The organism is Streptomyces sp. NPDC059906 (assembly GCF_042730645.1).
Lineage (GTDB): Bacteria > Actinomycetota > Actinomycetes > Streptomycetales > Streptomycetaceae > Streptomyces > Streptomyces rubrogriseus.
Genome location: NZ_JBHWKU010000050.1, coordinates 1 through 44,887, shown reverse-complemented (window position 1 = coordinate 44,887; position 44,887 = coordinate 1). Strand labels below are relative to the sequence as shown.

At 71.0% G+C, this 44,887-nt stretch carries 33 protein-coding genes and 1 pseudogene; 11 read left to right on the top strand and 23 right to left on the bottom strand.

Annotated features, from left to right (window positions below; translation table 11 throughout):
• Window positions 1–79: 79 nt before the first annotated feature.
• The 9 genes from ACFV9J_RS38710 to ACFV9J_RS38670 all read right to left on the bottom strand — a co-directional run bounded on the left by ACFV9J_RS38710 (window position 80) and on the right by ACFV9J_RS38670 (window position 9,062).
• Window positions 80–1,321, bottom strand: a complete 1,242-nt coding sequence (locus ACFV9J_RS38710; RefSeq protein WP_385362642.1) for a wax ester/triacylglycerol synthase domain-containing protein — start codon at window positions 1,319–1,321, stop codon at window positions 80–82.
• A 94-nt stretch (window positions 1,322–1,415) separates the two neighbouring features.
• Window positions 1,416–2,738 (bottom strand): NAD(P)/FAD-dependent oxidoreductase, encoded by a 1,323-nt coding sequence (locus ACFV9J_RS38705; RefSeq protein WP_385362640.1) that lies wholly within the window; start codon window positions 2,736–2,738, stop codon window positions 1,416–1,418.
• Window positions 2,735–3,334 (bottom strand): flavin reductase family protein, encoded by a 600-nt coding sequence (locus tag ACFV9J_RS38700; protein ID WP_385362638.1) that lies wholly within the window; start codon window positions 3,332–3,334, stop codon window positions 2,735–2,737. The genes ACFV9J_RS38705 and ACFV9J_RS38700 overlap by 4 nt, the downstream gene beginning before the upstream one ends.
• The gene (locus ACFV9J_RS38695) at window positions 3,306–3,773 is read right to left on the bottom strand and encodes an aromatase/cyclase (RefSeq protein WP_385362636.1); all 468 of its coding nucleotides are present in this window, start codon (window positions 3,771–3,773) and stop codon (window positions 3,306–3,308) included. Before ACFV9J_RS38695 ends, ACFV9J_RS38700 begins: the two co-directional genes overlap by 29 nt.
• A gap of 83 nt (window positions 3,774–3,856) precedes the next feature.
• The gene (locus ACFV9J_RS38690; RefSeq protein WP_385362634.1) at window positions 3,857–5,209 is read right to left on the bottom strand and encodes an aspartate aminotransferase family protein; all 1,353 of its coding nucleotides are present in this window, start codon (window positions 5,207–5,209) and stop codon (window positions 3,857–3,859) included.
• Window positions 5,206–6,327 carry an SDR family oxidoreductase gene (locus ACFV9J_RS38685; RefSeq protein ID WP_385362632.1) on the bottom strand — a complete coding sequence of 374 codons (1,122 nt, stop codon included), beginning with the start codon at window positions 6,325–6,327 and terminating at the stop codon, window positions 5,206–5,208. The genes ACFV9J_RS38690 and ACFV9J_RS38685 overlap by 4 nt, the downstream gene beginning before the upstream one ends.
• Before the next feature lie 59 nt (window positions 6,328–6,386).
• A complete protein-coding gene (locus ACFV9J_RS38680; RefSeq protein ID WP_385362630.1) occupies window positions 6,387–7,520 on the bottom strand; it encodes an acyl-CoA dehydrogenase in 1,134 nt (377 codons plus the stop codon).
• Window positions 7,521–7,609: 89 nt separating this feature from the next.
• Window positions 7,610–8,572 carry a bifunctional lysylphosphatidylglycerol flippase/synthetase MprF gene (locus ACFV9J_RS38675; protein WP_385362628.1) on the bottom strand — a complete coding sequence of 321 codons (963 nt, stop codon included), beginning with the start codon at window positions 8,570–8,572 and terminating at the stop codon, window positions 7,610–7,612.
• Complete coding sequence (locus ACFV9J_RS38670; RefSeq protein WP_385362627.1) at window positions 8,556–9,062, bottom strand: hypothetical protein; 507 nt, start codon at window positions 9,060–9,062, stop codon at window positions 8,556–8,558. Before ACFV9J_RS38670 ends, ACFV9J_RS38675 begins: the two co-directional genes overlap by 17 nt.
• 161 nt (window positions 9,063–9,223) lie before the next feature.
• Here ACFV9J_RS38670 and ACFV9J_RS38665 point away from each other — a divergent pair, with 161 nt between their 5' ends.
• The 3 genes from ACFV9J_RS38665 to ACFV9J_RS38655 all read left to right on the top strand — a co-directional run bounded on the left by ACFV9J_RS38665 (window position 9,224) and on the right by ACFV9J_RS38655 (window position 14,180).
• Window positions 9,224–10,732 (top strand): PLP-dependent aminotransferase family protein, encoded by a 1,509-nt coding sequence (locus ACFV9J_RS38665; protein WP_385362625.1) that lies wholly within the window; start codon window positions 9,224–9,226, stop codon window positions 10,730–10,732.
• A 205-nt stretch (window positions 10,733–10,937) separates the two neighbouring features.
• Window positions 10,938–12,524, top strand: coding sequence for an alkaline phosphatase D family protein (locus ACFV9J_RS38660; RefSeq protein ID WP_385362623.1), 1,587 nt, complete (start codon window positions 10,938–10,940; stop codon window positions 12,522–12,524).
• Window positions 12,525–12,848: 324 nt separating this feature from the next.
• Window positions 12,849–14,180 carry a GNAT family N-acetyltransferase gene (locus ACFV9J_RS38655; protein ID WP_385362621.1) on the top strand — a complete coding sequence of 444 codons (1,332 nt, stop codon included), beginning with the start codon at window positions 12,849–12,851 and terminating at the stop codon, window positions 14,178–14,180.
• A gap of 24 nt (window positions 14,181–14,204) precedes the next feature.
• On the opposite strand, the gene ACFV9J_RS38650 is transcribed toward ACFV9J_RS38655, so the two are convergent.
• Window positions 14,205–15,428 (bottom strand): trans-sulfuration enzyme family protein, encoded by a 1,224-nt coding sequence (locus ACFV9J_RS38650; protein ID WP_385362619.1) that lies wholly within the window; start codon window positions 15,426–15,428, stop codon window positions 14,205–14,207.
• A 59-nt stretch (window positions 15,429–15,487) separates the two neighbouring features.
• Between ACFV9J_RS38650 and ACFV9J_RS38645 the strand changes: the two genes are divergently transcribed.
• Both ACFV9J_RS38645 and ACFV9J_RS38640 read left to right on the top strand, forming a co-directional pair.
• Window positions 15,488–16,018: an Lrp/AsnC family transcriptional regulator gene (locus tag ACFV9J_RS38645; RefSeq protein ID WP_385362617.1), complete on the top strand. Its 531-nt coding sequence runs from the start codon at window positions 15,488–15,490 to the stop codon at window positions 16,016–16,018.
• Window positions 16,019–16,096: 78 nt separating this feature from the next.
• Complete coding sequence (locus ACFV9J_RS38640; protein ID WP_385362615.1) at window positions 16,097–17,785, top strand: DUF885 domain-containing protein; 1,689 nt, start codon at window positions 16,097–16,099, stop codon at window positions 17,783–17,785.
• 22 nt (window positions 17,786–17,807) lie between these two features.
• Here ACFV9J_RS38640 and ACFV9J_RS38635 read toward each other — a convergent pair whose 3' ends face one another.
• The 3 genes from ACFV9J_RS38635 to ACFV9J_RS38625 form a co-directional block, all read right to left on the bottom strand.
• Entirely contained in the window at window positions 17,808–18,653 is an 846-nt protein-coding gene (locus ACFV9J_RS38635) for an SDR family oxidoreductase (protein ID WP_385362613.1), read from the bottom strand.
• A 113-nt stretch (window positions 18,654–18,766) separates the two neighbouring features.
• The gene (locus ACFV9J_RS38630; protein ID WP_385362611.1) at window positions 18,767–19,288 is read right to left on the bottom strand and encodes an immunity 21 family protein; all 522 of its coding nucleotides are present in this window, start codon (window positions 19,286–19,288) and stop codon (window positions 18,767–18,769) included.
• A 21-nt stretch (window positions 19,289–19,309) separates the two neighbouring features.
• Window positions 19,310–19,807, bottom strand: a complete 498-nt coding sequence (locus ACFV9J_RS38625) for a rhodanese-like domain-containing protein (RefSeq protein ID WP_385362610.1) — start codon at window positions 19,805–19,807, stop codon at window positions 19,310–19,312.
• Between the two features lie 121 nt (window positions 19,808–19,928).
• Here ACFV9J_RS38625 and ACFV9J_RS38620 point away from each other — a divergent pair, with 121 nt between their 5' ends.
• Window positions 19,929–20,375 carry an Lrp/AsnC family transcriptional regulator gene (locus ACFV9J_RS38620; RefSeq protein ID WP_385362609.1) on the top strand — a complete coding sequence of 149 codons (447 nt, stop codon included), beginning with the start codon at window positions 19,929–19,931 and terminating at the stop codon, window positions 20,373–20,375.
• Between the two features lie 32 nt (window positions 20,376–20,407).
• Here the strand turns inward: ACFV9J_RS38620 and ACFV9J_RS38615 are convergent, their stop codons facing one another.
• The 8 genes from ACFV9J_RS38615 to ACFV9J_RS38580 form a co-directional block, all read right to left on the bottom strand.
• Complete coding sequence (locus tag ACFV9J_RS38615; protein ID WP_385362607.1) at window positions 20,408–23,407, bottom strand: AAA family ATPase; 3,000 nt, start codon at window positions 23,405–23,407, stop codon at window positions 20,408–20,410.
• Window positions 23,404–24,567, bottom strand: a complete 1,164-nt coding sequence (locus ACFV9J_RS38610; protein ID WP_385362605.1) for an exonuclease SbcCD subunit D — start codon at window positions 24,565–24,567, stop codon at window positions 23,404–23,406. Before ACFV9J_RS38610 ends, ACFV9J_RS38615 begins: the two co-directional genes overlap by 4 nt.
• 247 nt (window positions 24,568–24,814) lie before the next feature.
• Window positions 24,815–25,852 (bottom strand): hypothetical protein, encoded by a 1,038-nt coding sequence (locus tag ACFV9J_RS38605; protein ID WP_385362603.1) that lies wholly within the window; start codon window positions 25,850–25,852, stop codon window positions 24,815–24,817.
• Between the two features lie 159 nt (window positions 25,853–26,011).
• Complete coding sequence (locus ACFV9J_RS38600) at window positions 26,012–26,980, bottom strand: hypothetical protein (RefSeq protein WP_385362601.1); 969 nt, start codon at window positions 26,978–26,980, stop codon at window positions 26,012–26,014.
• A 695-nt stretch (window positions 26,981–27,675) separates the two neighbouring features.
• Window positions 27,676–30,762, bottom strand: a complete 3,087-nt coding sequence (locus ACFV9J_RS38595) for a pPIWI_RE module domain-containing protein (protein WP_385362600.1) — start codon at window positions 30,760–30,762, stop codon at window positions 27,676–27,678.
• 30 nt (window positions 30,763–30,792) lie between these two features.
• Entirely contained in the window at window positions 30,793–34,512 is a 3,720-nt protein-coding gene (locus tag ACFV9J_RS38590) for a hypothetical protein (protein WP_385362598.1), read from the bottom strand.
• Window positions 34,505–35,704, bottom strand: a complete 1,200-nt coding sequence (locus ACFV9J_RS38585) for a hypothetical protein (RefSeq protein ID WP_385362596.1) — start codon at window positions 35,702–35,704, stop codon at window positions 34,505–34,507. The genes ACFV9J_RS38590 and ACFV9J_RS38585 overlap by 8 nt, the downstream gene beginning before the upstream one ends.
• 56 nt (window positions 35,705–35,760) lie before the next feature.
• Entirely contained in the window at window positions 35,761–37,443 is a 1,683-nt protein-coding gene (locus tag ACFV9J_RS38580) for a PD-(D/E)XK nuclease family protein (RefSeq protein WP_385362594.1), read from the bottom strand.
• A 206-nt stretch (window positions 37,444–37,649) separates the two neighbouring features.
• On the opposite strand from ACFV9J_RS38580, the gene ACFV9J_RS38575 reads away from it, so the two are divergent.
• A complete protein-coding gene (locus ACFV9J_RS38575; RefSeq protein ID WP_385362592.1) occupies window positions 37,650–39,137 on the top strand; it encodes a serine/threonine-protein kinase in 1,488 nt (495 codons plus the stop codon).
• 28 nt (window positions 39,138–39,165) lie between these two features.
• Here the strand turns inward: ACFV9J_RS38575 and ACFV9J_RS38570 are convergent, their stop codons facing one another.
• Window positions 39,166–41,169 (bottom strand): N-6 DNA methylase, encoded by a 2,004-nt coding sequence (locus ACFV9J_RS38570; protein ID WP_385362590.1) that lies wholly within the window; start codon window positions 41,167–41,169, stop codon window positions 39,166–39,168.
• 479 nt (window positions 41,170–41,648) lie between these two features.
• Between ACFV9J_RS38570 and ACFV9J_RS38565 the strand changes: the two genes are divergently transcribed.
• The 4 genes from ACFV9J_RS38565 (at window position 41,649) to ACFV9J_RS38550 (ending at window position 44,333) form a co-directional block, all read left to right on the top strand.
• Window positions 41,649–42,617, top strand: coding sequence for a DUF6615 family protein (locus ACFV9J_RS38565; RefSeq protein ID WP_385362588.1), 969 nt, complete (start codon window positions 41,649–41,651; stop codon window positions 42,615–42,617).
• A gap of 305 nt (window positions 42,618–42,922) precedes the next feature.
• The gene (locus ACFV9J_RS38560; RefSeq protein WP_385362586.1) at window positions 42,923–43,093 is read left to right on the top strand and encodes a hypothetical protein; all 171 of its coding nucleotides are present in this window, start codon (window positions 42,923–42,925) and stop codon (window positions 43,091–43,093) included.
• A gap of 5 nt (window positions 43,094–43,098) precedes the next feature.
• Window positions 43,099–43,437 carry a hypothetical protein gene (locus tag ACFV9J_RS38555; protein WP_385362585.1) on the top strand — a complete coding sequence of 113 codons (339 nt, stop codon included), beginning with the start codon at window positions 43,099–43,101 and terminating at the stop codon, window positions 43,435–43,437.
• Window positions 43,438–43,568: 131 nt separating this feature from the next.
• Window positions 43,569–44,333, top strand: a complete 765-nt coding sequence (locus ACFV9J_RS38550; protein ID WP_385362583.1) for a restriction endonuclease — start codon at window positions 43,569–43,571, stop codon at window positions 44,331–44,333.
• Between the two features lie 467 nt (window positions 44,334–44,800).
• Here the strand turns inward: ACFV9J_RS38550 and ACFV9J_RS38545 are convergent.
• Window positions 44,801–44,887, bottom strand: a pseudogene (locus ACFV9J_RS38545) (IS5/IS1182 family transposase); the annotation flags it as partial.

Here is a 44,887-nt window from a genome sequence, read left to right as displayed (position 1 = left end):
GCCCCGGCCGTCGCGCGGTACGGGCCGCGCGGCGGCCCGTACTCCCTACAGCGTCCGGGGCCCGCGCGTGGTGCCGTGGCTACGGCCGCTCCAGCTCCAGCAGCGCCGCGAGCCACAGGTCGGGGAGTTCGTCCGCGGTCGCCAGGGCCTCGTCGTGCACGACGGTCAGGCACGCGGTGTCGTGCTGGCTCGTCAGCGTCGTCACACACCGGATGCCTGAGGCGACGCCGGCGAAGACGGCCGCGCGACGGGCCGCGACCCCCTGGTGGACCAGGGCCGTGCCGAAGTTCACGCTGCTCACCGGGCCGGCCACGAACGCCCCGCGGACCAGGCGGGTGCCGACGGTGGCGCCGAGCGGCCGCGGGGCGGCGGACAGCAGCAGGCGCGTCGCGTCGCGCCGCCGGCTCTCCCGCAGTCGGCCCGTGCTCGCGACGACCCGGGCCAGGGCCCGCTGGGGTGACTCCTCGTCGCAGGGCAGCAGGAGCCGGGCGGTGACCATGCGGTTGCCCGGGGCGTACTCCTCTCCCGGGGCCCGGACCGACATCGGGATCGACACGGGCAGCGGCGGATGGGCCGAGCCGGTGTCCTTCAGGTACCAGGTGCGGACGGCGTGGGACAGGGCGGCTAGGTAGACGTCCGTGACAGTGCCGCCGCGGGCGCGGGCGATGGCGCGCAGCCGGGCCAGCGGGGTGTCGGCGTGGCAGACGTCGACGCGGCCCGTGGACTCTCCGTCGAACGCGGGTTTCGGGGTGGGCGCGCGGAAGGCGGACACCGCCTCACGCAGGGCGTCCGCGAGGCCGGGTGCGGTGGGCCGGGCGGGACGCTGCGGGGCCGGTCCGCCCTCGGGGTGGTCTCCGAGGAGAGCGCGGGCGGTGTAGGCGGCGCCCATGCCGTCCTGGAAGGTGTGGTCGGTCCGGTAGACCAGGGTGTGGCGGCCCGCCGGGCCGTGGACCAGCCACACGTCCCAGGGCGGCCGGTCGTCCGTGCTCATCGGCCGGGACAGCATCAGGCGGCTGGTCGCCGACCCGTCGGTGTCCTCGGGCAGCCACGCCTCGTGCACATGCCGGTCCACCGCGATCCGGTCCACTCGCCGGAATTTCCGGCGGTCCCGTGCGATGCGGTAGCGCAACGTCGGGACGTGGTGGACGCGTTCGGCGACCCGCGCGCGTACGGAGTCCAGGGTGGGGGCACGGCCTTCGAACCCGAACGTGAACGCGAGGGGCACCGGGTTGCCGCCCGTCGCCAGGTGGAAGGCGACATCTACGGTTCCCATGGACAGGGCCGACGGCAGGCGGCCGTCCGTACCGAAGTCGGGTCGCATGGTGGAACCTCCTGGTCGGGTTCTGAGGGTGGTCTGTGAGGTTGCGAGGCCGGGGTCTGCGGAGCTGGGGTACGGATGCTGGCCGCGCCCGCCGTCAGCAGGTATGCCGAGCGATGCGCCCCATTGCGTCCACGTACGCCCGCAGCAGGGGCCTTGCGGGTCCGCGTGCGGGCAGGTGCGGGGCCCGGGAACGGTGCCACGGGAGCGGTTCGCCGGGTTCCGGCTCCCCCAGCAGGGCCGCGGCCACGTGCGCGCCGTGCGCCACGGACAGGGCGAGTCCGTGCCCGCAGCAGCCGCCGATGTACCAGACGTCGTCGAAGCCCGGCACCGGCCCCACCACCGGCAGGTCGTCGCCCGTCATGCCGATGCGGCCGGACCAGCGGTGGGTGACCCGCACCCGGGCGAGGTCCGGATGCAGGGACCGCACCCACCTCTCCAGCCAGGCCCAGGCACGCTCCCTGGCGGCCTGGAGCCGGGGAGCGCCCATACCCCCGGGGACCGTGGCGGTACCGCCGCCCGCCACCAGGCCCCGGTCCGGGAGCAGCCGGAAGTACGGCGCCATCGGGACGGCGTCGACGACGGACTGTCCGGCGCGCCCGCCCAGGGCCTCGTAGGCCGGGGCGCTCAGCGGTTCGGTGGCGACGGCGTACACCTCGAGCGGCAGGACGGTGCCGACCGGCAGGTCCAGTGCCTGCGCGGCCGAGTTGACGGCCAGCACCGCCTGACCGGCGTAGAGCCTGCCGTGCGGGAGGACCAGCTCGGGGCCGACCAGGTCGCCGGGGCGCAGGGCCAGCAGCGGGCTGCGGCCGTAGAAGCGCACGCCTTTGTCGGCGCAGGCCCGGGCGAGGGCGCAGGTCAGGGCGGCCGGGTCGAGGGTCGCGGCGGGGCGGTGCAGGAGTGCCGCCCGGTAGGGCACGCCGACCCGGTCGCGGATGCCGGCCGGGGTGAGGACGGGCACGTCCAGACCGAGTTCGCGGCAGGCGCGGGCCTGGCGGGCGAGTGCCACCAGGCCCGCGGACGACCGCGTGGCCACCAACTGCTCGCCGGGCCGCAGCCCGCAGGGCACGTCGAGCCGGGCGCACAGGGCGAGGACGTCCCGCACCGCCCGCTCACTGGCCCGGTGCATCCTGCGCGCCGTCTGCGGGCCGAAGCGGCGCACCGCGCGGTCGACCGCGGGGCCGGCCCGGGGGCCCAGCAGACCGGTGCCCCGGCCGCTGGCACCGGCGGCCGGGTGCTCGGCGTCCACCACCGCGATGTCGAGCCCGGGGGCACGCTCCGCCAGGTGGTAGGCGCAGGACAGCCCGGCCAGCCCGGCCCCGACGACGGCCACGTCCGCGGTGACCACGCCGTGCAACTGGGGCTGCGTCGGCAGTTCCGCCGGGTCCCAGTACGGCGTTCCGGCCGGCGGCCTGGTCATCCGGCGGCGTCCGGCACCGGCTCGGTCAGCACACCGAACCGGCGGTCGTGCCACAGCAGCGGGCGTCCGCCGCCCACGTGCACGGCGGCGACCCGGCCGACGACGAGGTGGTGGTCGCCGTAGCGGCGCACGTCCTCGGTCAGGCACACCGACCAGGCGAGCGCGCCGGCCAGCACGGGGACGCCCAGCACCTGCCGGGTGTCGGTCCCGGCGAACCGCTCCGCCGCGGTCGTGGTGGGGGACGCGAACCGGCCCGCCAGCTCCTGCTGTTCCTCGCGCAGCAGGTGCACGGCGAAGGCCCGGCGGCCGCGGACGGCGGCGAGGGTGCGGGAGCCGTCGCGCAGACAGGCAAGGAGCAGCGGCGGGCGGGCGGAGAGCGAGGTGACGGCGGACACCGTCATACCGAGAGGGCCGTCCGCGCCGCGGGCGGTCACGACGGCCACCCCGGCGGCCAGCTTGGCGTAGAGGCCGAGGCAGCGCGCGGCGCCCGGCCCCGGTTCCTCGTGCAGCGGTTCCTCGTGCGGCGGATCGGCGGCCGGCGGCGGGGCGCCCGCGACGGCCGCCCGGTCAGTCACGATCCGCAGCCGCGCGCTCATCGATCACCTCCGCGCCCGCAAGACCCCGCAGCACGCGGGCGATGTTGGTCCGCAGGGTCGACTCGGCCACCGGGTCGAGGATCTCGGCCATGGACGGGATGCCGAGGTCGAAGGCCGCGGTGTAGACGACGAGCGTGCCGCCGTCCCTCGCTTCGCAGCGCCAGCTCCCCTCGAAGGCCTGGAAGTCGCCGCTGACCTGTTCGAAGGCGACGGAGTACGTCTCGGGCGAGTAGGTGTCGCGTTCCCGCCACCGCATCAGGCCGCCCCGGAACTCGACGGTCCACTCCGAGACCGTGGAGCCGTCGGGCAGCGGCGGCTCGACGTGCACCTCGCGGAAGGTGTCGCTGTGCTCGGGATAGCGGCGGAAGTCGCTGATGCGGGCGAAGACGTCGGCGGGTGCCAGTCCGTCGGCGAGGGCGTGCAGGACCACGTGGCGCATGGTTCGTTCGGTTCCTTCCCGGAGGGTTTCGGACGCTGGTGTCCGGAGCTGGTGGCCGGCGCGGCCTGCGCCAGGCGCCGGTGTCAGCCGGTCATACGGTCGGCCGTGCCGCGCAGGGCCGCGCCGAGGGTGGTGAGGAACAGGTCGAGCGCACAGTCCTCGACCACCGCCGGCGGGGTCAGCCGCAGCACCCTGGTGGAGTTGAGGGAGTTGTTGACGAGCACACCGCGGGAGATCAGTTCCAGCAGGAGTTCGCCGACCGCCTGTTCTTCGGCGAACTCGATACCGATCAGCAGACCCCGGCCGCGCACTTCACGGACCAGTCCGCCCTGGTACGGCGCGCACACGTCCCGTACGGCGGTGAGGATGCGCGGGCCGAGCGCGGCGGCCCGGGCCACGGTGTCCTCCTCCTCCATGGCCCGTACGGTGGCGAGGGCGGCGGCGCAGGCGAGCGGCGAGGCGCCGAAGGTGGAGGTGTGCAGGTAGGGGTCGCGACTGAAGGGGGCGTAGGCCTCCGCGGTGGCGACCATCGCGGCGACCGGTACGACACCGCCGCTGAGTCCCTTGCCGACGAGCAGCACGTCCGGACGCACGTCCTCGGCGTCGACGCCCCACCAGGTGCCGAGGCGTCCCATGCCGGTCTGGATCTCGTCGACGACCAACATGGCGCCGTACGCCTGGCACAGCGCCCGCACCTGGCTCAGGTAGCCGGGGCGGGGGATGCGTACGCCGCCCTCGCCCTGGACGGGTTCGACGATGACGCAGGCCCGGTCGCGGCGGGCGGCCAGCGCCTGTTCGAGGTCGGCCGGGTCGTCGTAGGCGACCTGGGTGACATCGGGGAGCAGTGGCTGGAAGGGCGTCTGGTAGGTGGCGTTGGCGGTGACGCTCAGCGCGCCGAGGGTCTTGCCGTGGAAGCCGCTGCGGGTGGTGATCACCGAGGTGAGTCCGTGGGCGCGGGCCAGTTTCAGGGCCGCCTCGGTGGCCTCGGCGCCGGAGTTGACGAAGTGGACGTAGTCGAGGCCGGGCGGGGTGTGGGCGGCCAGGGCCTCGGCGGCCCGGGCGGCGACGGGTTCCAGGAGGACGCGGCTGGCCAGCGGGTGGGTGTCGATCTGCCGGTGCACCGCTTCGACGACGGCCGGGTGGCGGTGGCCCATGATGAAGACGCCGTAGCCGCCGAAGTCCAGGAAGCGGCGGCCGTCGTCGGTGTGGATCCAGACCCCCTCGGAGCGGACCTCGGCCATGCCGCCCATGACACGGCCCATCACGGCCCGGCCGGAGCCGATGTGCTTGAGGTAGAGGTCCACGATGTCGGGCCGGTCGCCCGGCGCGGCGGTTCCGGCGCGCGGGGTGGAGGGCTCGGGGGACGGGGCGGAGTCCTGGGTGGAGGGCTCGGCGGACGGCCCGGTGGTCTCGGTGGACGGGGGTGACACGGTCATGACGCCACCTCCATGGGGGCGGTCGCGGCGGATCGGTTCCGGCCGAGCAGGCCGGCCCTGTCCCCGGCCCAGCTCTCGGCGTTGCGTGTGAGCGCGGCCCGGATGTCGGTCCGGGTCAGGCGGGTGCCGCAGTCGGGTTCGCCGAGGGAGGTGTCGAACGGCAGCTCCCGCTGGAACACCAGCAGCAGTTCCGCGTAGTACTCCAGCCGCCGCCTCAGGGACGCGGGCAGCGAGGTGCCCTCCAGCATGGGCAGGAGCAGCCGGTGCACGGCATCGACGGGGATGAGCCGGGGCCGCTGGGGCCGGGGCAGGCCGTGGCGTACGGCGACGTCCGCGCAGACGTCGGCGAACTCCCGCAGGTCGATGGCCTCCTTGCCGGCCGTCAGCCAGTACTCTCCGTCGGCCACACCGCCCCGGACCAGGTCGCCGATGGCCCGCGAGACGTAGTCCTGGGGCACCATGTCGATCCGGGTCTCGGGGGCTCCGGGCAGCACCGGGGCCTGCCCCAGGACCATCGAGCCGATCGTCCTGGTCAGCCCCTGCTGACCGGCGATCCGCCCGCTGACGGAGTCACCCATGACGACCGAGGGCCGGACGATGGCGCCGGGCACGCCCGCCTCGCGTGTCAGCTGTTCGGCCCCGGCCTTGGAGTCGAGGTAGGCGGCCGCACCCGGGAAGCGCCGGCGGTCCTCCTCGGTGGGGGTGTGGGCCACGAACGCGGTACTCACCAGGTACAGCGGGGCGTCGGCCCGGGCCGCCAGGTCGAGCATGGTGTCGGCACCGCGCAGATTGGTGCGCGTGATGTCCGGTGGCGGGGTCCGCCAGTTGGTCTCGGCGGCGCAGTGCAGCACCACGTCCACCTCGAGGGCCAGTTCGTGCCAGGCCAGTGGGCTCAGGCCGAGCCGGGGAGCGACCAGGTCGCCCTGGAGTTCGCGCACCCGCGGATCGCGCAACGGTGTGTTGCGGCGCAGGCACAGCAGGTCGAAGTCGGGTGACAGCTCGTCGATCAGGGCACGTCCGAGCACTCCGGAACCGCCGGTGAGCAGCAGGGAGGGGCGGTCGCGCCGTCCCGTACGGCCGACGGGCAGGAGGGCGAGACGCTGGTTGTCTGACGGCATGGGCAGTGTGTGCTCCCAACGGGTCTCGGCCCACCGATGGACGGTGGGGGCGCGCGCGGTCAGGCGATGGCGAGTGGCCGGTCCGCCAGGTACGCGGAGAACTGGCCGGTCATCCGGGAGCGCGACGGCGGGTGCAGGGAGAGTCCGTTGGCGCAGGCGGCCAGGTGGCCCACCTCGTCGGACGTCATGAAGTTGAGGCCGCCGAGGAGTTCGACCGCGCGCGGGACGACTCGGGCGATGGCGTCCTGGACGCCGTAGCGCACGTACAACGCCTGTGCGAGCGCCGACTCGTCGAGGTCACCGGCGTCGATGCGCCGGGCGACGCCCTCGGCGGTGGCCATGGCGGCCTCGGTCTCGACGAAGAGGCGTACGCGCTCGTGCTCGGGGATGCGGTCGTTCAGCAGCACCCGCTCCACCAGCGCGCTCGCGGCGCCGAGATAGCTGCCCGTCATCAGCGTCTGGAACCAGATCAGACCGGCCGTCTGAAGCTCGTCGAGCTGTTGACCGGAGGTCGTCGCGGTGCGCAGCAGGAGTTCCGGCGGTACGAGGACGTCGGTGAGCGTGACCTGTTCGCTCTCGGCCCCGGCGAGGAAGGCGCTGGACCAGAAGCCGCTGACGCTCATCCCCTCGCTCTCCGCGGGCACGAGGGCTACGGCGAGTTCGTCGCCCTGCCCGTCCTCGCGCGGGATCAGCACGCTGGCGGTGAGCACGTCCATGGAGTGGGCCAGGCTGCACGGCCGTTTGACGCCGTTGATCCGGACGCCGTCCGCGGTCACCGTGGCGGTCATCGACGGGTCGAGGATGCCCGCGCCGCTGCGGCCCTCGGCGAAGCCGGAGGCGATCACGCGGTTGGACGAGGCCACGCCCTCGATCAGCATCCACTCCAGGCCGTCGCCGAGGCCGCCGATCCCGACCAGGGTGGCCATGGAGAAGTGGTGCATGGTGGTGGCCACGGCCAGGGACGGCGAGCGGCTGCCGATGGCCCGCTGCACACGCAGGGCGTCGAGCGCGGTGGCTCCCCGGCCCTGGTGGGCCTCGGGGACGAGCAGTCCCGGACCGCCGCTGTCCCGGAAGTGCCGGATGCCCGGGCTGCCCGGCCGCTCCAGTTCCATCAGCGGGGTCTCGCGCAGGGCGGGGTCCAGTTCGGGCAGCAGCTTCGCGAGGGTGGCGCGTTCACGCTCTAGGAATCTCATGGGCGTGCGGTCCTCCAGGGTGGGACGAATACGAATACGAATACAAATACGAATCGGCGCGGCACTCGCGCGGCCGTGGACGAGGTGGCTCAGAGGGCGTTGGTGGCGCGCAGCAACTGCCAGACCGCGCCGGGGCGGGGCCTGCCGCGGAAGGCGATGTACTCCGGCAGGACCACGTGCGGGGCCCACTTCTGCTTGTACTCGAGCTGGGAGGCCGCCGGGTAGATCATGTCGCCGCGCTCGGCCAGAAGACGGGCGAACCGGGTGAACACACGGCTGGCACCGGGTAGTTCGTGCTCCGGGTCGAGCCCGGTGAACGGGGTGAAGCCGAAGTGCAGCCAGCCCGCTCCTTCGGCGGTCAGCCGTTCCATGACGGTGGCGTTGAGCGCCTCCATCACGCCGGGCGGAGCGTCGGGGCGGCGGCGGCTGAGGTCGTGCAGCCAGCCGGAGCGGCTGCCGTAGACCGGCGAGTAGTTGATGTAGCCGGCCGTCTCGCCGTCGATCCGGCCGACGAACAGACGGCGGTGCCGCTGCAGGCTCCCGTCGCGCTGGCCGACGAGGAAGCGCAGCTCCTTGACGTGCCTGCCCTTGTCCCGCAGCCAGCACTGGTCGATCCGGTCCAGTTCGGCGCAGTCGTCGCCGGCCATGACCTCGGCGACCTCCAGGCCCGCCCGCCAGGCGCGCGAGATCTTGTTCCGCAGCCGGACGAACCGTGAGCCGCGCAGGGTGAAACGGCTCAGGTCGACCGCGTACGACGCCCCGAGCTGGTTGACCGTGAAGCCGTGCGCCGCGTACAGCTCGGCGTCCGCCCGCTGCAGTTGCACGGCGACCAGACGGCGGCCGGCGTGGGCGGCGAACGCGGCCAGCAGGCGTGCACGGTGTTCCGGCGCGGTGAACGGGCCGCCGAATTGCAGTACGTAGCGTCCCGAGGTGCGATAGGCGCAGGTGCCGTCGAACCCGCCGTCGTGGAAGTACGCGTTCCCGCTGTTGAGGGCGAGAAAGGAACTGGGGTTGTCGCTGTGCGCGGCGAGTGTGTCAAGCACGGAGGGCATCGGCGTCCTCCACGGAAGTCCGCACGGCGGCGCTTTCACCGGAATCCGCCGCCGAGTGGTACCGCTGCTCGAACCTGCGGAACTCCGGGGTGGTCTCCGGTTCGAAGGCGACACCGAAGGGTTTGAGGGAGTTCCCGAAGAGGGCCCGGTCGCCCATGAGGTGGATCGGGAGGGCCAGCAGTGCCCATTCCGGCCGGACGAACAGCGCCCACGCCCCGGCCAGGACTCCCGCTGTGACCAGGCTGTGCATGGTGTTGTAGGCCACGTAGAAGCCGCGCGGAACGTGTCCGTCCGGGCTGCGCCGGAAGGCGATCGCGCCGGGCAGGTATCCGACGACGTCGATCACCGCGAACAGCAGCACGAAGACGGCCCAGCGGATTTCCGTGAGGTGCTGGAATGCGAGCACGAGCGATACGGTGAGAAAGCCCAGCCATTCGAGTCGGGAGAGAGCGAAGGTGGTCTTCGTCTCGAAACGGTTCTTGGCGTCCACGGGCGCTCCTGGATTGCGCGTACGATTCCGGGGCGCGGTCTCGGCCTGCCCCCTCGCTGTGGTCTTTCACTTCGGTTTACGCACCAGCGGGTCCAACCCCTCGTAAAGTGGAGGCGATTGAGAAGACGTGGTGCAGACGTGATGTTCGGGGGGCTTCTTTCATGACACCGTCGACCGGTCCGGGCCGCCCTCCTGGCCGCCCTCCTGGCGGCCCTCCTGGCGGCCCTCCGGGCTCCGCCGCCGGCAGCGCGGCCTGGGAGTTGCTGCTGCCCGCCGCCTCGGCACCGGCACGCGCGCGTGGCCGGGCGTTGCAGGGGGCGCTGCGGGACGCGGTCCGTTCGGGCCGGCTCGCGGTCGGCACCCGGCTGCCGTCGAGCCGGAACCTCGCGGCCGACCTCGGCGTGTCGCGGGGGCTGGTCACCGAGGCCTACGAGCAGTTGACCGCCGAGGGCTACCTGCGCAGCGGACAGGGGGCGGGCACCTGGGTGGGCGATGCCGTACGGGCCGCCCGGCCACGCGCGCGTGACCTCGCCCCGCGCTCCTCCGGTGACCTGGCGGACTTCGTGCCGGGGACACCCGACCTGTCGCTCTTCCCCCGTTCGGCGTGGGCGGCGGCGCAGCGGAGCGTGCTGGCGGGCCTGCCCCACGAGAGCCTCGGCTATCCCGACCCGCGCGGGCTTCCCGGGCTGCGGACCGCGCTGGCCGAGCTGCTCGCGCGGCGCCGGGGCGTGGTGGCCGACCCGGAACGGATCATGGTGGTCTCCGGCGTGGCACAGGCCACCTCGCTGCTGGCGAGCGTGCTCCACGCGCGCGGGACGCGCACCGCCGGTGTCGAGGACCCCGGCAGCCCTCAGCACCACGCCCTGTACGCCGCGGCGGGCCTCGGCACGGTGCCCCTCCCCCTGGACGACGAGGGTCTCGCCACGGGCCCGCTGTACGGGACGGGCGTCCGGCTCGTGGTGACGACACCGGCCCACCAGTTCCCCACCGGGATCGCCTACTCGGCGCGGCGGCGCGCCGAACTGCTCGACTGGGCACGGTCCGTGGACGGCCTCGTCCTGGAGGACGACTACGACGGCGACTTCCGCTACGACCGTGCCCCCGTGGGCGCGCTCCAGGGGCTCGATCCGGAACGCGTCGCCTATACGGGCTCGGTCAGCAAGTCCCTCGCCCCGGGGCTGCGGCTGGGCTGGCTGCTGGTGCCCGACTGGCTTGCGGACGCCGTCGTCGAGCGCAAGCGCACCACCGACCTGGGCCACCCGACCCTCGACCAGGCACTCTTCGCCCGCTTCGTGGAGCGCGGCGACTACGACCGCCAACTGCGCGTCTGCCAGCGCGCCTACCGTGAGCGGCGCGACGCCCTGGTGGCGTCGCTGGCCGAGCACTTCCCCGGCTCACGGGTCACCGGCATCGCCGCCGGCCTGCACGCCATCGCCACGCTTCCCAAGCGGTACGGGCCCGAGGAGGGGTTCCTCGCACGCGTGACGAAGGCGGGCGTCGCGGTGCGCCCGCTCACGGCATACGCGCACGGCGGTGCCGACGGTGCCGGCGGTGAACCGGTGGGCGACGGTCCGGTGGCGGGGCAGGAGGTGCGGCTGGTGCTGGGCTACGCGCATCTGACACCTGCGCGGATCCGGGCGGGGGTGGCGAGGATGGCACGGGCCGTGTGACGCGGCACGGCCGTGTGGCGCGCCACCCGCCACGGGCGCGCGACGGATTGCCCGGAACCCCTGGGGCGTCCGGGGCGTCCGGGGCGTCCGGGTTGTTCACCCGCAATTTCCGTGGGCGCCGCGCGGTGCCAGTAGGTCTGGCTCTGCACACTGGCTCGAACTCTGGCCCGTACACCGGCCGGATCCCGTCCCTGGAGGCGCATCCATGTCACACCGTCCGTTGCCCGGCCGCCGCAGCGTGCTGCGCGGTTCGCTCGCCGCGTCGGCCGCCCTGACCCTGCCCACCGCCCTCGGGGCGGCGCCGGCGTTCGCCCGATCGGGGCGGCCGGGGGCGGGCTGGGGCGTGCAGACGGGAGACGTGACCTCCCACTCCGGCCTGGTATGGGTGCGGTCCGACCGGCCGGCCCGGATGATCGTCGAGACGTCGGCGACCGAGTCGTTCCGCCACCCGCACCGGTGGCACGGTCCGCTGCTCGGGCGCGACACCGACTTCACCGGCACCACCCGGCTGCGCGGCCTGCCGCCGGGCGAGCAGATCCACTACCGCGTGCTCCTCGCCGACCCGGACGACCCGCGCCGCACGGGCGAGCCGGTCACCGGCACCTTCCGCACCGTGCCGGTCCGCCGCCGCGAGGGCGTGCGTTTCGTGTGGTCCGGCGACCTCGCGGGGCAGGGCTGGGGCATCAACCCGGACCTCGGCGGCTACCGCATCTACGACGCCATGGGTGCCCTGGACCCGGACTTCTTCCTGTGCAGCGGCGACAACATCTACGCCGACGGCCCCATCGCCGGGACGGCCGCCCTGCCGGACGGCGGCACCTGGCGGAACATCACGACCGAGGAGAAGTCCAAGGTCGCCGAGACCCTCGCCGAGTACCGCGGCAACTTCCGCTACAACCTGCTCGACGAGAACCTGCGGCGCTTCAACGCGCGGGTTCCGTCGATCATCCAGTGGGACGACCACGAGGTCCGCAACAACTGGTATCCGGGCCAGGTGGTCGCCGACACGGACGACCGGTACACGGAGAAGAGCGTCGACGTCCTGGCCGCCCGCGCCCGGCGCGCGTTCGGCGAGTACTTCCCGATCTCCACGCTGCGCCCCGGCGCGCGCGAGGGGCGGGTGCACCGGGTGCTGCGCCAGGGCCCGCTGCTCGACGTGTTCGTGCTGGACATGCGGACGTACCGCAACGCCAACTCCCCGGGCGAACAGACCGTGGACCCACAGGGCATCCTGGGCCGCGAGCAGTTGGAGTGGCTCAAGCGGGAGCTGACGCGGTCGCGTGCGGTGTGGAAGGTCATCGCGGCGGACATGCCGATCGGACTCGTCGTGCCGGACGCCACCGAGGGCGCGCCCAACATCGAGGCGATCGCGCAGGGCGACCCCGGCGCACCCCTGGGGCGCGAGCTGCAGATCGCCGAGCTGCTGCGCTTCGTCAAGCACCGCCGGATCACCGGCACGGTGTGGCTGACGGCCGACGTGCACCACACCTCGGCCCAGCACTACCAGCCCTCGCGGGCCGCGTTCGGTGACTTCGAGCCGTTCTGGGAGTTCGTGTCCGGGCCGCTCAACGCGGGCGCGTTCCCGGCCAGCACGCTGGACGGCACCTTCGGTCCCGAACGGGTCTTCGTGAAGGCGCCGACCGCCTCGAACGTCTCGCCCGCGGGCGGCTACCAGTTCTTCGGCGAGGTCGACATCGACGGCCACAGCGCCGAGATGACGGTGCGGCTGCGCGAGCAGGACGGCACGGTGCTGTTCACGAAGGTGCTGCGGCCGGGCCAGGTGGGCCAGTAGCCCCGGTAGCCTGTCGGCTGTGCCGCGCACCGGCGTCATCCCCCGGTGCGCGGCCCTGCGCCGTGGTGCGCCGTCGTGCGGCGGGTGTCTCAACTTCCCCTCCACGGCCTTTCCATCCCTTGTTCTTCGCAGGGAATCCCGGCCTTCGGGCCGGGCGGGAATGCGATACCCGGCGCTCGGTGAACTGCTGGCCGTGGCGGCCGCCTGACACCCATATCGGACCGAAAGGCAAGAACACCCCCAGAAGCCTTCTTTACCCATCGGTCACAGAGCGTTCGTGATCACGCAACACCGTTCCTTCACAGTGGGTGCATGAGTCGAGACATGTCTGATGTGACGGATGCCGTGGCGCGCCTCGTCGACCACGGGCCCACGGTCCCCGCCCTGGTGCTGGCCTCGCTGGCGGCACTGATCGCCACGGCGGGTTTCCACACCCGGTGGTCACGACGCCACGGGCAGGCACCGCCGGCCGACGATACCGGCGCCCGGCCGCCGACCGCCGAGCGGCCGGCCGGGACCGGACCGGCCGGGAGCGAGCCTGGCGGTTCCGGGCCCGGCGGTGAGAGCGCGCTGTGGCGGATGCGGACGACGGTGCGGGACGCGCCGGGGTCGCTGGCCGTGCTCTGCGCGGCCCTCGCCGACCGGCGGATCGACATCCTGAGCCTGCAGACGCACCCGTTGGCCGAGGGCACGGTGGACGAGTTCCTGCTCCGCGCCCCGGGTGAGCTGAGCGGGACCGAGCTGGCCGACCTGGTGACGGCGGCGGGCGGTGCCCGGACCTGGACCGAGCGGGCGGACGCCCACGACCTGGTCGACGCGCCCACCCGGGTGCTGGGCCTGGCCGCCCGCACCGCCCTGGACGCGGCGGAACTCCCGTTGGCGCTGCGTCAGTTGCTGGGCCGCTGCACTATCAGGTCCCTCCCGGCGCCCGCAGGCGACGGAGCGGCGGACGCGGTGCCGCCGGAGGGCGCGCTGGAGGACACCGTGCTGCGGCTGCGCGCCCCCGAGGGCGGGGTGATCAGCGTCGAGCGGCCCCATCTGCCGTTCACGCCGGCCGAGTTCGCGCGGGCGCGGGCGCTGGTCGAGCTGGACGCCCGGCTCGGTCCGCGGGTCCCGCGCGGGCGGGACGTGCTGACGCTCCCCGAGGGCAGCGACATCACGGTCCGCCGGGCCGACACGCGTGACGTTCCGGCCGCGAAGGCGATGCACGAGCGCTGCTCGGCGCGGACGCTGGGGATGCGGTACCACGGTCCGGTCGGGGACGCCGACCGGTACCTCAACCACCTGCTCAGCCCCCGCTTCGGCCGCACCCTCGCCGTGCAGACCGCCTCGGGGCGGATCGTGGGACTCGGCCACCTGTTGTGGGACGGGGACGAGACGGAGGTCGCGCTGCTGGTCGAGGACGGGTGGCAGCGCCGCGGCATCGGCGGCGAACTCCTGGTCCGGTTGGTGGCGATGGCAGCCGACGCGGGCTGCGAGAGCGTGTACGCGATCACGCAGGCGTCCAACACCGGCATGGTGGCCGCGATGCGCGGCCTGGGCCTCCCCCTCGACTACCAGATCGAGGAGGGGACCCTGGTCGTCACGGCCCGCCTGGACCCGTCCACCCGCTCCGCGGCACGGCTGCCGCAGGCGAAGCGGATCGGCCGGGAGTGACGGCCGGCGGGCGCGGTGGCGCGGTCACTCGGTCCGCGCCAACGCCTCCCGCAGCGGGACGGCCCCGACCGCCCGCTCCCCCAGGGCCCGGTCCAGGTCGGCCCACAGGTCGTCGACGTCCTCCAGGCCGACCGACAGCCGCAGCAGCCGGTCACCGACCCCGGCCCCCCGCCGGTCGTCCGCGTCCACGATGCGGTGGCTGATCGACGCCGGATGCTGGATGAGCGTGTCGACGCTGCCGAGGCTCACCGCCGGGGTGATCAGCCGGACGCCGCCGATGACCGCGTGCGGATCGCCGTGGACCTCGAAGGAGACCATCGCACCACCGATGCGCGGGTAGTGGACGCGGGCCACGCGCGAGTCGGCGGCCAGCCGCCCGGCCAGTTCGGCGGCGCCCGCGGAGGCGGCCCGTACCCGGACGGGCAGGGTGGCCAGCCCCCGCAGCAGCAGGTAGCCGGCCAGCGGGTGCAGCACTCCGCCCGTGGCGAAGCGGACCTGCCGCAGCCGCCCGGCGAACTCCTCGTCGCAGGCGACCACGCCCGCCAGTACGTCCCCGTGGCCGCCGAGGTACTTGGTGGCGCTGTGCAGCACCAGCCGGGCGCCGTGTTCGGCGGGGCGCTGGAGCACGGGCGTGGCGAAGGTGTTGTCCACGAGCAGCGGCACCGACCCGCAGGCGTGGGCGACGGCCCGCAGGTCGACCTCGGCCAGCGTCGGGTTGGCGGGTGACTCCACGAGGACCAGGCCGGTGTCCGGGCGCAGCGCGTCCGCGACGCCCGCCGGGTCGGTCCAGGTGACCTCGGACCCGAGCAGTCCGGCGGTCAGCAGGTGGTCGCTGCAGCCGTACAGGGGCCGTACGGCGACGACGTGGCGCAGCCCCATCGAGCCGCGGACCAGCAGGACCGCGCTCAGCGCGGCCATGCCGCTGGCGAAGGCGACGGCGGCCTCGGTCCCCTCCAGCCGGGCCAGTGCCGTCTCGAAGCGGGCGACGGTCGGGTTGCCGAGGCGGCCGTAGACCGGCGGTCCGTCCGGCTCGGCACCGGTCGCGGCGAACGCGTCGATGCGGGCGGCCTCGCCACGGCTGTCGTACGACGGGTAGGTCGTGGACAGGTCGATGGGCGGGGCGTGCAGTCCCTGGGCGGCGAGGTCGTCGCGGCCGGCGTGCACGGCTTCGGTGGCCAGTGCCCTGCCCGTGGGTGCGGTGGAGCGTACGTCGTCGGGTGGTGACGTGTGCGTGCGCGCTGAGTCCATGGTCGAAGGGTGAACACAGACCGGGACGGCGGGGCCGTGCCCCGTGCTACGTTCGGATCATGGCCGATTCCGTCGTACTGGATCCGGTGGATCTGCATCTGCTGCGGCTGCTGCAGAACGACGCCCGGACCACCTACCGCGATCTCGCCGCCCAGGTGGGAGTCGCCCCGTCGACGTGTCTGGACCGCGTGACCCGGCTGCGGCGGGCCGGGGTGATCCTCGGCCACCGGCTCGAGCTGGACCCGGCGAGGCTGGGGCGTGGTCTCCAGGCGCTGCTGCTGGTGCAGGTGCGCCCGCACCGGCGGGAGCTGGTGGGACCGTTCGTGGAGCGGATCCGGGCGCTGCCCGAGTCGCGCACCGTCTTCCACCTCACCGGCCCGGACGACTACCTCGTGCATGTCGCGGTGGCGGACATGGCGGACCTGCAGCGGCTGGTCCTGGACGGGTTCACGTCCCGGCGGGAGGTGGCCCGGGTCGAGACCCGGCTGATCTTCCAGCAGTGGGAGTGCGGCCCCCTGCTGCCGCCGGCCGCGTCCCCGGCCGCACCCGCGACGATGCCGGAAGGCGCTCCTCCCCCGGCCACGCCCTGAGCGAAATCCGGCCGCCCGCACGGTCGGGCCCGGTCCACCGGGCTGACGCGGCACCGGTATCCGTATGAGGATGTCCGCATGTCAGAGACCAAGAGCCCGCTGCCCCGCGAGGTCGCCGACGCGTACGTCGACGAGCTCATCGCCCTCGACCCGGTCACCGGTACGTATCTCGGTGTCGCGGAGAGTTCCAGCCGTCTGCCCGACTTCTCACCCGCCGGGCAGCAGGCCCTCGCGGAGCTGGCCCGCACCACCCTCGCCCGGCTGGACGAGGCGGAGCGCCAGCCGGGCGGTGACAGCGACGTGGAGCGGCGCTGCGCCCGGCTGCTGCGTGAGCGCCTCACCGCCGAGATCGCGGTGCACGAGGCCGACGAGGGCCTGCGTTCGGTCGGCAACATGGGCACCGCCGCCCACTCGGTGCGCGAGGTCTTCACCCTCACCCCGACCGGCACCGACGAGGACTGGGCCCGGATCGCGGAGCGCCTGCGGGCGGTCCCGGCGGCGTTCGCGGGCTACCGCGCGTCCTTGGCACTGGGCCTGGAGCGCGAGCTGTACGCGGCGCCGCGGCCGACCGCCACCTTCGTGGAGCAGCTCGGTGAGTGGGCGGACACGGGCGAAGGCCGCGGCTGGTTCGAGGACTTCGCCGCCGACGGCCCCGAGGCGCTGCGCGCGGAGCTGGACGAGGCCGCCCGGGGCGCGACCGCGGCCGTGGTCGAGCTGCGGGACTGGATGCGCGACGTGTACGCCCCGGCCGTCGAGGGCGCCCCGAACACGGTGGGCCGGGAGCGCTACGCCCGCTGGTCGCGCTACTACAACGGCACCGACCTGGACCTGGACGAGGCGTACGCGTACGGCTGGGCCGAGTACCACCGCCTGCTGGCCGAGATGAAGGCGGAGGCCGAGAAGATCCTGCCGGGCGCCGAGACGCCGTGGGTGGCCCTCGCGCACCTGGACGAGCACGGCAAGCACATCGAGGGCGTCGACGAGGTCCGCGACTGGCTGCAGGGCCTGATGGACCAGGCGATCGAGCAGTTGGACGGCACGCACTTCGAACTCGCCGAGCGGGTCCGGAGGGTGGAGTCGCACATCGCGCCGCCCGGTAGCGCGGCCGCGCCCTACTACACGTCCCCCTCGGAGGACTTCTCCCGCCCCGGCCGCACCTGGCTGCCGACGATGGGCCAGACCCGCTTCCCCGTGTACGACCTGGTGTCGACCTGGTACCACGAGGGCGTGCCGGGCCACCACCTCCAGCTGGCGCAGTGGACGCACGTGGCGGAGGACCTCTCCCGCTACCAGGCCTCGGTCGGCATGGTCAGCGCCAACGCCGAGGGCTGGGCGCTGTACGCGGAGCGGCTGATGGACGAGCTGGGCTACCTCACGGACGCGGAGCAGCGCCTCGGCTACCTGGACGCCCAGATGATGCGGGCCGCCCGGGTCATCGTGGACATCGGCATGCACCTGGAGCTGGAGATCCCGGCGGACTCGCCGTTCCACCCGGGTGAGCGCTGGACGCCGAAGCTGGCCCAGGAGTTCTTCGGCGCGCACAGCAGCCGCCCGGCGGACTTCGTGGAGAGCGAGCTGACCCGGTACCTGACGATCCCGGGCCAGGCGATCGGCTACAAGCTCGGTGAGCGGGCGTGGCTGCTGGGCCGGGAGAAGGCCGGTGAGCGGCACGGCGACTCCTTCGACCTCAAGGCGTGGCACATGGCGGCCCTCTCCCAGGGCTCGCTGGGCCTGGACGACCTGGTGGACGAACTGTCGCGGCTGTGACGCCCAGACCGGCCCGGTCACCTCACCGTCTGAAGCCGCCCTCCGAGCCGACGACCTGACCGGTGACCCACTCGGCCTCGTCCGTGGCGAGCCACGCGACGAGGCGGGCCGGGTCGTCGGGCATGCCCCAGCGTCCGCCGGGGAACCGCGCGGCGACGGCGTCGTAGTCTTCGCCGGTCAGGTAATCGGTGTCCACCGGGCCGGGGTTGACCGCGTTCACGGTGACGGCGTGCTCGGCGAGGGTCGTCGCCAGGGAGCGCGTGACGGAGGCGAGTGCGCCCTTCTGGAGCGCGTAGGCGATCTCGCCGGGCATGCCGCCCGCGATGTCCTGGCCGGAGGTCATCATCACGACGCGTCCGCCGGGGGTGCGCGGCGGCAGCGCGGCGCGGCGGCGGGCGTGGGCCTGGATCAGCAGCAGCACCGATCGGGTGTCGACCTGCCAGTGCGCGTCGAGCATGGCGGCGTCGATGGTGTCGAGGGTGCCGTCGGACCCGCTGAGCGCGTGGTTGGCGACGAGGATGTCCAGCCGGCCGCCGAGCGCTTCGGCGGCGGTGGCGACGAGTGCGCCGGGGGCGCCGGGGCAGGTGAGGTCGCCGGGGCCCGCGCACACGGCGGCGTCCGGGTCGCCGAGCGCCGCACGGACGGAGTCGACCACGTCGTCCACCCGGTCGGCACCCCAGGGCATGGCGGCGTCGTGCGGAACGTGGTGGTGCAGGTAGACGCTCGCCCCGTACGCGGCGAGCCGCCGGGCCACGGCGTGACCGATGCCGCCGCGCCGGCTGGCTCCGGTGACGAGGGCGGTGCGGCCGCGCAGGGGCAGCGGGTCGCGGCGCAGGTCTTCGGGGGCGGGCTGGGGAAGTCGTGGCATGGGCACCCATGATGGGCGGGCCGCGGCCGCCCCGCACGCCAATATCGCCGCGGTCACCGTATGGCACGCCAATATCGCCGGGGTCACCGCACGGCACGCCGCTGTCGCCGCGGCTACCGGTCGGTGAGCCGCCGCAGGTGTACGAGGCTCAGCCAGGTCTCGGGCCCCGGGCGCACCTCGGCCGCGCGCACCGCGTACCGGCCGGGTTCCAGGGCGACCCGCACCCGGTCGGGGGCGCGGTCGGATGCGCTGCCGGGCCAGGCGGCGTCGAACAGGAACACGGGGCCGGATACGTGCCAAGTCACCTCGGGCTGCCATTCGGCGGCGTCCAGGGCGGCGGGAACCCTCGCCAGCACCTCGTCCTCGGAGTCCGCGGCGCACCAGCGGACGAAGGCGCCGTGATCGGGGAGGTAGGCGGTGGAGGCGGGTTCGTCGCCGAGCACGAGGGCGGTGGAGTCGCCGACCGGGAGCAGTCCGACGTGGCCGTCGACCTCGCAGGCCCGGTCGTAGTCGGAGTCGGTCTCCTCGCCGTCGGCGCCGGTCCAGAACGGCAGGACCGTCTCGGGTACCGCGATCAGCGGCCCTCCGCCCGACTCGACCCACTCCACCGCGCCCGGCTCCGCGTATCGCACCATGCGGCAGAACCTACACGCCGGTCAGCAACCGCAGTCGGCCGCGTCCACCGGAACGGTCAGGGGGTCGGCGGCGCGCCGCTCGGCGCCCTGCCACGTCTCGAACCCGAGGCCCTCGCGCACCCAGTACTCGAACCCGCCGAGCATCTCCTTGACGGCGTAGCCGAGTTCGGCGAGGGCGAGGGCGGCGCGCGTCGCACCGTTGCAGGCGGGGCCCCAGCAGTACGTCACCACCGGCACCGCGGGGTCGAGGAGTTCCGCGGCCCGCTCGGGGACGAGCGCGGTGGGGAGGTGGACGGCGCCCGGCACGTGGCCCTGGTCCCAGGACTCGGTGGAACGGCAGTCGACGAGCACGAACCCGGGGTCACCGTCGGGCGCGAGGGCGTCGGCGACGTCGGAGACGTCGGTGTGGAAGGCGAGGCTGGCCCGGAAGTACGCGGCGGCCTCGGCGGGCGGTGCGGGGGCCACGCGCAGGACGGCGTTGACGTGCCCGGCGGCGGTGGCGGTGGCGGTGACGCTCATGGTGGGGCCTCTCCTCGGTGGATCCTCCAGCCAGAAATCTATGCACCACGCCGTGCCGCATGAAGGGTGTTTCCCCGGCCTACTCCTTGTTCCGCCAGGGAATCCGTGCTACTTCTGCCGGATGACCGAGCATTCCCCGGACGGCACCGACTGGCGCATCCTCGAAGCGCTCCAACGGGACGGGCGGGCCAGCTTCGCCGAACTGGCCCGTGCCGTCTCGATGTCCGCGAGCGCGGTGACGGAGCGCGTGCGGCGGCTGGAGGAGGCGGGGATCATCCAGGGGTACGCGGCGGTCGTCGATCCCGAGCGGCTGGGCCTGCCGATCCTGGCGTTCGTGCGGCTGCGCTACCCGGTCGCCAACTACAAGCCGTTCCACGACCTGGTCGCCGTCACGCCGGAGATCCTGGAGGCGCACCACGTCACGGGCGACGACTGCTTCGTCATCAAGGTCGCGGCCCGTTCGATGCGGCACCTGGAGGAGGTGTCCGGCCGGATCAGCGCCCTCGGGTCGGTCACCACGAGCGTCGTCTACTCCTCACCGCTCCCCCGCCGCCCGCTGGGCCGCTGAGGGCCGCCGGGGACACCACCGGGACGGCGTGCTCAGCCGGCGCCCCGCTGCCGCAGTGCCGATCCCGACCGCCCCTTCACGACCTCGAGTTGGGCGTGGACGCGGCGGCGCAGGTCGGCGACGTGGCTGACGATGCCGACGCTGCGGTCCCGCTCGCGCAGGGCGTCCAGGACGTCGAGGACCTCGTCGAGGGTCTGGTCGTCGAGGCTGCCGAAGCCCTCGTCGATGAAGAGGGTGTCCAGGCGGACGCCGCCCGCTTCGTCGGTGACGACGTCGGCGAGGCCGAGGGCGAGGGCCAGCGAGGCGAAGAACGTCTCGCCGCCGGACAGCGTGGCCGTGTCGCGCTCGCGGCCGGTCCAGGCGTCGACGACGTGCAGGCCGAGGCCGCTGCGGCCGCGGCCGCTGCGGCCGTCGGAGTGGACGAGAGTGTAGCGGCCGGAGGACATGCGCAGCAGGCGGGCGGTGGCCGCGGCGGCGACCTGTTCCAGGCGGGCGGCCAGTACGTACGACTCCAGGCGCATCCGGCGTTCGTTGTCCGCCGAGGTGCCCGCGGCGAGCGAGGCGAGGCGGGCGACCCGGGTGTGTTCCTCGCGCAGCGGGGCGAGCCGGCGCACGGAGGTGGTGGCGTGCGCGGACAGCCGGTCCAGCTCGGCGCAGCACCGGGCGGCGGCGTCGCGGGCCGAGGCGGCCTCGCGCAGCCGGCGGCCCGCGTCGGCGGCGGCACGCTCCGCCGCGGCGAGGTCGGCGGGCGGTCGCCGGGCCGCGTCGGCGGTGTCGGTCTCGCCGAGGACCGCACGGACGGCGGCGTCCTGCGACTGCCAGGCGTCGAGCCGTCGTTGCAGCTCGCGGTGGGCGGTGTCGTCGAGCAGGGCGGCGGCCGCGTCGGCGGGGGTGTCGAAACGGGCCCGGAAGGAGGCGTCGGCGAGCCGGGCGTCGGCGTCCTTGAGCCGCTGGGCGGTGTCCTCGGCGACGCGGGCGGTCTCGGCGGCCCGGGTGAGCAGCGCCGCCCGTCGCTCCAGTTGCGCCGCCCGCGCCGTCACGCTCTCGGCGCCGTCCCGCGCCCGCGCCAACTCCTCCTCCAGTACGGCCTGTTCCCGCTCCAGCCGGTCCCGGCCCGCGACCCGGGAGGCGGACCGTACGACGGCCTGCTGCTGGGCGGCGACACGCTGTTCGCGTTCGCCCTCGGCCCGCCGCAGCTCCTCCTGCGCCGCGTGCAGTGTGGACGCGGTCGCCCGCGCCCGCCCGTACGTCCCCTCCAGTTCCTCGGCCTCTTCGGCCAGCCGGTCGGTGGCCGTGTCACCGGCTTCCGCCGTGGCGGCGGCGAGCGCCTCCCGTACGGTGCCCAGGTGCCGTTCTGCCTTCGCGCGCCGTTCGTCGGCGGCCTGGTGGGCGGCCAGGGCGCGCTCCTCCGCGTCGCGGTCGACGTGCCCGGCGGTCCTGCGCGCGGGGGCGGGGTGTTCGGTGGCGCCGCACACCGCGCAGGGTGTGCCGTCGGTGAGGTTCGCGGCGAGTTCGGCGGCGATGCCGTGCAGCCGCTGTTCCTTGAGGTCGAGCCAGTGGTCGCGGGCCTCGACGGCGTCCTCCGCCGCGGCGAGCGCCCGCCGCCGCGCCTCTTCGGTGTCGTCGGTGAGCCGGTCGCGCCGCCGGGCGGCGTCGAGCCTGTGCCGTGCCGGATCGCGCTGCAGGGCGAGCTGTTCGGCGCGGGCGGCGGCTTCCTGTGCGGAGTCGACGCGGCTCTGAAGTGCGGTGCGGGTGGTCTCCCAGTCGGCGAGCCAGGTGTCCGCCTCCTGCCGGACCTCGTCGTCGGCGCGTTCCTGGCGGTCGAGGCCGGCCCGTTCCTCGACCAGTTCGGCGAGGCGCCGTTCGGCGCGACGGGCCGACTCGAGGCCGCCCAGTTCCTCGGTGGCCCGGCGGGCGGCGGCGGCGAGCCCGGCGGCACCCGCGTCGGCGAGGGCCTGCGGCAGCAGGGCACGCGCGCCTGCCTCCGCGGCCGCCGCCCCTCGGTGCTCGCTGTCGGCGGCGTCCCGCAGCTCCAGGGCGGGAGCCACCGCCTCGGCCTTGCGGGCCCGCTCCATGCGCTCCTCGGCGGCACGGTGGGCATCCGCCCCCTCCGCCAGCCGTGCGGCCCGCTCCCGCGCCTCGGCGAACCGGCGTTGCAGCCGGTCGAGTTCGCGGGCGTCGGCCAGGTGGCGTTCGGCGGCGGCCTGGGCGGACTCGGTGGCGGTGAGCCGGCAGTCGGCGACCGTCAGCAGCTCGCGGGCGGTGCCGCGGGCGACGGCGGCGGCTTCGAGCACCGCCTCGGCCAGCCCCGGCTCGCCCGGCGCCAGTTCCGGCAGCGCCATGGCGTCACCGGCGGCCTGCTGCATCCGGTGCGCGTCGGCCAGCAGCGTGGCGTCCCCCTCGCGCACCCGGGCCTCGGTGGTGCGGCGTCGTTCGGCGAGGCGCTTTTCGACCTCGGCGAACCGGCGGGTGTCGAAGAGCCGGCCGAGCAGCTTGCCGCGCGCTTCGGCGTCGGCGCGCAGGAAGCGGGCGAAGTCGCCCTGCGGGAGCAGCACGACCTGGCAGAACTGCTCTCGGCTCATCCCGAGCAGCTGCGTGATCTCCTCGCCGATCTCCTGGTGGGAGCGGCTGAGGTCCTTCCAGGCGCGGGTCGTGGCGTCGTACTCGCGCAGCCAGGTCTGCGCCTTGTCGACGGTCGTGCCACTGCCGCGGAGCTTCGGGCGCTCCCAGGGCGGCTGCCGGGTGATCTCCAACCGCCGTCCCGCGACGGTCAGTTCCAGCTGCACCTCGGTGCGGGTGCCCACGGCCGCGTGGTCGCTGCGCAGCGTCATGCCCTGGCCGCTGCCGCCCTGCCGGGCGCCGGGCACCGAGCCGTACAGGGCGTAGCAGACGGCGTCGAGGACGGAGGTCTTGCCGGCGCCGGTGGGGCCGTGCAGCAGGAACAGCCCGGCGGCCGAGAGGTCGTCGAAGTCGACGCTCTGCGAGGCCCCGAAGGGCCCGAAGGCGGTGATGTCCAGCCGGTGCAGCCTCACCGGGCCACCTCCCGCACGGTCTCGTCCGCGCGCACCGCGTCGAAGGCGTCCCGCAGCACGGCCTGCTCGTGGTCGTCGGGCCCGGCGCCGCGCACGTGGGTCACGAAGTCCTCCGCGATCTGCTGGTCGCTGCGGTCGGCGAGGCGACGGGCGTAGGACACCCCGGGCTCGTCGGGGGCGCGCTCGGGGTCGAAGACGAGGCTGAGCGTGTGCGGGAAGCGCTCGGTGAGCCGGGCCATGGGCTCGTCCGGCCGGACCGGGTCGGTGAGGGTCGCCTCGACCCACGCGTCCTCGTGCGGGGTCAGCTCCGGGTCGGCGAGCAGGTCCGCGAGCGTGCCGCGCAGCCGGGCCAGCGCGCGCGGCACCGGGCAGTCGACCCGCTCGGCCGTGACCGACCCGTCGGCGCCCAGGTCGACGAGCCACATGCTCTTGCGGTGCCGGTGCTCCGAGAAGGAGTACGGCAGCGGGGAGCCGGAGTAGCGGACGCGCTCGGTGAGGGTCTGGCAGCCGTGCAGATGCCCCAGCGCGACATAGTCCACGCCGTCGAAGACACCGCAGGGCACGGCGGCGACCCCGCCGACGGTGATGTCCCGCTCGCTGTCGCTCTGCTCACCGCCGGTGACGAAGGCGTGCGCGAGAACGACGGAACGGGTGCCCGCCGCGCGCGTGGCGAGGTCGGCGCGCACCCGGTCCATGGCGGCGGCGAGCACGGCCTCGTGTCCCGCCTTCTCGACGCCGAACTCGGTCTTGACCAGCGCCGGTTCGAGATACGGCAGCCCGTAGAAGGCCACGTCCCCGTGGGCGTCGCCCAGCACCACCGGGGTGCCGCAGCCCGCCGGGTCGGTGCGCAGGTGGATGCCGGCGCGGTCGATGAGCCCGGCGCCGACCCCGAGGCGTCGGGCCGAGTCGTGGTTGCCGGAGATCATCACGGTCGGCACGCCGAGCCCGGCGAGGCGGTGCAGGGCGTCGTCGAACAGCTCGACGGCGGCGAGCGGCGGCACCGCCCGGTCGTACACGTCTCCCGACACGACCACGGCGTCGACGGAGTGCTCGCGCACGGTCTCGACGAGGTGACCGACGAACCCTGCCTGGGCGCCGAGCATGTTCACCCGGTGGAACGCCCGGCCGAGGTGCCAGTCGGAAGTGTGCAGCAATTTCATGAAACGGCTCTGACCTGCATGTTTCTCTCGGTAACGCCCAAAAAACCAGCACAAGTCAGCACGGGAACCCCGGGCTGACACCCACCACGCTAGCGCCTGGAGCCACCTGATCCACCACTGACCTCACATCGCGATCTCACATCAACCATCGCGCCAGTGGAATTGATCGACTTTCCGATGCCGCTGATCCGCCATGCTCTGCTGAAAAGATGCCGACCACAGCAACACACCGTGCTCGTGCAGGCTCTCAGAACTTGGCGAATCGCGTATCAAGGCAGTCCTGACACATCTCTGCTTCCTCCAAAGCAAAGTCGGCTGCCCGAGCGCAGTACTGGCAGATGCCCTCGAACGTGTTGCCGTCGGCGAAGCAGATCAACACTTCCGCCCCGTCCGAGCTCGCGAGAGGAGCGGCAAAGACAGCGGCGGTGCCACATTCAGAGCAGTCGTGCACGGGGGTGTCACCGCCATCCGTCACAACCGAGTAGTAGCTGGTGCCAGCGAACTCCCAAGCGGCGTCGGAGCCGCCGCCATACGGACGTCCGCACAGAGAGCACTGGACTGACTCGTTGCCGTCCAGCACGACGGCGAACTGGCCGCAGGACAGGCAGGCAACCGTGTAGTCCTTGAAGGTATCCAGGACCTCACCCAGCGCCTCAAGTCGGTGGGCGACGAAGTCCTTGAGGTGCCTGAATCCGGCCCGGATGTCGTCCATCTGAAGTTGCGCGTCCCACGCCTCGGGGGAGGAGTCGTGAGGCAACACGTCGGCGTCGATGAAATTGAGCAGCAGGTCGAGCACCGGGATGGTCCTCGCCTGGACGGCGATGGTTGTGTCCTTGGCTCCGAAGTGCTGGAGTCGGTTGCGTAGGTTGGCCAATGCCTCAAGGTCGGCGTTCTTCGGCTCGATGGCCGTCTCGATGCCGACGTCGTCGCGCAGCCGCTCCAGGGCCGCATTGATGCCGCAGCTGTGGAAGATGCCGGCCTCATGCTTGGCCTGGTCGAAAGTCGCGGGCTTGCTCCAGACGAGGCTGGGGTCCTCCATCTCCAGCCGAGCCTTGAACAAAGTCTCGGCCGCGGCTTGGAGGTGCAGCACGGCGTATTTCAGGTCGCGCGGGGCCGGGCTGCCGTCCTCGCCTGACAGCGACTTGACCGCGCTTTGGAGGAAGTCGAGACCGTTCAGCACAGGCGGAAAGTGGAAGTCCTTGACCTCCACGTCGGCCTCTGCCGTTACAGCCGGCAGCTCCGCCTCCACCTTCCCAGCGACGTCGTCGTCATCCGCTCCCACCATGTCCCCTGCATCCTCTCCTTGCCTGCGCGTGATCGCCCTGGGCGTGACAGACGCCAACTGGCCGCCAGAACATCATCTCAAGGACATGCTGTCGCCCTCTCTCGCCGGCGCGGCAACACAACCTGATCACGTTTGTGTATATAGCAGACGCTTCGATGGTCAGCCCGCCGAGCCTCCTCGCCGCTCTCTCGTACGCTCAGCCTGCGTCATCTCGTCGCCGATAAGGGCCGCGAAGACCAAGGAACGCGAACCGTTGAGACTGGCCTCGATCTGTTCACGAATTATCCCACTCGCCTTGCCGCGAGTTCCTATCCAGCCGTCCTGGACGAGCTGAGTGAAGGTAGTGTTGTCGAAGTAGCGGGGCACCGTGTGGTAGCCGAAGACTTCTCCCCCTTTCGGGCCGGTCGCGAGACCGGGCTGGTGGCGCAGCCACTCAACGTGCTCCCGCGTCAAGTACATCCCGCCGATCAACGCATCTCCCTTGGGTGCCGTCTGCTCGGCCTTGCAGAACTTGATCCAGCAGGGCTGAGGATCCAGTCGGTAGTCGAGAGGTGGGGTCGAATCGAGTTTCGAACACGCTTCTTCGACGTCCCTCATACGCTTCAGCTGATCATCCAGGTCAGCGTCCGGACGATACCCCCATTCACTGCGGCCCGCCCCCATTTGCTGCATCTTCTTGTACTGGACGAGGACGAAGCTGTCCCGGTTCACATGGTGGTAGATCAAATCGATCCCCAGCGTGTCCTCGGCTGGTAGGCGGTTGACGTTAGCTATGAAAAGCTTCTGATCGCCCTTACGGAACACCCGTTTCGCGAGATGCTCAGCATCGCTGCCGATCCAGTCCGAAAACCGTTGCGCATCATGGAAGACGAGATGATCCTCGTGTGCCGGATGACCTGGCAGCGTAGCGAGCACCGGCACTCGGTCCCCGTCCTCATCCGGAAAGCGTGCTTCGTCGATGATGCTCCGATCGAATCCTCCTAGCTGAAGCGCCAGCCCGGTGGCGTCTCGTTCCTCCGCGAAAAGCTCCCGCACTCGGCTGAGGATGCGAAATCCACCCACCCGTTCTTGCAGGCGAGCAACGACCTCAGCGAGGTCGGCACGAGATGTGGTGAGCGCATCCAGCAACTCCTCCCCGGCACGCTCGTCAGCGCGCCGGACAAGCCGGTCACGCGCCGGTGCCGCGGATGCATCAGATCAGACAGCTGCTCCATCGGGACGGGGAACTTGATCCGATGAAGCTGCGTCACCTCGATCGTCTTACGGAACGTGCCCGCGCGGCGGCCACTCTTGGCATGCCCGACGTACTCGACAAGGGGCCGACCGCTCGCCTGTCCGGTCACTACGAGAACGACGTGACTGCTCTTCCATACGTCACGTTCCCCGACCGACTCCCAGCCGGCCTCGAATTGACCCGGCCGCCGAAGATGGGCAAGAAACGTCTCTTCATCAGAAGTGCACCGCAGGATCGCCACCATACGAGGCACGTTACGTCGAGTGGTACGTGCGCCGCGCCTTGGGCCCCTCCATCGCCATCAAGTCGCCTTCCTGGTCACGGAATTGTCGCGGCCGACAACCGCTACACGAGGTCTCCCGCCGGCTCGGCCACCGGTCGGTCAAAAGCCACCGTCGATGTCTACGGGCATAACAGCCACCTCTCAGCACCTGCTAGCTTGCGGGCGGCTCGACAGCGGCGCTGAGCATTCAGCCCGTTCCCGACGGCGTAGAGGAGGCTCCGCCGGTTCAAGTGGGCGGTGCGCCATCCCCCAGGCTCTGGGCACGCATCGTTGCGTTACGCACCGCATCAAGATCCCATCACGACATCACATGGCGAACAATTGCAACTGCCCTTCAGTGTCGGCATCCGCAGCCTCCGACTCCAGGTCCGGCACAGGCTGTTCCACCGGCGATGCGTCCTGCGCGTCGTCGAGATCGTCCGAAGCACCCGGTTGGCCCGCCGCCCCCTCTCCTGATTCCGCATCCTCCGCCTCATCGTCCTTCGGTGTCGGCAGGACGTACTCTTGCGCGAGGCCAGCCAAGTGGAGCGGCAGGGGCAGGGCGAGAGCCTGGTCGTAGTCCAAGGGCTGGCGCAGAACGTGGGTGAGGAGCGCGAGGGACTTCGGGTCGTCGCCGTCGTCCCGGTGGCAACCGAGGACGGCGATCTCCAGCAGTCCCGGCATCCAGGCGGCCTGGCCGGTATCGATGGTGGGTTCGCCCTTGCGCTTGCCCTGGGCGATCGGCCGAGGCGCGAGCTTGTCGGCGGTTACCGCCGCGTGCTTGAACTGTACGGGCTTGGCCGTCGTGCTGAAGAAGACTCGGGCGTTCTCAGCGGTGTTTTCCGGCGCCCACAAGCCCTGTTGGATGCCGTTCGCCTTGCCCTCGGGGGCTCTCCCCCACCACTGCGGTGTCTCGTTCCGGGAGCCTGCGCGGACCCGGACCAGCCTCAGGTCGGGGTCGAGGCGACGAGCGGGTGCGAGGCCGTCTTGCAGGCGATCCCGTTCGACCCGGCCGTCTTGGAGCCAGGTCCAGTGCGAGCGAGCGTTGTGGGCCTCGGCGAACAGGACGGTCGGCGCGGTACGCAATGATGCACGCAGGCCCTGGAGCCACTCGGCGGCCTCGCGGCGCTGCCGTTCGCGTTCTTGGTAGCGCTTCGGGCGCTCTGCATCACTTTCCGTCTGTGCTTCCGACGAGTCGGCGGATTGGTTCTGTGGTTCGCGCTGGCCGGGCACAACGGGCTTGACCTCGGCCTTTGTGGTCAGCCTCAGCAGGAGTTCGGGGTAGGGGACCCACGCTCCGGCGCCGGAGCGCGCCTCGGGGTCCCAGCCTTCGACGCGGGCCGCGCCGGTGCCAGCCGGATCCGGGGTGACCATGACGCCGACCGGGAGGTAGGCGGCCCAGCGATTGCGGGTTGTACGGTTCTTGCGGACCATCCACAGGGCAGCATGCCGCAGTCCGTCGGGCAGTCCGTCCTCTGCGGCAAGCCGTGGGACAGTGCGCGCGCCGAGCTGGCGCAGGCCGTCGTTCCAGGCACTGAGCGTGCGGTGCCTCAGGCTGGACGCTGTCTCAGCGCCCTTGCCGTTCTCGTCACCTGTCACGGGCACGGTGGTGAACTGTGTAACGAAGCCAGCCTTGGCGCAACCGAGTCGCATGGCGAACTTCGGGTCGTGCAGTCTGCTCGGGTAGGACGCGGCGCGGCCGATCTCCACGAGGGCCAGGGCCGGCGCGTCGGTGGTGCGTTCCACGGCCAGCCACTGTGCGGCGCTGTCGCGGCGGGCTGCGGTGGCGGCGGTCACCTGAGCGTCCTTGATGCGGGTGCCGGTGGGCAGGTCAAGGGGGGCGATGAGGCTGTCGGCGGTGCGGTCACCGAGCGCGATGAGCGGGCGCAGGCAGTGGACCCGCACGGTCAGCTCCGGAGCAGACCATTCGTGTACCACCGGTGCGCCAGCCGTGGCGTCGTCGTACTGCTGTGCGGTGAAGGACCCGCCGTCGCCCTTGAGGCCCAGATGCTCGGCGAGGGAGGCCAGAGCGGCGTCGCGCAGCCGCGGCGACTGCCACAGCAGCCGTGCCTCAAGCACGGGAGCGCCGGCCCGGCGCGCCACGCCATCGAGGGCGTCGAGCGCATAGGCTGTCGCTAGCCTGCGCTGAGTGCACCGCTCCGCGTCGACCGTCTCCTTGTCCCCCTTGGGGATGTTCGCGGGCGCGCCCCTGTCGATCAACGATAGGTCCGGCGCGCGGCGTAGCTCGGGCGTAAGGGCGCCCTCCGCCCAGGCAGTGAGCTGCGAGAGCTGATGTGACATGAACCCGGGACCCACATCGTGCCGTCCCATCGCGGTGCGGTACAGGACACCGGCCCGGGCGTCGTCGCGCAGCCAGGACACGGGATCGGTCAGGATCGCGGCGGCGTCCGGGAAGGGCTCACCCAGGGGCAGTCCGGCAAGCATCGCTGCGGGGCCGCCCGCGCGCCACCGGTCGGCGAAGTCGCCCGTCTCGCCCAGGTCCTTGTCCCAGTAACGCTCCAGACCGGCGATGGCGAACCGCTCGCTGCGAGGCGTGCCCGGCAGGAATGGCCTGCGCGGACGCAGCAGGACTGTGGTGCTCGCACCCCACGGGAGGTGCAACCGGCCCGTCTTGGCGCTGGTACGAGTGGCCCAACGGCGAACCGACCAGCGGAGGTTGAAGCGCAGCAGCGGGTCGAACGGCACGGTCTGAAGCGTGATCGACAGCGTTACCGACCACCAGGAGTCATGCTTTTCGTCAGGGCCGGGAAACCGGATCGGCTCGGAGACGAGTTGGGCACCCTGGTCACGCGGTCCGCGCGGCATAGCTCGGAAGATGAGCTGCCCACCGTCGTACGGGTACGGGTCCAGGGCGAGGATCCGGCGGGCCAGCCAGTCGGGGCTGAGGCTGTACTGGTGCGGTGACGGACGCGCGGTGCCGCCTGGGGTCGTGTCACGCGGCATGAGTTCGTGGTGGACGGTCTCCCAGCGCGGTGGATGGGCAGCCAGTTCTGCGATGGTCTCCTTCAGCAGGCCGCGGTACTCGATCTCGGGCCGCAGGTCCCGCAGCCAGTGCTTGAGCACCGTGTCCAGGACCGGGCCAGGGAGCGGGTCGGGGAGGTCGGCGGGCGCACACAGCCAGTGGGCCGGCGCGTCCCGGTCACGGTCGTGGAAAGGGCGTGGCAGCGCAAGGACGTCGGGCGCGAACGCCTGGAGGACCTGTTCCAAGCGCCAGGTCGGAGCTGTCCTCCACGCCTCCTTGCCCGCTGCCACTTGGGGCGCGTTGCACAGGGTCAGAACGGCATCCCGCCACTGCTCAGGGAAGGGCAGGACGCGGTAGGGCGCGGTATGAGAGGCGAAGGCGTCGGTCGGGCGCCAGGCTGTGGTGCGGGCGGAGCGGTAGACGGGCGGCATGGGACAACTCCTCGCGAGCTGAGGCGGGGGTCAGCGGTGGGTCATCGTGCTGAGGGCGTTGTAGAACGGCTGGTACAGGAGACGGACCAGCGCGCGAGCCGCCGCATCGGGGTGGGACGATGCGGAGTCGGGCTCGGCCTGTTCGCCGCGTGGCCGGTCTGCCAGGTAGGGGTCGAGGATGCCACCGAGAGCATGGAGCAGGCCGTCGGTGCCCGGCACATCGGTCACGGAGGACTGCTGGCCCGCGCTGCCGGGTGCGAGCTGCCTCGCCAGGCGCGGCGAGAAGGCGGCATCGACAAAGACCACCCGCGCGGGCACTCCGCCGCGTACCAGACGGCCGATGACCTGCCACAGCGTGACAAGCTGGTCCCAGGCAAAGGCGCGCTTCTCCCAGGCGGGCAGAGAGCTGTAGGCGTACCTGCGGTTGAGCAGTCTGCGCCATTCGCGGCGGCCCTGGTGGCGCAGGGCTCGGGCCGCTTCGTCCAGCGACCCTTCCTTTTCGATGAGTTCGGTGAGCGTGTGCGGGCCGTCGAGGCTGTCGCGGCGCGGCTCGTCGCGCAGCATGCCGCTCAGCCAGTCGTTGACTGCGAAGACGGACAGGTCGAGGTCGTCGGGGCGGGGGTGCGGGCGGACCAGGAACAGGGCCGTGCCGAAGGCCGCTTTGCCCTCCTCGTTGAGGATGTTGTGGCCACGCTCGACGGCCAGCAGCGGAGCGACCAGGACTTCTGCGGTGTCATCGTCGGCGAAGCGGGCGACGTCGCCACGCCTTAGCGTCGCCGGAGTCTCGTCAGGCTGCCCGGGGGCGGTGCCGGCTGGTCCACCGCTGCCGCGGGCTTCGTCGTCCGGGATCAGCGCACTCACCTTGCCGCGCCAGGCGTCAAACCGGTGCAGTGCCTCGGCCACTGCAGTAGCTTCCCGGTAGCTGCCTACGAGGATCAGCGCTCGACGCCGGGTCGACTCGGGGATACGGCTGATCTCCTGGCCCAGCACCGAAGTGCCGCCCAGGCCAGGTTCACCGAGCCGCCGAGCCATCGCGACCGCTTGGGCGAGCCGGTCGCGCGGCGGTGTGCCGGAGAGGCTCATCGGGCGGCCGTCGCGGTCGTAGAGGAAACGGGTGGCGAACGAGGTTCGGGCCACGGCAGCCAGGGACGCGTCCGTGGGCTTGAGGACCAGGCTCACCGGGACGCGGACGTGGGCCCGGCTGGACTCGCCGGCCCAGCTGGTACCGGACATCAACACGACGTGCGGGCCGCCAAGGCCGGTGGCCGGGTCGGCGCCGAGGCTGTTCAGATTCAGCAGCAGCTCGCGCCCGACTCCCGCACACCGGAAGAAGCGCAGGGTGCCGCCGCGGCGGCCGGCGTCGTCGCGTTCCTCGCCGTCCGGGAGGTACTGGTAGCCGAGGATGTTACCCATGGGCGCCTCGGGCACCAGCGGGGCGTAGTCCAGCGGGACGCGCCGGGCCAGCTCCCTGCCCTGGGAGTCCAGTCGGAGGGCGGCCTCCACATGCGGCCACAGAAACGTGAGCCGCTCAAGCCGGTGATGCAGGGTGCTGAGTAGCAGGAGGAAGGAGAGCCGCAAACACAGGGCATCCCACCAATCCTGCGTTGGCTCGGGCGGAGGCGTGGCAGCTGCGGGCTGTTCCGCCCGTACCTCCTCCGTCACTTGGTCGACGAGCTGACCGGCTAGCTTGCGCACCCGCTCCTTCGTGCGGCCTGCTGCCATATGGTGCAGAAGAGCGTCGGCCGTGTCAGCGAGGACGCGGCTGAGCGGGTCGAGGGCTTCGCCTTCCCCGAACGGATCGTCGCGGAAGGCGTCCCAGGCTTCCTCAAGCAGGCGGCGGACCGGGGAGAGCGCGAGGTGCGGGGAAGGGCGGGGCTCTTGCGCCACGTCGTCATAGCCCTCGTAGAGCTCAGCGCTGTCGGCAGCAGTGTCGTCTGCAGCGGACGCCTCCCGTGCGGCCTGACCCTGCACACTTTCGCGGTAACGTTGGGTCACGTCGCGCAACAGGTCGTCGAGCAGGCTCTGTTGGAGCGTCCACGGACTGAAGTAGGCGGGATCAGCCCACTCCCTGAGGTCTTCGTTCTTGATCAGCAGAGCGCAGAGCGGGTCGACGGCAAGAGTGACGGTACCCAAGGCCCGATTCCATTGGGCGACCTGGCCGTCGGTCAACGGGAGGCGCGCCCGCCTGCTCAACTCTTCAATCTTGTAGCGGTTGAGCTGGTCGAGCCAAGAGTCGGTGTCGGGGCGGACCAGGGTGCCAGATGGGGTGAAAAGGCGGTCCAGTGCCATCTGGACGCTGTCCGCCTCGTCCACGAAAATCAAGTCGCTGCGCAGACAGGCCAGTTCCAGCTGACGCAAGCGCTCTTCATTGAGGTGCGCGGGCACCTGGCTCTGCACCAGGCTGGCCGGGTTGGCAACCCAGATCAGAGCGTCGACTTGCGCGCGGGCAGCCGCATGGCGCGGGCACTCAGCCCACAGAGGGCAACCGTGCGGGCGGCCGGGCAGGCGGTCCTGGGCATGGGACATGCGGGGAGCGGCAGCCCTCCGATCGGGAGCCCATTGCTCCAGAACGACCGTTTCCGGTTCTGCCGCGCCGCGCTGTGGCTCAGGGTGCAGCCGGGTGCATGGTGCGTCGCGGAATTCCAGCGTGTCACCCTCGATGCCGCGCAAACCGCTCACCGGGCACGCGGTGCTCAGCAGGTCGAAGCCGGGGTCATCGTGGTCGAGTAGGTTGTCGAGCCCTCGGGCGGAGAGCCGTCGGTGGAGACGCTGGACGTGCTGCTCACGTGTGGTGGCGCCGAGCACCGGCGCGACGGCGATGCCGAGGAGGTCAAAGAGACCACACAGCCGTAGCTGTTCGGCGACATCGCCGACAACGAGCGTGGTGCGCAGCGGGATTGCACGCCGGGCGGCCCATACGGCCACCAAAATCATGAAGGTGCTCTTGCCCGCACCGACCATGCCGGCCAGGTGGACCATTCCGGCCAGTTCGACCTCGTCGGCCTCGGTATAGTCCATTCGCACGGCATCGCGGGGTGCGAACCTGACCCCCTCCAGCCGCTGTTCCCAGTGACCCGGATGCTGGGCCCCCGCCTCACGCTCGCGCTCGTCCATCCATCGCGCCGTCGCACACAGTTCGGCGCGACACACGCTGAGGGGCTCGCCGCCACCGGGCCGGCCCGCGGCAAGGTCGTGGCCGGGTGGGTTGGCGAAGACGAGTTCCTCGGGAATGGTGACCGAGGCAATGCGGCGGCGTTCCTGGAAAGAACTTGTCCCTGCGGGGGCCGGTTTCAGGGCACGGGTGACCAGGCTCGGCAACTGGGTAAGAGCCTGGTCGTAGACGTCCATCCGGCGCCCGGCCACCATCGGCACCACGGGTCGGGGACCGCCGGCGGTTCCGTCAGGCGGCAGCTCGTAAGCCCGCAGCCTGTCGGAGACCAACCGGTAGGAGTCCAGCGCCTGCCGCCAGGCGCGCCTCCGGAACTGCCACAGAAGGTGCCGGGCGGCTGCGAGGGCCATGCGCTGCCACGGCTGCTGCGCCAACCCGGCACGCTGCGCGAACGGATAGCCTCCGAACAGCACGTAGGCGTCTGCGGCATCCGCCGAAGGGGCGATCAGTTCAAGCAGCCGCAGCCCCAACTCGACACGGCACAACTCGACCGGGCCGAACCCGTCCGGGGCACCGGCCTCCGACCACTCGTCCCCCAGCTCCCCCGCTACCGAATCGCACCAGACTTTCTCGTCACGCATCTGGTTCCTCCCGGCTGTCGCCGCGGGTGCCACGGCGCGAATCGGCCAGCCGCTGCCGGGCGGCCCGGATTATTTCGTCATCAGTAAGCAGGCGTACGGCAGCGGCCGCTGCGGGCCGAGCTCGCTGAAACGCCTGCTGATATCCGGGGCGCGCGCGTACCCGGTAGACAGGCACCACCCAGAACGCCTCGTCGTACGGAGGCTCGGGCCGCACGGGGCGGGCGGCTCGGCCGAGGAAGGCTGGATGCGCCCAGTCTTTGACATCGATGGCCCAGCGGTGGCCGTCGGGGAAGACCACCAGAAGGTCGTAGGCGTCAAAGCCGGGCCACATGGTGACGCTCAGGCCCAGACCGGCGAGCCGCTCCTCCAGTTCCACCTCGGCCAGTCCAGGCCCGGTGACGTGTCGGCGCAACGGGCGCTCCAACTGGTAAACAGTGCCAGTCTGGGCCGCTTCGATCAGACGGCCGACCGGTGGATCTCCCAGCCGTCGACAGCGATCCCTCTCGCACCACCACTCTCCGCCTGCAAGCGGCGTCAGCAGTGTCCCGCAGCGGCCGCACACCGCGTAGCAACCGTCCCTGCTCCAGGAAAGAGGGACCTCCGGGTAGATCAAGTCGATGAGCTCCCAGACCGGCTCCAACGTGAAGTCGCCATGCAGGGCGAAGAGTTCTTGCGCCGTCAAGACCGGCCGCCGGACCAGTAGCCCGCGGAACTCGGTGTACGCGTCCTCCTCTCCGTGACTGCGGCACCGGTCCAGAGCGGTCCGCATCACCTGCTGGTCACGATGCCGCACAGCCGGGTCAGGCGCCGAACGCTCCCATTCACTCCACTCATGGCACAACTGGGTGGGGCGATGCGAGTACGGGTCGAGCAGAACGTCGTCCGGGCCGACGGCGTCCGACGGCAGAGACAGGGGCCAGTCTTCCAATGGGATGTCGGCACACCGCTGGACGAGTTCCGCGAGCGAGGCGGGTGGCCGGAGTCCGCGGCGCAGCCAGGCGACGACCGCCCGGTCCAGGGCGAGTTGGACGACGGGAGGGTATGGCAGAGAGAAGGCGTCCAACCCAGTGGTGTGGTCCAGGACGCACAGGGCCCGGGCCACAGTGGCCAGCAGCGGGACGCCGTCGTGGGCGGCCCAGGCATCGAGCGTTTCAGCGGACGAATCGAAGGCGGCAAGGGGACTTGCGGGCACGGTTCTCACTCCAGGTGGCGCGACGAGCAACTTGACGGAGAAGGCTCGAACTTCCCTCAACCTGCGGCACCCACGCGCTCTTTGCCGGTTGCACACCAGGACAGCGCCTCGCAGTCGGTGCAGTCGTAGCCGGGTCGGGGCGCCGCGTCGTAGCGGGTCTCGGCGGACCAGGGCACGGTGTATGAGGCAAGAACGATACGAGCGTGCTCTACCGTGGCCTCGTCGCCCGGATCGAACTCCTCAAGGGCCACCCCGTCCGGGCGAAGGAGCTCCAGCTCCACGCGGGACCGTCGCAAATCGCCGCCGAGCACGCCGGTCGCCAGCAGCAGTACCGCGAGGGCGAGTTGCGGATACTTCTCCAGCGGAATGGACCGGCTGCCCGGCGGAAACGCGCTGGTCTTGGTTTCACGGACGACGACTCCGCCGCGTTCCTGGTAAATCAGGTCGCAGGAGGCGATGACCATGACGTCGGACTGTGGGTCGTGGGCTGCCACTCGATGCTGCGGGCGGAACTGCGTCGCAGCCGGATTGTCGAGCGGGCACCGGGCCCAGTGGGCCCGGAGCATCCCGAGGGCGGGAGCCAGCTCGTCCTCCGTGAGGCCCGGCAAGTGTGCGGGCAGAGGCACCTCGTGGCACGGCGGGGCGTCCGCCGAAGCGTGACGGGCGTTGAGCCAGCTGTCGACGGCCCGGCCTCTGCGCACGGCCTCGTTCTCTCGAACCGCGTTCGGCAGTTTGAGTACGCGGGTCAGGTGGTAGCGGGCGGGGCAGTCGTGATGTGCTCTCAGGTCGCTGACCGATACAGTGCGCCGCTTGCGAGGCGGCGTGGGAGGTGGAACCACGAGGAGGGCGGGCGCCCGCGGTACGGCGGGGCACTCGGGTAACACCTTGCAACCCGAGCAGTGGGAACCGGCGATGCGTTCACGGCCGTCGAGGACACGGCCGAGCCGCGGCACGACGTGTCGCTCGTGCAATTCCCGGATCTCTGCGGCGCTCCAGTCCGCGAAGGCGTCGGTGTCGGTTGCGCGCAGAAGACGGACACGGCCTTCGGTGAGGCCGGCAGAGTAGACCCGGACACGTTCTGGCCGCGGCGGTGGCGCCGGGTGCCTCAGGGCTGGGGACTGGTGCTTGAAAGAAGGAATGCGGGCCGGGATCCCGTAGTACAGGACAGAGGCGACAGCGGCGAGTTCGGGCAATGGGAGGCACTCTTTGGCATTTCCTTTGGCAGGAATGACGAGTTCGCGCAGCGTTCCGTCGCCCGAGACATACTGCCGCCCCCAGACACTGCGCTCGTAGTCGGTGATGCCGCGCACGTCGGGCTCGTCGAGCGTGCGGAACGCGATCCATGCGTCTGGGGCACAGAACGTGCGGGGGAGGTTTGCGTCATTGCGGCTTTCCTGGTCCCTGCGGCGGGCATCGAGGTAACGCTCGGCGGCCGCCGTCGACCAGGCCACATGCTGCGGCAGGCACCGCGACCGCGTCCCGCGACACCGCGCCAGAGCCTCTTCGATGTTCTGCGCCGCACCGGACTCCAGCTGGTCGAGCAGCTCCTGCGCGAGCGCGAACGGGAACTCCTCGCGCGGTGTCTTGGACGAAACGCGCTCCACAGCGAACACATCGCGGCGGACACTGAGCGCACGGTTCATCGGACAACCGGGCTCCTCGTCCCGCAGGTGACGGACCGGGATGCGGGCCAGGCGCCCGGCGCCGACCGTACCGGGGGGATTGACCCAAGGCTGCACGGTGCGGACTCCTTGCGGTCTCGGCGGTGAGGTGCATCACCGTGACAGAAGTCTGTGAACAAAGTCAAGGCACGCAATAATCTGCTGTAGCTTGACGTCTGACGGTTCGCCAGGAGAAGCGGGGAGCGTGCGTGGTGGAGCCATGGCCGGCGGGGAAGAAGCTCGCGGGCAGATTCAGCCGTGCCGGGGAAGGCGCTTGGGGCGGCATGGGCGTCGTCTACCGGGCGACCGACGACAGCCGCGCCGGGCGGGCGGTCGCAGTGAAGTTCCTATGGCCGCGAGATTCCGTGGCCGCCCTACGCGGATACCGGGCCCCCACCTCCCAAGAGTTAAGGCGTTTTGACCGCGAGTGCGAGATGCACCGACGCTTCGGTGGCCAGGGCGTGCCGGCCTTCGTCCACGCGGATCTCTCACCGCCGCGCCCGTACCTCGTCACGGAGTACGTCGATGGCGAGGACCTGCACGCTTTCCTGACCCGGAACAGACCCACGCTGTCGGCCACGGCGTGTGTGGTTGTTCCGCTGCTGGAGGTACTCGGGCGGGTACATGGGGCGGGCGTAGTGCACCGGGACGTCAAGCCCGCCAACGTTCTGCTGGCCCGGCGCGACGGCGTTGTGTATCTCACCGACTTCGGCATCGCCCTGCCACAAGACCCGACGGCAACCCGATACACCAACGGCCGGACGCCCGGCACCATCGGCTACATGGCCCCGGAGATCCACCGCGGCGAACGTAACCCGGGCCCGGAGGCCGACCTCTACGGTGTCGCCTGCATCGCCTTCCAGATGGTGACCGGACGGCTGGTTTTCGAGGCCGGCCACTCCGACTACGACTTGGCCCGCCTGCACTGCGAGGAGCGACCTCCGCTGCTCAGCGACGATATCCCCACCCTGCCATCCGGGATTGTAGACATCACAGACCGCATGCTTGCTAAGTCACCTACCGACAGGCCGCCTTTGGAACTGGCCCTTGAGATCTGGCGTCCGGTACTACCCTCGCCCGGCGACCCGGCTCCGCGTCCCGGCTTCGATCCTGACCCGACGCTGCCCCATCGCGCCGCGCACACCACTGCGGCCCCGCCCGCAACAGCATCGCCCGCCGCCGTGCGCCGCCCCCGGGTGCATCGTCGCCCCGTCGGCGGTCCTACCCGGTCCGCTCTGCGGAATCTGTGCGCCGAGGCCGAGATCGAAGTCGAACGCGGCGAACCAGGCACGGCCGTCGACGAGCTGACCGCAATGCTGGTGCGCGCCGAGCAGTGCCTCCCTGGGGCGGTCCGCGAAGTGCAGGGCGCGCGCCTCACTGTGGCCCGTGCTCAGCTGCTGCGTGGGGAGACGGCCGCCGCCGGCCGCACTTACCGGGACGTCGCCAGGCGGCTCGCGGACGCGCCGGCAGGCACGGAGACCGGTGAACTGCGGGTCCGGGCGCAGCTCGGAGCGGTCCAGGTGATGTCTGCGGAAGGGAGGCCAGTCCAGGCGGTGGCCGACGACTGGCGGGAACTTACCGAAGGACTCACGTTTTGGCCTGGGCCGGGGCCGTCCCACCAGACCATGGAATTGTGCCGGGAGGTGGGCGTCGAGGTGGAGGAACTTGCTTTGGACGCGAGGCAAGGAGAAGTGTCTCCGGGTCTGCCCGAAGCAATCCACAAGCTGCTGACCCGCCTCGACAGCCAGCTTGACGAGCCTCGCAGAAACTGAAGCCAGGTGCCTGCCAAGCCCCAGTTCCTCAGTCCCCCGTCAGCCTGCCCTGGGCCAGCAGCCCCGACAACGTGGCGGAGAGTAGTTCACCGTTCCTGTCCAGATCGGCCACCGCCTCTCGGAACCGCTTGAGCTGGCGGTAAGCCTCCCCGATTCGCCGCTGCTGCGCCATTGTCGCGCGTAGGACGCGTAGTCGGCGTACGTCGACTCGGGATGTGGCGGAGGCACGAATTCCTGCCCGCTGGTCGTTGCCTGGCGCCCGCAGACACGCGGCGAGGAAGAACGGGTCGAGCAGCGCAGGGTCGGTGCGCAGCCGAACAGTGTGGGCGCCGAGCAGGCGTGGGCCGGCTGTCTCGACCCAGACGTCGAATCCGCCAGCTGCGGTCACGACTACGACATCACCGAAGGACGTCAGAACCCCCTGCCCCTCATCTTCCAGCCCGGCGGCCTGCGCCGCCGCAACCCAGGGTTCCTCGCCACGGACGGCCCAGGGAGTGACAACGCAGAGCGCGCCCTCGGCACGCGTTCCCTGCTGGATCAGATCGTCGGCGACGGCCTTTCCGGCCGTCACGTCCAGGGCGCCGGAACGTTCCAAGTCGCCTACGACGGTGTAGCTGAGGTCGTCCGGCACCGCGGCACCCACCTCGTGGTCACGAACAGCCTTGGCGGCGTCGTCGACGTCCATCAGTGCCTTGTCCCAGCCGGCCCAGGCGCGGCGCAGTTCTACTGGCCCCACGGACCGCTCAGTCACGGTGCGGCGGGAGGGCGTCAGATCGGTGTCGTCGCTGAGTAGTTCCATGACCGGCACCCGTGTGGTGCCTGGTACGGCACTGCCACGCAGGGCCGCCACGGTGCGCTCGCGCAGACCGTCCCAGTCAACAGCCGTGCCACGGCCAGTGAGTGCCGTCGTCCGGCAGTCCGCTGCATCAACGAAGGTCACCTCGTTCCCAGGGCGCTCACGGGGTGTCACCAGCAGCCACAAGTGGAGCCCCACCCCGTGAGGCGGCGCGCTCCCAGGCGGCAGCGCGACTACGGCTCGCACGGCTCCGGATCGCACCAAACCAGCCCGGATTCGCCGTCCGGCCCTGCGCGAAGCGACACCGGGCGGCAGGACCAGCACTGCGACACCCTTGGGCTCTAGCACGGACAGACAGTGCTGCACCCAGGCCAGCTCAGGCTCGGTCCGCGGCGGCACGCCGTACACCCAGCGGGGGTCGGTCGCCAGCTCGCTGTGTCCCCAGGAACGTTCGTTGGACGGTGGATAGCTCAAAACGACATCAGCGCGGGAGGCTTGCGGCAGGGGTGCGTCACGCATTGTGTCGGCGGACTGCACGTGGCGCTCGCAGTCCGGGAACTCCAAGGCCAGCCTGGCCCGGGTCAGGCGGGCCAAAGCGGCGTCGCTGTCGACCCCGGCGAGAACAAGCGGGGGCACCTGGTCCGACCATCTCCGACCTGACGCGGCCAGCAGCGAGCCCATCCCACACGCGGGGTCCAGCACCCGACGCACCGGCGTACTGCCGTCATGCAGCTCGGCAGCCAAAGCCACCATGGTGTCGGCCAGTTGACGGGGGGTGACGGTCAACTGGCGGACGTGGACGGCGTGCCAACGATCCAGCAGCACCGTGAAGGCTTCCGCGGGTGACTGCCGACGGGCCAGCCGCACGATCTCGTCCGCAAGTCTCAGGTCTGTAGCGCCGGGGCCCGGGGCTTCAGGCGGCGCCTCCATGGTCGGGATTGCCAATCGCTCACCTGCCGAGGCCAAAAGATGGGCCATCCCATCCCGGTCACCGAGGTCCTCGATTCGTGGCCACAGACGGCCCCAGCCACTAGAGGACTCATCGATCTTGCCATGACGGAGAAGCCAGGACTCCGCGTCCGTCAGGGAAAACAGGGGGCTGGCATCCGTACCGCCAACAGGATCCGGGAAGTCGCTGTGCCGTCGCCTCCAGTTACTCACGGCGGCACGACCGACTCCAGCGAGCCGTGCGATCCCGGCAAGGCTGAGCGTGACCGGTTCGTCCTGCTGCTCCATGGTCTCTCGTCTCAAGGATGGTGTGGCTGGATGGGGCGGGCAATGACGCACTCGATGTGCGATACGACTGGCGAGCAAAGCCTACGCGTTGACTGTGTCAATGTACTCTCGGCCAGCACGAACGAGATGGGGCAGCGGTTATAGGGCCGATCATCGCCCTGCGCTCGGTTCCGCGCCTCAATACCGTCAAGGCGCGCTCGTGAGCCGTATCCAGCCACAACGCCGCACACGACCAGCACACATTCGGCAGCAGTCTGACGACCACCCCGCACCACCTTCGACGGCTCCGTCTCTAACCCTCACGTCCAACCCGATGGCACGAGACAGGGCCCCAGGTCAGCGCTGTAGATGCCACACAGAGCCACAGCGAGCGTCGGACGGCTGGACCCGTGCAGACTCAGACGTGCGTTGGGACCGATCGCGCAGTCCAAGTCACGCAGCGCCCCGTGCTGATCGCTGCATCATGAGAGAGTGCGACTGTGGCGATTGAGAGGCTCCGTGTCCTGTGCACCGCTATGGACACGGCAGCGATAGACACCTGGGGACGCATCGAGTTCGGACGACTTCCCGGGCGACGGTTCGACGAGGCGTCCGTCACGGACAACTTGCTCTTCACGCTCCAGAACCAAGTCCCTGGACTACTGACTTACCAGAGCAACCAAGTGCAAGAGCGGGATTCGGGCGCTGACTGGGAGTGGTGGATCGGAGACGACCAGGCGGGGTGGGTCTGCCTTCGCATCCAGGCCAAGCGCGTCTACGAGGACAACACCTACCGGATGCTGAAACACCCTGGAGCAGGCGAAGACGTCTTCCAGTATGACACGTTGATCAAGGGCTGTGACCCTGATCAGGCCCGCTACGCCTTTCATGTCTTTTACAACGGCTGGCCTGAGGGCACCTTCGAAGAAGGAACGTACTGGGCACCACCAGCCCAGTGGAACGCCTGTCCCGGGCTGAGCTCGTACAAGGATTGCAAGCACGCCGAGCCTCGCCACTACGGCTGCGCCATCATCGCTACAGCCGACGTCAAGAAGCTCAGCGATGACGACACCGTCGCGCCCACCGCTGCAAGATTCCGCGTGCAGAAGTACCTGTCAGCGGCCCTTCCCTGGTCGTACGCCTTCGGTTTCCCGCCCTGGGACCCCAAGCGAGAGGAGCAGCGCTGGCACCCCAGGCTGGACCGCGGTGACTGGGTCGACCGCGTCCACGGCACGCTCGATGTGCTCACACGGCGAGGCGGAGCCCGCGGGGCCAGGGACGCCTCTGGGCACCTCGGAGAGATCCCGATCGATCGAGACCAGCGAACCTTCGAACTTCCGCCGTACGTCGAGGCAATGCGCAGGAGTACCCCGGGACGCTTTGAACCAGCTTCCGAGGACGAGGCGCCTGCCGCGCGGCAGACGGTGATCATTGAGAGGAGGCCGAAGCGGACACGGAAGCGGAAGTAAGAGCCCGTTACTGCTCACTGAGCATATGGTCTGTTGATTCACATTTGATCCCGGGGCAGGTATGACGCCCGGTGAGGGCGGGCTCGCCGGTGAGTTTGCGGACCACTCGGATCGATCATCACAAAGGCGGAAAATTCGCGTAAAACGTCACCGCGACGGCACGTCACTCGGCGTGACGGTTCAACCTCATCTCAGCCCCCTCTTGTTCAGGTGAGGAGTCAGGCGTATTTTCACCTATCCACTCAAACGCAGTGGTGGCGCCGCCCGTCGGGGGATAGCGTCTTCAAGGTCCTATCGGGGACGGCATGACGCTCAGTAAGATCGCGCGCGACTTCGCCCGCGAGATCAGCAATCACGACTGGTCCGACGCGCCCTATCGGCGCGACCGCGCGGGCCACAGCCGCGCGGGCGACACCAATCGCGGCGACCGCGTCCTCTCACGGACGAGGAAACCAACGCCGTTCGCACGAACGTGATGTGGGTGACCGCCCAGGTCCTCGGGCATCACGACCCGAACTTCGACGTCTACGAGTTCGCCGAGGCGTGCGGCGTGAACACCCGTACGCGCCGGGGAGACCGCGACGGCAGCATTCGGGCCGGCGTACGCGAGCAGTACGGCCGCTACGCACGCCCCGGCTCCTGGGAGTTCGACCCTGAGTTCGTCACCACGGAGACGAGCGACTTCTACCACCGCGGCATCGACTGCGAGTGGTTCCGTCGGGGTTACCGCGGCGGCGACCTGCTGACCTTCCCACTGGACGGCGAAGTGCCGCCTAGGTGGAAGCCATGCGCCCACTGCGTCACGGCGGCCCAGGCCTGACCACTCCTCGCATCCTGGCCTCGTCCCGCTTCGAGAGAGCGGGACGGGTAGGCATTGCCCCTTCCCGTGCTGGCGACCGCCGTTGACCGCCGAGAGGCGGCGTTGTCGGTACTGATCGCTACCCTGGCAGCGTGGTGAATGACGAGGCGATGCCGTACGACGACCTGACCGACACCGAGTTCGAGGAGTTCTGCTTCGAACTCATGAAAGAGCTCGGGTTCGTCAACGTCGACTGGCGCAAGGGCACCGGCTTGAATGCAAGTCCAGCCGACAACGGGCGGGACGTCGTCGCAGAGCGGCACATCACGGATATCGACGGTGCGGTTCACGTGGAGCGGTGGTTCGTCGACTGCAAGAAGTACACGAAGGGCGTGCCGCCAGAGAAGATCATGGGGCTGCTCGCCTGGGCCGGCGCGGAGCGAGCGAACGTCGCCCTGGTAATCGCCAGCAGCTTCCTGTCGAACCCCTGCAAGGAGTACCTGAAGTCATACGAGCTCAACAACCGCCCGCCGTTCAGGGTTAAGTACTGGGAGCGCCCGCAGCTCGGCAAGCTGCTGGAGGGCCGTGACGCCTTCGTGTCCCGCTACGTCGACTCCCGGCCCCGCACAGAGGCGGAGATCGTCGCCGCGGAGGAGTACCGCACCGACAAGCTCTGGTACTACCGAAAGCAGTTGCTGTACCACTTCGTGGAGATCGGTCAGAGGCCGCCTTTGACGTCTCAGGAAGACAAACTGATCAAGGACAGTATGCGGTTCATGGAAGAGCGTCACGCGGATGACAACGGCTTCCTCATCGAGGGCGATGATCATGAGGCATGGAACGTCGCCTACCTTCTGGGTGAATTGTCGGCGCTGCGCTGGGTTCTTGGTGACGACTGGAACAACGGCGACAGCTGAGGACGAGAGATGAGCCGAAGACGGTGGACGGGCGTCGCGGTGGCCACCCTGGCGCTGGCCCTCAGCGGCTGCGCGTCGGTTGGGTATGACGGGAACACCGGTAAGCAGTGCAATCCGAGACTGATGGACTGCACCACGCCACCATCCCCGGAGCAGACCCCGGGATGCAGCACCCTGATCCTCAACGAGGCCCGGGCTGAGCTCGTCTACCCAACCAGTCGGCACCGCGAGCCGGTGTACCGCGCTTGTGACGGGTTCACTGAGCCGGTGGTCGACAACATGATTCAGAAGGCGATCGGTGAGGTCGCTGCACGCCAAAACGTCCAGGGGTAAGGCGCTTAAAAGCAGCGTGAGAGGGCCAAGCTGCGATAGGCAATCCCTTCGCTCGACGCCTGGTCGTCTTTACGAGGATCAGCCGTTGGCTTCCTGAGACTGGCGACGAGTTGCGTGCCAGGCAGTGAGCTCTTTCAGCGTTGCCGCTCCAGGGTGAGGACGGCAGCAGCGATTGACGTCATTCGATTCGGGCTGCACCGGGATCTGCGGAAAATGCGCCA

Bases quoted from the DNA above. Each gene is read 5' to 3' on its own strand.
- ACFV9J_RS38590 (WP_385362598.1), bottom strand. From the start codon at position 34,512: ATGCGTGACGAGAAAGTCTGGTGCGATTCGGTAGCGGGGGAGCTGGGG.
- ACFV9J_RS38620 (WP_385362609.1), top strand. From the start codon at position 19,929: ATGACCGAGCATTCCCCGGACGGCACCGACTGGCGCATCCTCGAAGCG.
- ACFV9J_RS38665 (WP_385362625.1), top strand. From the start codon at position 9,224: ATGACACCGTCGACCGGTCCGGGCCGCCCTCCTGGCCGCCCTCCTGGC.
- ACFV9J_RS38595 (WP_385362600.1), bottom strand. From the start codon at position 30,762: ATGCCGCCCGTCTACCGCTCCGCCCGCACCACAGCCTGGCGCCCGACC.
- ACFV9J_RS38655 (WP_385362621.1), top strand. From the start codon at position 12,849: ATGTCTGATGTGACGGATGCCGTGGCGCGCCTCGTCGACCACGGGCCC.
- ACFV9J_RS38700 (WP_385362638.1), bottom strand. From the start codon at position 3,334: ATGAGCGCGCGGCTGCGGATCGTGACTGACCGGGCGGCCGTCGCGGGC.
- ACFV9J_RS38660 (WP_385362623.1), top strand. From the start codon at position 10,938: ATGTCACACCGTCCGTTGCCCGGCCGCCGCAGCGTGCTGCGCGGTTCG.
- ACFV9J_RS38605 (WP_385362603.1), bottom strand. From the start codon at position 25,852: ATGGTGGGAGCGGATGACGACGACGTCGCTGGGAAGGTGGAGGCGGAG.
- ACFV9J_RS38645 (WP_385362617.1), top strand. From the start codon at position 15,488: ATGGCCGATTCCGTCGTACTGGATCCGGTGGATCTGCATCTGCTGCGG.
- ACFV9J_RS38710 (WP_385362642.1), bottom strand. From the start codon at position 1,321: ATGCGACCCGACTTCGGTACGGACGGCCGCCTGCCGTCGGCCCTGTCC.
- ACFV9J_RS38560 (WP_385362586.1), top strand. From the start codon at position 42,923: ATGACGCTCAGTAAGATCGCGCGCGACTTCGCCCGCGAGATCAGCAAT.
- ACFV9J_RS38630 (WP_385362611.1), bottom strand. From the start codon at position 19,288: ATGGTGCGATACGCGGAGCCGGGCGCGGTGGAGTGGGTCGAGTCGGGC.
- ACFV9J_RS38690 (WP_385362634.1), bottom strand. From the start codon at position 5,209: ATGACCGTGTCACCCCCGTCCACCGAGACCACCGGGCCGTCCGCCGAG.
- ACFV9J_RS38705 (WP_385362640.1), bottom strand. From the start codon at position 2,738: ATGACCAGGCCGCCGGCCGGAACGCCGTACTGGGACCCGGCGGAACTG.
- ACFV9J_RS38610 (WP_385362605.1), bottom strand. From the start codon at position 24,567: ATGAAATTGCTGCACACTTCCGACTGGCACCTCGGCCGGGCGTTCCAC.
- ACFV9J_RS38680 (WP_385362630.1), bottom strand. From the start codon at position 7,520: ATGAGATTCCTAGAGCGTGAACGCGCCACCCTCGCGAAGCTGCTGCCC.
- ACFV9J_RS38640 (WP_385362615.1), top strand. From the start codon at position 16,097: ATGTCAGAGACCAAGAGCCCGCTGCCCCGCGAGGTCGCCGACGCGTAC.
- ACFV9J_RS38625 (WP_385362610.1), bottom strand. From the start codon at position 19,807: ATGAGCGTCACCGCCACCGCCACCGCCGCCGGGCACGTCAACGCCGTC.
- ACFV9J_RS38650 (WP_385362619.1), bottom strand. From the start codon at position 15,428: ATGGACTCAGCGCGCACGCACACGTCACCACCCGACGACGTACGCTCC.
- ACFV9J_RS38695 (WP_385362636.1), bottom strand. From the start codon at position 3,773: ATGCGCCACGTGGTCCTGCACGCCCTCGCCGACGGACTGGCACCCGCC.
- ACFV9J_RS38675 (WP_385362628.1), bottom strand. From the start codon at position 8,572: ATGCCCTCCGTGCTTGACACACTCGCCGCGCACAGCGACAACCCCAGT.
- ACFV9J_RS38575 (WP_385362592.1), top strand. From the start codon at position 37,650: ATGGGCGTCGTCTACCGGGCGACCGACGACAGCCGCGCCGGGCGGGCG.
- ACFV9J_RS38685 (WP_385362632.1), bottom strand. From the start codon at position 6,327: ATGCCGTCAGACAACCAGCGTCTCGCCCTCCTGCCCGTCGGCCGTACG.
- ACFV9J_RS38635 (WP_385362613.1), bottom strand. From the start codon at position 18,653: ATGCCACGACTTCCCCAGCCCGCCCCCGAAGACCTGCGCCGCGACCCG.
- ACFV9J_RS38570 (WP_385362590.1), bottom strand. From the start codon at position 41,169: ATGGAGCAGCAGGACGAACCGGTCACGCTCAGCCTTGCCGGGATCGCA.